Below are 57,671 nucleotides of genomic sequence, written 5' to 3' on the forward strand. Positions count from 1 at the left end.
ATGCTGCTATCGGCAAAAAGGAATTTCTCAGGATATGCCGTGAATATACTTTTGATTCAGGCACTCCCTTCGAACGCGCTGTCCTTACGAAATCCTTGATTTTATTATCGATGATTTCATTTCGCAAATATTGGATCGTACTTGTTGTGGCAATTAAAGCTGTGCTTAAAGCAGGTAAAATCAAATGATTGATCTTGCTTACAACATAGGCGAATGTTCCTTCATCCACTTTTGAATCGACACTGCCCCCAGACGGGAACCAATCCAGGGCAAATCCGAAAACGAATAACATGATTAAAGCAAAAATGAAAATCGGCGTGCCAAACCCTAAATAGCTATATCCCGTAACGGTTTTATCCACCCAGGTATCGTTATACCTTCCGCTAAGTATGCCTAGTGGAATAGCAAGCATATATGTAAAGATCAGAGTGACCAACGCCAGGAACACCGTGTTCCAAAGCCTGTCTTCGATCACATCCATAACGGGCGTCTTATGTGTATAGGAAATACCGAAATCCCCCTGTACTGCATTGGATGCCCACCTTAAATATTGTTGGTACCAAGGGTCATTCAAACCCAGTTCTTCCCTGATCCTTTCAAGCTCGGCTGGATTGGCCCTAGGATTGATTTCCTGGCCTGACAGTGCATCTCCCGGCATTGCTTTTGCCATCATGAAAACGATGATGCTCAATAAAAAGAGCTGCGGGATCATTACTAATAATCGTCTTAGGATAAACTTCCACATATTCCTTCCACCTCCTTATTGTAATGCGACTCTATGTGTCGATGAGATTGGCTTCAGATCGTAAGCACGTCCATTCTCATCGAAATATTTTGAGTAAGTAGACTCATATTCTGAGGTGAGTTTTTTTCTAAGCTGCACTTTATCTTCGCGAACTTCCGGCTCTAAATCCGGAATGGCGGCAATCAGGCGCTTCGTGTATATATGCTGGGGATTTTCATAGATTTCCTCGCTTTTGCCTTCCTCTACCAATCTACCGCGATACATAACACCCATCCGGTCACACATATGCCGGATTACGCCTAAATCATGCCCGACAAATAAATAAGTCAAATTGAACTCTTGTTGGAGATCCTGAAGAAAATTCAATACCTGTGCCTGAACGGAAACATCCAATGCTGACACCGGTTCATCCGCAATGATCAGTTTAGGTTTCAATGTCAATGATCGGGCAATCCCAATCCGCTGCCGCTGGCCCCCTGAAAATTCATGAGGATACTTGTGAATCGATTCGGGACTCAGTCCGACTTTGTCCAAGAAATCCTGTACGATTTTCTTTTCCTCTGAAGGGGATAACCGTTCGAAGTTCCTCAGCGGTTCGGCAATGATGTCCAGTACCCTCTTCTTCGGATTCAATGATGAATACGGATCTTGGAAAATCATTTGGATATCTTTTCTGAATGGTTTAATTTCTCTTCTACTTAAGGATGCTAAATCCCTGCCTTCAAACAGGATTTGTCCGGATGTCACCTCATTCAGTTTGACCACTGCCTTGCCTGTCGTGGACTTGCCGCTTCCGGATTCACCGACCAAACCATATGTTTCCCCTTGCTGCAACTCAAAGGAAACACCGTCCACGGCCTTTACGTGATCGACCACCCTTCGAAAAAAACCTCCCCTTATCGGAAAATGCACTTTGAGATTATCTAATTTGAGTAAAGTCATTGGCCGATGCATCTCCTTCAACTTGAAAATAAAATTCTTTATGGCAGGTACAGCGCACAAAATGGTCGTTGCCCACATCGTGAAGCCCGGGTGTCTCTTCATGCGCATGTTTAGGTATCCAAGGAATCCTATCCTGGAAGCGACATCCTGTCCGATCCATTTTCGCTATCGATGGAACGATTCCTTCGATAACGTGCAAACGATTTTTCTCGTTTGCAGCAGAAGGAATCGAATTTAATAACGACCTCGTATATGGATGCAGCGGATTGTTGAATATTTCTTTAACACTTCCCGTTTCCACCACCTGACCTGCATACATGACAACGATCCTGTCTGCAACCTCTGCTACGACGCTCAGATCATGTGTAATTAAGATGATCCCCATCTTTGTCCTGCTCTGGATATCTTTCAGCAGATCAAGTATTTGCGCTTGAATCGTAACATCCAATGCCGTCGTGGGTTCATCGGCGATGACCAATGCAGGGTTGCAGGCAATGGCAATCGAGATCATTGCCCTTTGGCGCATTCCGCCCGAGAGCTCATGGGGATATTGCTTGTACGTCCGTTCAGGGTATGGAATTCCCACTTGTGTCAAAAGTTCGATCGTTCTGTTCTTTTTCTCGGCACTGGAGAGTTCAGTATGGTAATCAAGATTCTCCTCGATCTGTTTTCCGATGGTCATGAGCGGGTTCAAAGCCGTCAAAGGTTCCTGGAATATCATACCCAATTCCTTACCACGGACTTTATTCATTTGTACATCATTCAACTTTAGTAGATTTTGGCCTTTATAATTGATGTTTCCTTCGGATTTCGTTCTCTGCTTATTATGTAATTGAATGATGGATAAGGCCAATGCACTCTTTCCACAACCGGATTCTCCAACAACTGCTACAATTTCATTTTCATTCACCGTAAACGAAACATCATCCACCGCTGCATGATATTTGTTGCCGATTCGAAATGAGGTAGTTAGGTTCTCTATTTGCAAAATAGCTTTCTTCATCCTTGCTCCCCCTAAACTATTTTATCGGGAAAATAATTAATCTTCTGATAATTATTTAAAATTTTAATCAATTTTTTACAATTATACAATAGTTTTTATAGAAAATAATCACATTTTTTTCATATTTTATAACTTTAGGAATAATTTTCTGCAATAAAAAATCGTTTCCTTTATAACGGTTATACAGTAAAGTTTTGAAGTCCGATTAAATGTAAAGAACCAATAATTTTATATTTATTATTCCAAGATAACTATTTTACTGTTCATAACTATTTATTGACCTTGTCGTTTTTCATCCCGTAGAATGATTCCGATTTAATTTTTTGATATTTCAGAAAAGTTAGTACATTTGTAAGAATATCATAAAACAGGTAATTATTTCATATATATTTCACTACTTTTAAAAAACACTTTATTTTCATTAAATACCATGAAACCTTTTTAAAACAGATTCGTAGAAAACGGTAGAAAATAAATGATGGGGTGATTGAATGTATTCACAAACTGTACAAACATATATGCCGTCCGTCATGCGGACGTTCGCTTTGTCACTTGCCGTTTCCGTCTTAGGGATGGTTCTCGGCACTCTTGTACCGCCATCCTTGTTTCTTCCCTTAGCGATACTTGAGATCGTGATGTTGATTGGAGCATTCATATTGCGGAGGAAAAAAGCCATCGGTTATACATTTTTGTATAGTTTCACATTGATTTCAGGAATTACGACATATCCGATCATTGCACACTACCTGGCCGCTGCAGGGGCAAATGTGGTGATCCTGGCAGGTGTTACGACGACAGTCGTATTTGGTGGACTGGCGGTTTATGCCACAACCACCAAAAGGGACCTTTCTTTCTTGGGAGGAATGTTATTTGCGGCCTTGCTTGCTTTAGTGGTCATTGGCATTTTCAACATTTTCTCTCCATTAAGCTCAACAGCCATGCTGGTCTTTTCGTTTATTGGGATTTTAGTTTTCAGTGGTTATATTTTATATGATTTCAATCGAATGAAGCATTACGGGGTAACAGCCGAAGAAGTACCTCTCATGGCCTTGAATCTATATCTGGATTTCATTAACCTATTCATTAACATCTTGCGCTTCTTTGGTATTTTAGCAAGCGATGACTGAAAAGCGGATTTGATCAACCCTAACAAGGTAACATGAAAAAGACGCTTGGGCTTATCCAAGCGTCTTTTCACGTTTCTTTCCCATCCGGATAATCCCCCAAGATTAATAAAAGACCAAATCACAAAGAATTTGGTCTAAAATCATCAATAAGAAGACGTAAGGGATATGTATCTTATTTATATAATCCTGGCTTCGATTGATCGGTCCATGGCAGTTTCACACCGAAAGTACTTGCAATGAACTGTGTATCTTCCCTTCTTTTTTTCCTTATTTGGGCCCGTTGTTTTGCTGATTCATTTAAATTCATTTCCATCTCTGTTTCAGGAACCAAACGCGGGACCGGAATTGGTTTACCTTCTTCATTAATGGCAACAAATGTCAAGAAAGAAATGACGCATAAATTCCGATCTCCTGTAACTAAATCCTCTGCAATCACTTTTACGATGATTTCCATTGATGTTCTGCCCGTATAAGTCACGAAGCTCTCAAGGCAAACTGCATTTCCTTCGTGAATAGGGTGCAGGAAATCGACAGAATCAGTTGATGCCGTAACGACGTTGCTTCGCGCATGACGCATGGCTGATATAGCCGCTACATCATCAATGTATGCCATTAATTTGCCTCCGAACATCGTACCAATATTATTTGTATCCGGCGGGAGGACAAGGCTTGTTTTTATGACCAAAGAGTCCCGGCAATGTTTTGCTTCTTCCATGGTGACTGCACTCCTTTATGTCTGATTTCTCACTATTCCACTTTATCGAATTCTTACCTGTAAAGCAATTCACATGCTTATTTTCCTGCTGTTAGTCAAAATTTATGCGGCTATAATTAAACCACCCACTATCACTGCCCTTTTGGCCGCTTGCCTTGTTGCAGCTCACGGAGGTTCAAGCCAAATGTCATTTGTAAATGCGGATAATCCTTGAACCCTGCCCAATCCCCTCCCCAATCAAAACCTAACCCTTTAGCGATGGTTACAACTTCCATCCAATCCGACTTTCCATTATCGTTGCCGTCATAACTCATATCCCAAATGGCCTCTCCTTGTTTATTAAGGAGGGCAAAATCTATCGCCAAACCGAAATTATGCAGCGACTCGCCACCTCTTGCATTCGTGACGATGCTGCCCGAACCTGATCTGCCCTTTTCATAGAGTTCATTTTGCTCGGCTACAGACCGGAACCCTGCCGTAATGATAACCGGGATGCCTTTGTCATTAGCCAGTTGAATGAGCTCGTCTTTTTTTTCAGCGACGATCGGATTCAGCTCGTCAGTCAGTTCGATTTCATCTAGATCAGGCGGAAGCATATACTTGAACAAGAGCCCCAGCATCAATCCGAAAAAGCCCAATACCAAACATGTCCTTACCCAAGTGGCTTTCACTTAAAAATCCTTCCTTTACGAATATCTCTCTGAAATGAAAAACTCAACCAAGTACGGATGAGTTTTTCTTCTATTATAACTTTGCTTTCAATTCTTCAATTTGCAATAAATGCCGTTTTTCATGCAGCCCCACGAATGGAATCCATTGCTTCAAGCTTAAGTCTTTAAACAAAGGGTGTGGAAAAGATTTTTGTTCGAGATCAATTTCCTTTGCATGGTCAACGACCTGTGCAAAAGCTTTTCGGGATTCGGACAACTTTTCCTTAATCTCACTCATAGTTTGGTATGTTTCCGATGGAATGACAAATGGCGGGGCCTGGACCTTCATTTCACGATTTAAAGTAAGCTCGATCGGTTTATCCACAGCAAGTATGCTATCATCGCTTTTCAATTTAGCGGAAATGCCCTTTGTTATGGCCCTCTCCATTAAATATAAATGATCCAAAACCTGCATGATGCTCCATCTTCCTGGTTCAGGATGGGCGTTCAGCTGTTCATCCGTCAGTCCAATGACCGCATTTAAAAGTTGTTCCCTGACTTTTTCATTTTCATTCACTTTTAGCATCTCCTCTTATCAGCCTGCTAATCTCCCTTCATTATTTCATGTCCCCTAGGAAAGTGTAAAATAATTATACTTTTTAACTGAAACGAACCGCTTAAAAGTTGTCTATTTTTTGAAAAGCTCTATGATAGTCATAAAGGCAAAATCCATCTAATTAAAATGACTTTCAAAACATCAAGGATAGTCTAAATAGGAGTGATCGCTATGAGTGGAGGACATATTCCATTCAGCCACAAAGGCCGCAGTGTCATGCATGCAATCCCCTCAAAAGGAAGCATATGGTTGATGCTCAAACAAATGTTCAATCGGGTACCATCGAAATGGAAGTTTTGCACTTTGGTTTTATGCATCATGCTTTTCATTTCATTGCTTGAGTTCTCCATCCCCCAGTTGACGCAGTTTACGATTGATACAATCATTCCCGAAAAAAGATATGACTCGTTAATCTGGATTGGTGCAGGAATTCTTTGTGCTGCCATTTTATTGGCCTTACTGAACTACTTTAACAGCTATATCGTTTCCAAGGTCGGTCAAAAGGCTATTATGGATATACGGAATAGCATGTATGACCATATTCAAACACTGGATATGAAATTCTTTGATAAAAACCGTACTGGTGACTTAATGTCGCGGTTGACCAATGATGTCAATTTACTGCAGCAGCTCATCTCTTCGAGCATGCTTCAAGTCCTGACTGACACGGTGACTTTCATTGCCGTGGCGGTATATATGCTTTTCATTAACTGGAAGCTGACCATTGTCCTTCTTTTTACATTCCCTTTCATGTTCTATATCACAAGGGTATTCGGGAAACGCATCAGGATGTCCTTCAGGTCTGTACAAAGTTCAGCAGGAGATGTCAGCAACCAGTTGCAGGATTCCATTTCAGGAATGCGGCTCATTCAATCTTTTACAAATGAAGAATTCGAATCAAGGAGGTTTGCGGAGCGTAATCTGGAAAATATGGCTGCAAATCTTAAGTCCGTCCGGCTACGTTCCATGTTCGGTCCGATTATTGATTTATTGAACAATATCGGTCTTGTAGCAGTCGTTGTGTTCGGTGCTTGGCAAGTGATGGAAGGTGAATTCACAATAGGGTTAATCGTGGCCTTTCTCGCCTATTTGAGGTTACTGCAGAGTCCCGTTCGCAATTTTAGCCGGGTCATCAGCATTGTCCAGCAATCAGCCGCCGCCTTTGAGCGGATAACTGAAATATTGGAAACCCAACCGGAAATAAGTGACAAGCGAAATGCCATTGAACTCCCTGCCATAAAGCGGCAAATTGAATTTCAATGTGTCGATTTTGCCTATGATGAGAATGTACCTGTCCTCAGCCATTTAAACCTGTCCATGAAAGCGGGGCAAGTAACTGCTTTGGTCGGCTCCTCTGGCGCTGGAAAATCGACAATCACGAGCCTTTTGATCCGATTTTATGATCCGCAGAATGGCATGATTAAAATGGATGGTCATGATATCAAGGAAGTGTCACTGAAATCATTGCGGGGACAAATGGGAATCGTTTCCCAGGATATCATTTTATTCAATGGTTCCATCCGTGATAACATCGTGTATGGCAAACTAGATGCTACAGATGCTGAAATCATCGAATCCGCCAAAGCGGCAAATGCGCATGACTTTATCAGTGCCTTTCCTGATGGTTATGATTCTCAAATTGGGGAGCGCGGAGTCAAGCTTTCGGGCGGGCAAAAACAGCGCATCGCCATTGCCAGGGCACTTCTGAAAAATCCGCAAATCATCATTCTCGATGAAGCAACGGCGGCCTTGGATACAGAATCCGAGCATTTGATCCAGCAAGCATTGTCACGTTTAATGAAAAACCGGACTTCAATAGTAATTGCACATCGTTTATCGACCATTCATGATGCCGATCAAATAATCGTTCTGGAAAAAGGGCAAGTTCATGAAACAGGAACACATGAACAGTTATTGCAAAACAACGGCAGATACAAGCAACTCCATGACTTGCAGTTCCCTCAACTAAAAGCGATATCAAATTCCTAGCTACTTAGCGGGCAAAAATGCACAGGAAGCCTTCCTGTGCATTTTTGCTTTCATTTGAAATCATAACTTTCCAAAACCCGATTCGCAATGAGCTGATAGCCTTTTTCATTCGGATGTAACTTATCACTAAAATACTCTGTCTTCTTTTTATCTTCAAAAAGATCATTTGTAGGAATGAATAACATCCTTTTATCTTTATCCGCTATCCCCTTTATTGACTGGTTATAATCGCGAATGTGCTTTTCAAGTTTTTGATTATCTTTAATTGGGTTATATAGTCCCACTACCAGAATATCCGCTTTATCGTTTGCCTCCATCAATGTTGATGTAATCTTTTTCAGATGACTGATATACTCCCGTTTACCCTCAATGATTTTTCGGTCACTTATTTTCTCCAATTCCCCTCCATTACTATTGATCAAGTCATTCGTTCCAATATAAACGATGAAAGTATCGGCTTCATCAAGTTTCGTTTTAATACGGTAATCATCAAGCTGTTTCATCACACCATCCGTTTCCTGGCCTTTTATACCGTAATTCCAAAAACTCACTTTTTGTTCCGATTGCGGATTATTCAATTCATCCTCAAGGCCTTCTATATATCCTTCCCCGTTCTTATCCCCTTTTCCATAGGTTAATGAATCTCCAAATGCCATCACCCTTTGCACATCTTCCGACTCCGATGCCTGAAATTCATATGCAGCAAAACATATAACTAGTACTATAATCAAAAAAACTGCCAATTTCTTCATTTGCTTCTCCTCTTGTCTCTTTACTAGAAGTATTTAATCTTTTACATACCCAAAACACCTGCAGTCTTAACATAAAAAAAATTGTCAGATAAAGAGTAAAGAGTGTATGATTATATAAAACTTTCAATGGATTGGGTGTCATTCACCGTCCCTAAAACAAAAAACGGGATTACCCTTCATTCTGGAGATTGAATAAATGATAGTTAGGAGTTTAAATCATGGAAGAGCACATAGAGTTTAGAGAGGCAGAACTATCTGATCTACCCAGAATTGTTGAAATATATAATTCGACAATTGCGTCAAGAATGGTCACGGCAGATACTGAGCCTGTATCCGTCCAATCGAGGGTTAAATGGTTTGAGGAACATCATTTAGAAAGTAGACCGCTATTTATCATTACTATAGAAGGGAAAACTGCTGGATGGATGAGCTTTCAATCCTTCTATGGCCGGCCGGCATATAATTCCACTGCCGAAATCAGCATTTATATTGATGATTATTTCCGGGGAAAAGGAATCGGACAAATTTCGATTCAAAAGGCTATTGAATTGAGTCCAAAATTAGGTGTTAAGACTCTATTGGGTTTCATTTTCGCGCACAATACACCAAGCCTAAAGCTTTTTTCCAAATTCGGGTTTGAAGAATGGGCACATTTACCTCAAGTTGCCGAGCTGGATGGGATTGAGCGGGATTTGGTCATTCTTGGTAAACGTGTCGATATTTAATATTATTCTTTTGAGCTATTGCCTTGAGCAGTAGCTTTTTAATCTTAATCGAGGGCGAATTGGCTCATTTAAAAATACCTATATACTTTCTGGAGGGGAAAATGTTCGGCATCTCTTTTACTTGTTAACGCATTTAATAGTGTATCCAATTCTTGACTGGCTTGAACAGTCAGCAGACTTGATAAGCCGTAAATTGCTGCCAAGTTGATCATTTCTTTTCTCTTCTCTTCTACTTTTTCTATAGTTACCTTACGGCAAGGCATTATATAGTCACCTCCTAATTATTCAATATTTTTACACTTTCATCATAATGAAACCACTAGTTAAAATCAACTATTTTTCAGAAAATAAATGTGTTATTTTAAAGGTTAAATGTGACAAAATGACTATTAAATTCTATAATTATGTATATTTAGTGTCATTTTCTATCAAACGCAAAAAAAGCATCCACTAGTGTAGACTGCGAATGCTTACATCATATCCCTTATCCAAGAACCCAAAATATAGTCATCGTTTACTATGTCATCCATTCGGAAGGTGACTCGGTATTAGGTCTATTTATAACAACCTTATATTCATCTTCAAGTACTTTTAATGGGGCATCATAAAGGTGCCTTTCATCAGAGGTTTTGTATACTCCATTGGCCAATAACTCTTCAATAAGCTTTGCCTTCCTCTGTTCAATCCTCTTAAATAATTCTGCCATGTAAATGGCTCCTTTCCTAGTCATCCTAGAGCCTGCTTCTAGTAGCTAAACTTTATCAACTTGTTAGATTTTCACCAAATTATATATACCTTTTCTATTATGTCACTAAACGTTATTTCCCAAAAATAAAAGCCCCTTCTAATTCAAGAAGAGGCTGACAGTGTCCGTACGGCTCTTCTTATCTTCCAAGCATATGCTTGTTGGATTTAGCACAGTTCCCAAACGGGTCCGCTGCCGAGGTTTCTTTGGGCCAAGTCCCTCCACCTCTCTGGATAAGAAATCGATATATAAATGATGTAGACATGATTTTATCCTAATAACCATCAAAAGTCAATTACCTGGTTCTCCCTTTTTCCTGGACATTAAGGGGTCCCTCTTTCAAATACAGGTTGCATTTTCTTGTCTTTCTGATATGATGTCAGTAATTACATACAATTCACACCACTAGGGGAGTCTTTTTTTAAGACTGAGATGGAATTAGTTCCGGACCCTTTGAACCTGAACCGGCTCATACCGGCGGAGGGAAGTGGATGATATCGTCCATTTTCAGACTATATCCATCTACCCCGTTCCGAATTCAGGAACGGGTTTTTTTCATTAACAAGGGATCCATTCTAAAGGAGGATGAACAATGGAGAATGTTAAATTAGAAAGATTCAGTGATAGACTGCATGCACGGTCAAAAGAGATTTGGAAAAGGAACCATTCACATCCCTTTGTCCAGGCAATTGGAAATGGTACGCTTCCTGAAAAGAAATTTGCTTATTACCTGAAGCAGGACTATATCTATCTCATGGATTATTCCAAGCTGTTTGCTTTAGGTGTCATCAAAGCACATAACATCGAAACCATGGCAAAGTTTGCGAGCATTTTAAATGAAACCCTTCAAGTGGAAATGGATATTCATCGGCATTATGCTTCCGAATTCGGGATCAGTTCCAAGGAATTGGAAGAAACAGAACCCACTCCAACCACTCTAGCCTATACAGGATACATGCTAAATGCAGCTCAGCATGGGACTTTGGCAGACTTGATCGCCTGTCTCCTGCCCTGCGCTTGGGATTATTATGAAATCGGTTTGCTATTAAAAGAACAAAATGGGGCAGCATTGGAAAACAATCGCTACGCAGATTGGATAAGATCCTATTCATCTCCTGAATTCGGGGAAGCACACAAATGGCTGATCGCTTTGTTGGAGGAATTGACGGAAGGCATGCCAGAAACAGAACTTCTTAGATTAGAAAAGCACTTTTTGGTTACTTCCCGATATGAATATTTATTCTGGGATATGGTTCAAAATGAACAGGATTGGCCGCTGTAGGTCGTTGGCATGATGATGAATCCTATCAAGAAACTGACATTGACTGCCATGATCACGGCTATAACGACACTGACCAGTTCATTTATTTTCATCCCTGCAGGTTTTGCAAAAGTCTTTCCCATTCAGCATCTGGCAAATGTCCTGACGGCCGTTCTATTGGGGCCAGCTTATGCTGTAACACAAGCTTTTTTAGTTTCCATCATTAGAAACATGTCTGGTACCGGTTCAATTTTTGCTTTTCCCGGCAGCATGATCGGTGCACTATTGGCTGCCATCCTTTATCGAAAAACACAAAGCTTAAAATTCGCCTGTTTAGGTGAAGTGATCGGGACCGGCATTCTCGGTTCCCTAGCCTGTTATCCACTTGCCCTCCTCCTATTGGGGGAAAAAGCGGCTCTTTTTGGTTTTTTACCGGCTTTTATGCTCAGTTCATTCACTGGGGCGATTTTAGCTTTCATATTACTTAAAATACTTCTAAAAAATAATTATATGAAGGGGTTTTTTTATGAAAACAGCATTAACCATCGCAGGCTCTGATTCAGGGGGCGGTGCTGGAATACAGGCGGATTTAAAAACATTTTCTGCACATGGTGTCTTTGGGATGTCTGCCATCACAGCCGTAACCGCACAAAACACAATGGAAGTCCGTTCAGTGCAGCCAATTGAAACAGCAATCATATCTGATCAAATTGCAGCGATCTTTGAAGATATTCCTGTCGATGCAGTAAAAATAGGCATGCTTGGATCAAAAGAAATCGTGGAAACAGTCGCTGCTTCCCTTAGAAACTTCATGCCTTCCATCATTATTCTTGACCCTGTCATGATTTCCAAAAGCGGCCACCATTTGCTCGACGAAAAGGCTGTCTCTGCCTTAAAAGTGGATTTGCTCCCGATTGCAACACTTGTAACCCCAAATGTACCGGAAGCGGAAGTACTTACTGGCTTGTCGATTCGAACGGAACAAGATTTCCACAAGGCATGCATGTCCATACAAGAAATGGGGCCAAAGGCCGTTTTACTTAAAGGAGGCCACGCAGCAGGTAATCCAAATGACCTTTTTTATGATGGCACTGACTTCCATTGGATCGAGGGAGAGCGCATTCATACAAAAAACACTCATGGCACTGGCTGTACCCTATCATCCGCCATTACATCAAACCTGGCAAATGGGCTGCCCTTGCAAGTGTCTATCGAAAAGGCCAAGACCTATATTTCTGAAGCGATACGCAATAGCTTTTCAATCGGTAAAGGTCATGGACCTGTCCATCATTTTCATTCATTTTCAAAAAAAGAACGGAGTGAATTAATATGAAGGTTTCTGCAGCCGATTTATTCGTGAAGGTAAAAGAAAGAAAACCACTCATTCACCAAATCACCAACTTTGTTACGGTCAACGACTGTGCAAATGCCACCCTTGCCATCGGTGGTTCACCAGTAATGACTTCGAGCCCAAGAGAAGTGGCGGATATGGTCAAATTAGCGGATGCATTGGTCTTGAATTTCGGTACGATCGATGATAAAGCCTTGGAAGCAATGGAGATTGCCGGAAAGACGGCAAATGACCTGGATATCCCGGTCATTTTGGACCCTGTGGGAGTTGGTGCCACCCCCTATCGTACAGAGCAGGTCAAGGTGCTCCTTAGTAAGGTTTCTTTCCAAATCATTCGCGGGAATGCGAGTGAGATTCTATCATTGATGGGTGGGGATACCGTTACACGCGGGGTGGATTCGGAGGAACTAGCGATTAGCAATGCAGAACTGGCTACACGGGCAGCAAATAAATTGAATAGTATCGTCGTGGTCAGCGGAGCTAAGGATGCGGTCAGCGATGGAAAACATACGTCCGTCATTGACAATGGGAACCTCCTTTTAACTAATGTTACAGGTACCGGTTGCATGTCCACCGCTCTTATCGGCACTTTTTCCGGAGTCACCGACGATTTCTATTCTGCGGCAATCGCCGGTATCTCCACTATGAGCATTTCAGGGGAACTAGCTGCTGCAAACCTTCAAAAAGATGAAGGAACAGGGACGTTTCGTGTGCGATTAATTGATGCAATATCAAGAATGGATAAGGAAATCTGGATGCATGAGGTGAAAATACATGAAGAAGTCCCAAATTGATTTAAGCCTGTATTTAGTTACGGAAGAGTCTCTAGCATTAGAGGAATTGACCAGAATCATTGCAGAATCGGTTTCAGGAGGTGTCTCGATCGTACAACTTAGAGAGAAAAACAATTCCTCCCTTTCCTTTTATAAAAAAGCTTCTGCATTAAAACAGTTATTGAATGAACTGTCCATTCCCCTGATCATCAACGACCGGGTGGATATAGCACTTGCGGTTGCAGCGGATGGGATTCATATTGGGCAAGATGACCTTCCACTGACTGTGGTCAAACAAATGGTTCCTGAAGATATGATAGTCGGTTTATCTGTCTCCACTCTTGAAGAAGCTCTCGAAGCCGAACGAAATGGAGCAGACTATATCGGAGTCGGTTCCGTTTTCCCTACAAAGACCAAACAAGATGCAACCCTGATGGCCATTGGGGATCTGGAGGAAATTTGCCGAAGCGTATCCATTCCCGCCGTAGCCATCGGGGGTATCACTGCAGATAACATTTCCACTCTTTCTGGTAGCGGGTTATCCGGCGCCGCAGTCGTATCGGCCATCATGAATGCTGATAGTCCGAAAAGAGCCTCCGAATCCCTTTTAAAAATCATTAAAGACTTTAATTAATGAAAAGAGGGGACTGATTACAGTCCCCTTCCTTTTTGTTTATGTCAAAACGGTATTCTTTGTTTCCTTCCCAAAAGCTACGGCAATGGCACCCACTAGAATAGCGATTGTAAAAATGGTGAAAATCGATGATATCGGGGTGTCTGCCGCAACTAAATACCCTACAAGCAACGGTCCAAGGACACCGCCTATCCTCCCGATCCCTGCAGCTAGCCCAGCACCTGTACCGCGAACTGCTGTCGGATACTGCTCAGGTGTATATGCATAAAGTGCACCCCATGCCCCCAGGTTGAAGAAAGATAGGAACATCCCGGAAACGATCAGCAGTGCCAGCCCCTCTGACGATCCAAAGAAAAAGGCACTGACGGCAGTTCCAATTAAATATGTGATCAAAACGAATTTACGTCCCATCTTCTCTATCAGCCATGCAGCTGAAAAATAGCCTGGAAGCTGTGCAAGCGTCATGATCAAAACATATTCAAAGCTTTGAATCATGCTGAAGCCTTTTAGGACCATCACACTTGGCAGCCACAAAAACATCCCATAATAGGAAAAGACCACGCAAAACCACAGAATCCACAATACAAGGGTCTGACGGGAGTATTCCTTTTTCCACACACTTTTCATATTGCTTAAAACAGACGGTCTCTTCTTTTTTTCCAGTTCCGTATACTTCGGTGAATCCGGCAGTTTCAAGCGCAGATACAGCGCATATAAAGCTGGAGCTGCGCTCAATAACAAGGCAACCCGCCAACCGTAAGCCGGAATGATGAAGTAGGAAATGAGTGCTGCCAAAATCCAGCCAACCGCCCAAAAACTTTCAAGAAGGACGACAACCCTTCCCCTTTTACTCGCTTCAACACTTTCAGAGACCAATGTCGAGGCAACCGGAAGTTCTCCTCCAAGTCCCATTCCAATCAAAAATCGCAATATCAAGAACAAGCTGAGTGTACTGACTGCTGCAGACAGGCCGCTTGCGATTGAAAACAATAATAATGTAATGATGAAGACATTCTTCCGTCCGACCCTGTCAGCCATCGCCCCAAAGAATACGGCTCCAACCGCCATCCCGATGGAGTTTATGCTCCCAATCCAGCCAACCTGCTCACTGGTTAAGTTCCAATCCTGTTTCAAAGCAACTATAATGAAAGAAAGCATGCCGACATCAAGTGCATCGAACATCCATCCCAGACCTGCAACACCTAGTAACTTGCGTTGCGATATCATTTTCGCATCATTTCCCATATATTCCTCCTGAAGAACTTTAGACCTTCTTGTTATTTTATCCTTCTTCATTTTAACTATTAACTTTCATTTTCGCTATAGTATTTACACATGTCATGACAAAAAAACGCTTCATTTTTAAATTGATGAAGAAATCTTGGATATTCTGTCGAATGTTATAGATTGAATATTCCCTTTTTTTCATTTATCATAAAAATTGGCATAAATCATAGCGTTAACAATAAGTCATCATGTTTTGCCCAAGATAATCATTTTATTCAGGAGGGTAATTAATGACAAATCTAACGTTAGAAGTAAGTGGAAAGTTGCAAAAATTTTTAACAGGTCCAAAAAAGCTCTATATTAATGGGCAGTTTGTAGAAAGTGCTTCAAAAAAAACCTTCTCCACACCTAATCCTGCTACAGGACAAAAACTTGCCGATGTTTATGAAGCTGATAAAGAAGATATCGACTTAGCCGTCAAGGCTGCACGCAAAGCATTCGATGAGGGGCCTTGGTCAAGAATGAGCGCAGCTTCACGCAGTAGGCTAATGTATAAACTTGCCGATTTAATGGAAGAAAATAAAACCGAACTTGCTCAATTGGAAACGTTGGATAATGGTAAACCAATCAGTGAAACGACCAATGCCGACATTCCTTTAGCTATAGAACATATGAGATATTTTGCTGGCTGGTCCACCAAGATTGTCGGACAGACCATTCCAGTAAGCGGAAATTACTTTAACTACACAAAACACGAGGCCGTTGGTGTTGTCGGCCAAATCATCCCATGGAACTTTCCGTTACTTATGGCGATGTGGAAACTGGGAGCGGCACTTGCTACAGGTTGTACGGTTGTATTGAAGCCTGCTGAGCAAACCCCGCTTTCCGCGCTATACCTGGCTGAATTATTGGCTGAAGCCGGTTTCCCTGATGGGGTGGTCAATATCGTTCCCGGTTTTGGTGAAACCGCTGGACAAGCACTTGTCGACCATCCGCAAGTAAATAAAATTGCATTTACCGGTTCGACCGAAGTTGGAAAATTGATCATGCGCTCCGCTTCATATTCATTGAAACGGGTCACATTGGAACTTGGAGGGAAATCGCCAAACATCATCCTGCCTGATGCGGATTTCTCAAAAGCCATCCCTGGAGCTTTGAATGGGGTCATGTTTAACCAAGGGCAAGTATGCTGTGCCGGTTCCAGGGTTTATATCCAAAAGAAACATTATGATAATGTAGTTGCCGATATGGCAAGCCATGCAAAAAACATAAAACAAGGGGTAGGTTTAGATCCAAGTACACAAATTGGACCTCTTGTTTCCGAAGAGCAGCAAAATCGGGTAATGGGCTATATTGAAAAAGGAAAAAACGAGGGTGCGGAAGTTCTTGTCGGCGGTAATAAACCGGGTGACCAAGGCTACTTTGTTTCTCCTACTATATTTGCCGGTGTTGAAGAGGATATGACGATAGCCAAAGAAGAAATTTTCGGTCCGGTCATTGCGGCAATGCCATTCGAGGATTTAGATGATGTCATTAACCGTGCAAATGCCAGTGAATACGGATTGGCTGCCGGCCTATGGACTAGCGATATAGCCAATGCCCATTATGTTGCAGGAAAACTCCGTGCCGGTACTGTATGGGTGAACTGTTATAACGCATTCGACGCAGCTTCCCCGTTCGGCGGTTACAAACAATCCGGAATCGGACGTGAAATGGGATCTTATGCACTGGACAACTATTCTGAAGTGAAAAGTGTCTGGATTAATTTGGGTAAGTGATTTTTTGACTATCAAGAAAGAGGGTCTCAAAGAGGCCCTCTTTCTTTCAGTCCATTGTTCAATGTCCTAAATGATTGAATCATTCAACTACTCAACCCTTTTCAAAAGTCTTTCCTTCGATCATATTGGTAGAATGCAAGATAGACAAATCGGCTGCCGCTTGAGCTGGGTCATACGATAATGATACCGGGGTTTGTGCTAAGGTGAATGAACCTTAACTGATTCATCTCCCTGCCGGTTTTAATGAACTCTTTCGTCTAATAACTATAAGTTTTCAAAAACGATGTAAAAAGTTTCTTTTTTATATGACAATTAAGTACAATTATAAATGTAGAAAATGGAAAAGGAGTTTTGAAATGATGAGTGATTTTCAAACGAATTTAGAAAAATATGCAGAACTTGCCGTAAAAGTCGGCGTAAACATCCAACAGGATCAAACCCTGGTCGTAAACACAACGTTGGAGGGCGCTGATCTTGTGCGTCTCATCGTAAAGAAAGCATATGAAAACGGTGCGCGCAATGTCATCGTAAATTGGAATGACGATATCGTTTCACGTACCAAATATGAACTGGCTCCGGATGAGGTGTTCCACGAGTATCCAAAATGGCGTGCGGAAGAAACGATCGAACTTGCAGAAAACGGAGCTGCCTATCTATCCGTCATCTCCTCCAGCCCTGACTTATTAAAAGGTGTGAAGCCAGAAAGGATTGCCAACTTCCAAAAAGCATCAGGGACTGCCCTGAAGAAGTGGCGTCAGTATATGCAATCCGATAAAGTGAGCTGGTCCATCGTTGCCGTCCCTTCAAAGGCTTGGGCTGATAAAGTATTCCCTGAAGAGGCGGAAGGAAAACGTGTTGATCTGCTATGGGAAGCCATTTTCAAAGCAGTTCGTGTTGATGTGAAGGATCCTGTAGAAGCCTGGAAAAAACACGATGATACCCTGCATGAAAAGGTTGATTATTTAAATGATAAGCATTACCAAAAATTGCATTATACGGCTCCCGGAACCGACCTGACAATCGAGTTACCCGACAAACATCTTTGGGTCGGAGCAGGAAGCGTTAACGTAGAGGGTCATGAATTCATGGCTAACATGCCTACCGAAGAAGTGTTTACAGTTCCATTGAAAACAGGCGTTAACGGAACGGTTTCCAGTACGAAACCACTTAGTTACGGCGGAAATATCATCAATAATTTTTCCGTGACCTTTAAGGAAGGACGGATCATTGAAGTAAAAGCGGAAGAAGGGGAAGAAATCCTAAAACAATTGGTTGAAACGGATGAAGGTTCACACTATCTTGGTGAAGTGGCACTTGTTCCATTCAACTCACCGATTTCCCAATCGAATGTTTTATTCTTCAACACACTTTTCGATGAAAATGCTTCAAACCATCTCGCTATCGGCAGCTCCTATGCTTTCTGTATTGAAGGCGGAAAAAACATGAGTCCAGAAGAGCTTGCAGAACATGGACTGAATGAGAGCCTTACACATGTCGATTTCATGATTGGATCAGAGAAAATGAACATCGATGGCATCAAACAGGACGGCACTTCCGAACCTGTCTTCCGTAATGGAGATTGGGCGTTTTAATTAAAGCGTTGATATAGAGGGGTTTTGAAGGGCTAAAACCTTGAATGGTCACATTTCTTTGACTTTAGACAAATTATCAAGTTCATCAGCCACGTGTTTCTGCATACTAGGAAGCACGTGGCTATACTTGTATGTCTTAAATCATGAAAACGGATTGTCGGTAAACCTAGCTTTATCGTTTGGGGTTTTAGTCGTTTGGAAAGAGTTGCAGAATCGAGCGGATTACCATAGCGTGCACAAACAACTAAATCATAATCATTGAAGTTTTGACCTTGCTTCAACTTATGTCCGACAACAACGATTCTCTCCTTTTTTAGTTTTTCTATCAACACGTCAGGAATATGAATTGATCGTAGGCGCTGGCCGATAAAAAGAAGAGAGCATCTGTAAACTACACAGCTGCCCTCCCTCCAATTATTAATCTCGTAATTCTCTACAATGAAGTATTTTAATCTACCGGACGGTCATCAAAATCATAGTCTACCGTGCCAGGAGCTACACGTGCATTTGTTAATGCCGGAGTTTCCGGACGGGCAATTTGATACACACTGGCACCGACAATTTCAGCTGCTTGCTGCAATTTCTCTTTCGATATCTTATCCAGTGTATCTGTAGGCTGGTGATACCAAGGCTCAACAGGGGAATGGATAAACAAGGCGGATGGAATGCCAAGCTCATGGAATGGTTGATGGTCACTCCTGCCCAACTGTCCATAAGGAAGCGCAACATCCATCGTTCTGGCCCCTGCCGAGGAACCCAGGTCCGTCACAAGGTTTTTAGTTCCATCAATAGTATACATAATCAAACCACCAGCAGGATTATCCTCGCCAGCATCACGTCCGCCTATCATATCCATTTGGAAGTGAGCCACCATGCGGTCTACATCCTCTTTGGGAAGGGAATCCGCATAGAAGGATGATCCAACGAGCCCTCTTTCCTCAGATCCGAATGTGAGAAAGCGAATTTCAGTGTCAATTGGCGTTTTGGCCAGGATCCTTGCCAGTTCCAGCACAGCTGATACACCCGAAGCATCATCGTTTGCACCCGGGCCGCCCGGGACAGAATCATGATGGGCTCCAACAGTCACGATTTGACCATTATCTTTATTGGCTTTTGGTTTTAAGGAAGCGATGACATTGTAGGATGTCTTTTCGATTCTTTCAGCTTTTCCCACTTCCAGAGTGGACGTGATTTGTTTAGTTTTAAGCTGTTCGACCAACTCCAACCCCTGGGCTTGGGTAATGGCTACAGCAGGTATATTTTGCCCCGCTGATACTTGTCCGAAATTATTTCCTGATGGTGAGTTGTTGTACATTAAAACGCCTACCGCTCCTTTATTTAGCACATTCTGAACCTTTTCAACAAAGGTGATGTCCCCACGTTCAACTAGTGCAATTTTCCCAGAAACATTTTCTCCAACTTCCTCTGGCTTTGCTTTTCCAACATTAACAAGTTCGGCCGTTACCTTGCCGCTGATACTGCCGCTAAGGGCACGCGGTGTTCCTCCTAAATCACTGTCACCAATTTTCACTTTTACATTTTGCACCGTATCATAGATGGGAAAAGGCTGAACCTTTGTTTCAAAACCAAGACTCTTAAACTGACTTTCTATGTATTTGACTGCACGGAGCTCCCCTTCTGTACCAGCAGCCCTCGGTTGCTCTGATAGATAGGCAATCGTATTATACATATTGTCCGCACTAATTTTTTTGATAACTTTGTTATCAAAAGCTGTGTCAGAATGGGCATTTGTTGCCCCGTTTGTTTGTGCAAATACTGTACCAGTCGATAGAACCATACCCGCAGCCAATAGTACTGTTAGTGATTTTTTATACATACAATCCCTCCTTTTTCATAATATTCCTAATTATGTATTTAACTGAATAGTTTGTAAATGAGTCATTAGTCTTTAAATTCACTATCAATCGGTGTCTGACACCCGCTCTCACACGTCTCATGAGACATTAAGAAATCCTAATAGGGAATCTAAACCGTAAAATCTCCAATTGATTAAAAAGGATATTAGCAATATAAAACCAATACATTATAAACATATTGCTTCAACATTTCTTTTCTATAATTATAGCTGAATACATATTTTAGATTGGAGATGGAGAACATGAACAAAAAAGTATTAGCAGGTGCCGGGGTAGCCCTTACGTTGTTATTCAGTCCACTAAGTCAAGCTTTTGCATCAGAAACAATAACAATAGGAGACTTAAGAAAGGTTGATAATGTTGCCCATCGTGGTGCATCGGCATATGCACCTGAAAATACGATTGCTGCTTATGATAAAGCAGTAAAAATGAAGGCAGATTATATTGAAATTGATGTTCAAAGAAGCAAGGATGGAGAATTAGTACTTATCCATGATACGACAGTTGATCGAACAACGGATGGATCTGGAAAGGTTGGTGATTTCACGTTTGAAGAGCTAAGAAGCCTTGATGCAGGCAGCTGGAAAGGTGAGCAATTTGCTGGTGAACAAATCCCAACATTTGATGAGATTCTTGATCGTTACCACGGGAAAATTGGAATATTAGTAGAATTAAAGGCTCCAGAGCTATATCCTGGGATGGAAGAAAATATAGCTGAAGAATTAAAAGAACGAAATCTTGATAAACCACAAAATGAAAAAATCATTCTCCAATCATTTAACCATGAATCAATTGAAAAAATGAATAATCTCGTTCCTAAAGTTCCAATCGGTGTGTTAACATCTTCAAGAGCTGACACAACAGAACAAGCCTTACAGGAATTTTCAACATATGCTGACTATTTTAATCCAAGCTATGGAATTGTTACTAAAGAGTTAGTAAATCAAATTCACTCTCTTGATATGAAAATTGGATCATGGACAGTACGTAGTCAAGAGGCAGCAGATTTCCTATTAGATATGGGAGTTGACGCAATTATTACGGATTATCCAGATTATGTAGATCCAAGAAACTAATATTTTTGTATAGTTATTAGAAAAAAGGTCGATTTCTACAGGAGATTGATCTTTTTTTAGGTCTCAAATTTAGAGAGAGACTTATTTGTATTCTTTATTAATTTGGAATACAAATAAATAGTATTGTATCATTGTGCTTCTTGATCGGGGGGGGGTACTTTTCACCAAAACCATGGCTACATTTTCACTTCCACCCCCACACTCGAACTGCTATTAGTAATGATAATGGTATTATAGTCTTGTTCTCTTGTGGTTGAAACTCCGTTGCCCCTAAGGGAACAATATTTACTGTTTAGGCTTATTATAACTGCACTTTCTCTTGTCATTCAGTGGTAACAGAAATAGTCACATGTGGTCACAAAAAAGCGTTTTTTCTAGCCGTTATCCATTTTTATCCTTTTGTTCAAAAATCACAAAACCCTTATATATCAACGTTTTCACCCAACATCGATGGCATCAAACAGGACGGCACTTCCGAACCTGCCTTCCGTAATGGGGATTGGGCGTTTTCATTAACTGACATTCTTGAGGACCTTCTGATTCATAGCCACATGATTCCTGTATTACTTAGGAACTTGTGGCTGTTTTTTTTGCTCATCAATCAAACACCATCAGGCTTTTAGCCTTTGTCCCCAGCCAAATAATTGGGCTAGTTCCGTATACATAACCTGATTTTAAAGCCCAATATATATTGGAATATCTTGAACACATCTTTCATTCGCAAATATGTGTTATACTATTGATAAAGAGGGTGGCTAAATTGAGAAGCAATAAGTATAATACTGGTGAAACAGTAACTATTCAGGATACTAATGAATCAGTAACCATTAATAAATGGGCATATGTAAAAAACATGAAGAGATATTCTTACACTGTTAAAGAACATCCAACTACTTTTTTCTTTGAAGAAGAATTGAAAAAAGCTTAATGACAAGTCACTAAAACCCTACTCATTTCAGAGTGGGATTTTTTTCGCTTTCATTTTCATTAAAAAACAGACTCCCATCGAGGAAGTCTGTTCATATCGGTTACGATTTAATTTAAAAATTAAGCTTTTTGAACGTTAGCAGCTTGAGCTCCACGAGCACCTTGCTCAACGTCGAAAGTTACTTTTTGACCTTCGTCTAAAGATTTGAAGCCTTCGCTTTGGATAGCTGAGAAATGTACGAATACGTCGTCTCCGTTTTCACGTTCGATAAATCCAAAACCTTTTTCTGCATTAAACCATTTAACTGTACCTTGTTCCATTGTTGTTGCCTCCTAGTGCATAACACACATTGTATTACTATTTTTAATCATTTGGAAAATAATCAGTATCCTCTTCCACAATCAAAAACAATTCATTATTAGAGTAACATGAATTGATGAAGATAGCAAATTATCCAGTGATATTTACATACTTTTCGCCTTCCCATTTTCTTTATTTATCCAATTTAGTGATTCAGATATTAATTAATGGGTATATCAGAGTAATAAGAAACAGTATCAACAAGGAGGTCAATCAATGAAATATTACAAGGTATCCAATAGCGGTTTTGACAGTAAGGTCATTGTTGCCTATAGCGGGTATGAGGCACTCGGATTTTATTTAATGGAAAACAATGATCAACTTGGTTTTGTTGATGATATAGATGTGGAAGAAGTGGATGCTGATGAACAAGTCGAGATTTCCTATACGGGTTTTCCCGTTTTTAAGACACTTAAGGAGCTATATCAAGAGAAAGATTTTTGGGAAGTTCCTCATGTTGTCGTGGAAGTTGAGTAAAAAAAGCACCCTCCCCATCTTTATCCACTGGATGTTACCTCCCAATCAACTCTGTCAAATAGTATTTGGTAATGGCAAGATATTCACGGGTATATGACTTCAACAGTGACACTTTTGGTGTTTTTGCCGGCATCCCCTTCATGTCCAAGCCTTCTTTTCTTGCTATTTCAACTGCCCGGTAGATATGAAAGTCATTGCTTACGATCAATCCTGAAGCTGCCGTATCGGGAATCAGTTCTTTTGAGAAAACGATATTTTCGTGAGTTGTTGTAGAGTTGTCTTCCATCATTCTTCAATTCCCTGGGCGATTAGCCCTTGTTGCAATGCTTTCGCTTCCGATTCCCCCGGTCCTTTGCCTCCAGATATAATGAACACTGGATGTTTATTGGCCGTTAAATATTCTGCCGCTTTATCAATCCGGTATTGTAAGGATAATGAAGGAACCGAACCTTTGACCCTTGCTCCAAGAATAATGAGGTAATCGGCATTTTCAGGAATTGGCTGGTGAATGCTTTCTTGAATTTTCATGTGTATAAAACCAAAATAAACCAGTAATATAACAACACTCATTACACCTAATTTCATCGCGCTTTTCAAAGTCTTTCCCCGCTTCATTTCCCTTTCATTTACCATTCTTCCCACCTGACCCCTCTATAGCCAAGATCGACGAGCGTGAAATCATGAAAGACTTCCCGCTCTTCCAAAACTATTTAAACTGACAGTTTATACTGCGACCATATCATCATATATCAATTTTCCAATTTTACTGATTACTTGACGGCTTTCTTCCTCCGATTTCATATCTTCGGTAAGAATTGCAGCATAAACAGTTTGTGTTTCTGAACGAATGATTGCACAATCATGGGAAACTCCACGAATTCCGCCCGTTTTGCTTGCGACCTTGACCCCTTTGCCCATCAGTGATGGAAGTTTATCCCTTAATTGCTGATTGTCAAATACACGCAATATTCTTTCCTGGCTTTCTTTCGTTAAAAAGTTTCCTGTATGTATCGCTTTCAAGCACGTAATCGTATCTTCCGCCGATATGGTATTGTCACGCCCTTCTTTTAATGCCTTAAAATCCTGCATTTTTCGTTCAAGGACCGTATTTTTCAAACCAAGTTCCTTGATGCATTGATTAATTTCCTCGAATCCCAGCAGGTTCATCATCATGTTCGTGGATGTATTGTCAGAAACAGTGATCATCAATGTCAATAAATCCTCAACGGTTAAAAATACCTTATTCGATAAGACATGCAGGACCCCAGATCCCCCTGTCACTTCATTAGGCGGGATGGTCACTGGTTGATTCAAATAGATTTTCTTTTGTTCACTTTGACGATAACCCTCGATGATCATCGGTATTTTGATAAGACTCGCCGATTGAAAGGATTCATTCTCGTGATATCCAATCGTGTCCCCAAGACCATTTTCAATTTTATAGGCGATTTTCCCATTAAATGTTTCAATTAATGCCAAGATATCATGTTCTATCGTTTGTAAGGTCATCTATTCCTTGTTCCTCCCTTAAATTTCATTTAAACTCCCTTATACCCTAACTTATTCTACCATGTTGAAAGCAGTACAATCTTCTTCTAAATTCTAATTGAATGATTATTTGTATAAAAAAAGAGCCTTCATATCGAAAGCCCCGTTAATAACTATTTATTCATCTAGATTTAAGTGCCCTGCCCTTCACTAATGGGAATCGTTTCTTCTCGGTTGTATCCACCTGTGTGATTTCACCATCATGTATGGTTATTATCACTGATCCATATTTCAGATCTTCCAAGCTTGAAATGATATGCCTGATTTTCAATTCTTCTTGCTTTTCCATAATATCTCCCCTTCACTATTGGTAAAAAAGCTTCGTTTCATGCCTAATGTTTAAATTGTTCGTACGATAAGCAAATGAAAGCTTCCCGCTTTCCATGATTTCTTGAGGAACTTGGTTTACCTATCATATCCTCATCATTACTTTACGTATAAGAATAACCAATTAATAGGAGCTCCACATTCCCCTCCCCTCACTATAAAAAATAAAAGGCACCCGCCATCTAACAGAAGTAGATGTAAGGGTGCCTTTAGTTGACTAATCGGCAATATTCGGGAGTTGCATAAGTTATAGAAAATACGATTCAAAGCACAAACCGCATTATTCTTACCAACTAACTTGGTATTTACTAATATAATCCAATTCCTTCGTTTTGTCAATGCTAACTAGAATTTTCTGATTAGTCTGCGTTTTACATTTTACTTATTTACCACTTTACCAAACTAAACTACTTGAGATATACTATTTTAGTATAAGTTGTCGGTATAAACACACACTGTATTTAAGAAAGGTTCGATATAAATGGTAAATAAAAAATGGGGTTTATTGATTTTGACCACATTCGTTATTGGGAATATGGTCGGCGGAGGAATTTTCATGCTCCCTGCTCAATTAGCACAGGTATCCAGTCCATTAGGGGCTACATTGGCATGGATCGTTACTGGACTGGGAGTCTTTCTAATAGCTTTGGTGTTTGGTAACCTGGCAATCCGGAAACCGGATTTGAAAGCTGGACCGCAAAGTTATGCTCAATCTTTATTTAAATCCCCTGCTAAAGGAAGAGTTTCAGGATATAGCATGGCTTGGGGCTATTGGGCTGCGAATTGGGCTGCGACAGCTTCTGTCATCATTTCATTTGCTGGTTACCTCTCAACGTTCTTCCCGGTGATGCATAGTGCGAAAGTGATTTATACAGCCGGTTCGTTTCAACTTGAACTAGGTAAAGCATTAACGTTTGCGGTATGTTCCATTGCCCTTTGGGGGATTCAGGCAATCTTGGTAAGAAGTTTTAACAGTGCAGGGAAAATGAATCTATTTGCTACGGTTACCAAAGTACTTGGATTCTTATTTTTCATCATTATCACGATATTCATCTTCGATACTTCCAACCTAGGGAACGGGGCTGAATTTTATGATAAGGCGGGATCTGCCATCTCTTTAGGTGAACAAGTGAATGCTGCTGCAATTTCAACATTATGGGCCTTCATCGGAATTGAAGCTGCCGTCATGCTTTCAAACCGCGCCAAGTCACAAAATGATGTAAAGAAAGCGACGATTCTTGGTTTACTTATCGCTGTTGCCATTTATATCGGCATTACTTTATTGACGATGGGTGCCATATCACAAGACGATTTGAAAATATCACAAAAACCGCTTGTTGACGCACTGCAAGCTGTAGTTGGATCAAGCGGTACGTATTTAATGGCTGCTCTTGCCGTCATTTCCTTATTGGGATCTACAATCGGATGGATTGTCGTTGCATCAGAGGTTCCTTACCAGGCAGCAAAATCGGACCTGTTTCCGGCCTATTTTGCAAAAGCGAACAAAAATGGCACACCTGTCCGTTCTATGACAATAACAAATATCATGACACAGATATTCTTATTCTCCACTATTTCGGGTACGATCTTGGAAGCTTATAAATTCTCGATGATCGTCGCTACACTCGCTTACTTGATCCCGTATCTTGCTTCGGTTCTGTATCAATTGAAACTAGTCATGACTGGGGAAACCTATGACATCATGAAAGGCTCAAGGGTACGTGATGGCATCATCACCATCCTGGCGTTAATTTACTCGATTTGGGTCATCAAGACAGGTACAGCTGATATGAATACGTTCATACTTGGCATCGCCTTATATGTATTCGGAATCATCCTATACCCACTATGGATGAGAAAAAAAGCATAACCTTAAACACCTTGGCCTCCATAAGTGCCAAGGTGTTTTTTTATATTTCTTTCATAATCAATCTAGTTGTCAGCTGAACCGTTTCCCCTGAGCCTAACTCCCTCAATCCAGTCAATTTTGCAGACAAATCCAAATTAGGTGCATTTGTTACCCATGTATATGGTTCAGGACAGACGAACCCCGCCTGGTTGAACAGTACCCAAAACTTAAAATGTTGATCGCCATGATAATTGACCTGTATGCCCGCCTCATGGTCAGTGAGTATACACTCGTTTTCCAGCGCTCTTTCCTCATCATAGCCAAATAGGTCATCAAATAACCGGCCATCCAAACTAATACCGTTTTGTATTTCCGATGTATTGGCCGTTTCATGAATTGCACCGGTGGGCAATGACCTTTCATTCAACTCCCAATGTTTATTGACGGGAAGAGATATTCTGCAATCTTCCAATTTACTCCCTGGTCCAAATGGGAAATTGAATACAGTGTGATAACCTGCTCCCCACGGAAAGGGTTCAATGCCCTTGTTAGTGATTTCCAATTGTATTTCCAATGTTTCTGCATTTAAAGAGAAAGACATATTCACAGTGATATCTTGTGGAGAGCTGCCTTTTAAATCAAAATCTCTGCTTGAAAATTCAGTATGAATGATGATTGCTTTCCCGTTCACTTCCTTTTTGCAGACTTGCCACGGCTTGTCATGCAAAAAACCATGAATATGATTGGATTTTTTCCTTTCATTGATTGGAAACTTATACGCAGTCCCCTTATATGTAAATTGACCATCTTCAATTCGATTAGGAGGAAACAGGATTGGCATTCCGTATAAAATGGGAGCTTTTTTATACTCTTCCACACTATCCGGAGTGCGCAGCAATTCAATATCTTTATGCTTGTATTTCAACGAAAGCAGATTGCTTCCTAAAGATGGCGCAAGTATCGCTTCCACTTTTTCATTGCCGAACTTTATGGCCTTTTCATTTAAAAAAGTGATATCTTCAATATACCCTTTCACTTTTTCTCCTCCTTTGACTTGAACATATATCCATCCTACTTCCAAGGACCACTTTTTGCAACAAATGGAAAATATATATTTTAGAGTTTGAAATAAGTGATGCTAATTTAAGATTTTGCTTAGTCCGCTTTACTATTTTTCTGTCTCTTTTATCCCTTTCCCCCAGACCGATTTGTGCATATTAAATAAAAAAAGGATGCCGTTTACGGCATCCTTTTTTACTCATCTATTACTTTCACTTACTAAAGCCACTATGCCTTCTTCATCATCCAATACAAGTTCAATACCCGAATATGGATCTTTATTCATATATTCATCCAGCCATAAGCGAAGCGCTTCTATCAAGTTGATGGTAATTAACACTTGTTTCCGGCCATCGACGAACGCTTCCGCCGAAAAGCCATAATCATCATCAAACATTAACTCCACTTCCACCTCATTGGGTTGTACCTGCTTTTTACGGGCAATGTATACACAAACCGCATTGATGATATCTTGTTCGGAAATCTTTAGCCTCTCCATGGGTTTGTATCTTCTTTCTTCTTCTTATCTTTGAAGTATGTGAATATTTTACGGATTACAACGATTAATACTACAACCGCCAACACGTTGATTAATAGACCAAGTATAGAACCAAGCATTCCCATATTGGCGAATAGGCTACCAAAAAGTAAACCTGCCAGTCCACCTAGCATAAGCCCTTTCATTAAACCGCCTTTTGCGAATGTGTTTCCAGTCTTAGCTTTATTGGCAGTAGTAGCATCGGACTTCTTCGTTTCTTTATTTTGGAAATTCGAATTATTATTGTTGTTGCTGTTAAAGCTTCTTTTCCCGGACTTGTATCCCCTTGCATCGACTGACTCCGTATGATCTTGAAATACATAAGTGCCGACTGGCGAGAATGCTAGTGTAATCGTAAGTAATGCAGCCATAAATTTTTTCATCATGTTTTTTTGCCTCCGTTTAATAGTATGGAATGTTGTTTCATTATATCTTTACCCAGATTACTGAAAGTCCACATCACCTATCCTTGTTTAATCTTATATTATTTACGTTTAATTTCAAAATAAGTTTCATTTTTTTTCGATCTTTTTCAAAAAAAATAAGCAGGGGCATTTACTCCCCTGCTTACTTAAAGAACGATTAGTTTACGCGAACGACACGTCCGTTGAATTTATCTGCCCAATATCCGCTTGCCATATTGGCGATCGCAACACCTGTTGAACTTTGGGAACCGATAAATTTGCCGCCGCCGACATAAATACCGACATGCCCATCCGTTTTATAAGTATTGAAGAATACTAAATCTCCAGGTTGTTTTTGACTACTAGATACTTGACGTCCTGCATTTTTCAATGCATCCGTACTGGCTGGAAGGTTCACACCAGCTTGTTTATAAGCCCATGCAACGAATCCTGAACAATCGAAAAGACCGTTAGCGATATCGGATGCCGTTCTTCCGCCACCAAATTTATATGTGGAGTTACCGATATATTTATAACCTGCTGTAATTGCAGAGCCTGTATTTGCACTGCTAGGCTTGCTTGATGTTTCAGTTTTACTGGCTGCAGGCTTGCTTGTTTCAGTTTTACTGGCTGCAGGCTTGCTAAATGGTGCAGGTTTATCAGCAGAACTGTTTTTAGATGATTCACCTTTAGACGAACCAGTTGCTGACGATTCAGCTTTAGAATCATTTGATGATTCTTTACTAGATGAACTTGATGTTCCTTCACTAGAAGAATTCACTTCTTCAGCAGCACGGTCAAGATCTGCTTTTTCTGCTGCTTTACGTTCTTCCTCTTTTTTGATATTTTCACGAATGGACGCAATTTGTGCTTCTAAACCGGCATCTTTATTCTCTAAAGATTGTTTTAGGGCCGCTGTTTCCGATTCTTTCTCTTCAATCTTAGCCTTCATATTGACAGTTTCAGCTTTTTGATCTTTAATTTGAGATTGCATGCCTTTAAGCTCTACTTCCATGTCCTTTAGGCTTTGCAATTTTTTCTCAACAGTCGCTTGTTTTTTTTCTAAGTCAGCTTTATCCGCTTCCTGTTCGCTAAGAATCTGTTGGTCAGCTTCCACGATAGTGGCTACCGCTCCAACACGATTAACGAATTCACCAAAGCTTTTAGAACCTAAAACAACTTCTAGGTACTCAACGTCCCCGCCGCTCTCTTGGAATGAAACCGCGCGTTCTTTCAAGACTTCCTCGCGTTTTGCGATTCTTTCTTCCAACGCTTTAATTTCTTTCTTTAAAGAATCTATGTCTTTTTCGGTGTCTTTAATTTCTTGTTTAGTATCTTTGATTTTTTGGTCATTTTCTTTCATTGCCGATTCTATCTGGGCAATTTGTGCATTCATTTTTGTTTGTTCTTTTTTCAATTCCCGAATAACTTGTTCTGCCTCTGAAATATCTGATTGTATTCCTGTGCGTTGTGATTGAATATCCGAGATAGATTCAGCTTTTACAGACGGTATGGCAAAAGCGCTTCCTAAGCCAAGCATAATTGTCGTGTTCAATACGATAAGTTTTTTCTTCAAACTCATTTCCCCTGCTTTCCTCCCCTTGCATTTCCATCGACCCACTTCTTTTTCTCTATGAAAAATGATTAGTCAAAATAAATTGCTGGGAACTCTTCTCTATTTTTTTTACTCTTTATGTAATCTTCAAGGTTGTGATTATATTAAATACATTTCTTAAACTCTACTATGTTTTCATCTTAGTCGTAGTATATCATCAGATTTTGTCAAATGCGTAATAACAATATTACAATTATATTTCAATTTTAACATTAACCATAAAAATTCGACTTTTTCTCGTGATAAAACATCCAATATCTTACATAACACTCTTCTTATTTTGATGCAAGACTTTTTATCTAGTGTTTAGCTCCATGTGACCATAGACTATTGACGGGTAAAAACTCACCATTTCCGAATGCAAGGAAGCCCTTTTGCCACAGATTGCAGGTTGTATCCCTTTCGTATACCGAAGGCCCTGCTGTCAGCACCATTAAAAAACTAAAAAAAACCGCTCTTAGCGGTTTTTTCGTCAATATTCGACTCATTCTTAAATCCCAGCCATAAAGTCGACAAAAACTCTCAATTCTTTTGGGCGGACAAATACCCTTTCCCCTTTGCTCATTCCCAGATTCAAATATTGTTCTTTCGTCAGTTCGATTTCCAGCGGTTCGTTTGTATCCTGACGAATGACTTCTATCCGGACGATGGGGCCAATTGTATGGATATGGTCAATGATGGATGCAATCGAGTCCTTTTCCGATGGTTCTCTTTCTATGATAAAGTTATGATTCCTTACATAACCAGTGCCCATTCCATCTTCAATGTCCGGGGCATTCATTTCCACATTCCCAGTTACCAATTTCCCTTTATGGACGTTGCCCTTAAATAAATTGACACTGCCGAGAAAATCATAAACAAACGGATTTTCAGGATGATCATATACTTCTTCCGGGGTGCCGATCTGTTCAATTTTCCCTTCATTCATGATTACGACCCGATCAGCAACATCCATCGCCTCTTCTTGATCATGCGTCACGAACACACTCGTAACATTGAATTCATCGTGAAGCCTTCTTAGCCAGCGCCTAAGTTCCTTGCGAACCTTGGCATCCAATGCCCCGAATGGTTCATCAAGCAAAAGGATATTCGGTTCAACCGCAAGTGCCCTTGCCAATGCGACACGTTGCCTCTGTCCGCCTGATAATTGGGATGGATAACGTTCTTTATATCCTTCCAACTTGACAAGCTGAAGTAATTCGGTGACTTTTTGTTCAATAACTTTTTTACTGGGCCTTATTTTTCTAGGCCTGGCCTTTAATCCGTAGGCGATGTTATCAAAAATCGTCATATTTCGAAAGAGGGCGTAATGCTGAAAGACGAAACCCACATTCCGATCTTTTACATGTTTATGCGTATAATTCTCTTCATTGAAGAGAATCTTGCCGTTCTCTGCTTGTTCAAGACCGGCGATGATACGCAATAATGACGTTTTTCCCGATCCGGAAGGTCCAAGGAGAGCTACGAGTTCACCGCTTTTTATTTCCAAATTGATGTTTTGGAGTGCTTGATAGGACCCGTAATATTTTGTAACGTTTTCAATGATGATACTCATTTCATTCCTCCTAACTCGCTTTGGTTGATTTAAAGTCCGTTTTCCATTCTATGAAACTTTTAACGATCAAGGTCATGATTGCAAAGAAGGACATCAGGGATGCAACGGCAAATGCAGCCGAAAATTGATATTCATTGTATAAGATTTCAATATGAAGCGGCATCGTATTAGTCATGCCACGTATATGGCCCGATACGACCGATACAGCTCCAAACTCCCCGATTGTCCTTGCATTGCAAAGGATGACTCCATATAGAAGCCCCCATTTTATATTTGGAAGCGTCACATACCAAAATGTCTTAAACCCTCCAGCCCCCAGGGTGAGTGAAGCCTCTTCTTCAGACGTGCCCTGACTCTGCATGAGCGGGATCAATTCGCGTGCAATGAATGGGAATGTGATGAAAATGGAGGCGATGACAATCCCTGGTATTGAAAAAATCACTTTAATGTCAAAGGATTGCAGCAACGGACCAAAAGTTCCGTGCAAGCCAAACAGTAGGACAAAAATCAACCCGGCAATGACGGGTGAAACGGAAAAAGGCAAGTCTATCAGTGTTATTAAGAAGTTTTTTCCCTTGAAATCATATTTTGTTATGGTCCATGCAGCCACAACCCCGAATATGGCATTAAGTGGCAAGGTGATGAGTACAACGATCAATGTTAACTTAATCGCAGCCAAGGAATCAGGATGGGTAATGGCAGCAAAATAAGCTTCTGCACCTTTTTCAAAAGCCTTCACAAAGATTGCGATTAATGGGACAACTAAAAATAAAGTCAAAAATAGCAATACAATGGAAATAAGGAACCATTGTATGGATTTAGGCTCTTTTGTTGCGTTTCTCGTAATACTGACTGGATGCTTCGTTTTAGCAACCACTGAATTACCTTGTTCCATCATATCCCCTCCTACTTCCCTGAATATCTTTTGCCGGTCCACCATTGCAAGATATTGATGGTGAACAAGATTATAAATGTAATTATGAGCATGACGGCCGCAACAGCTGTTGCTCCTTCATAATCATATTGTTCAAGCTTTGTCATGATGATCAGCGGGGAAATCTCCGTTTTAAACGGCATATTTCCGGCAATGAAGACAACCGATCCATACTCTCCAAGTGCCCTCGCAAACGAAAGTGCAAAACCCGTCAATATCGCTGGAACCAATTCCGGAAAGATAATTTTAATGAATGTCTGCATTCGATTCGCCCCTAAAGAAGCAGACGCTTCTTCCATCCCTTTTTCGATATTTTCGAGCACCGGTTGAACCATCCGCACCACGAATGGAAGACCGATAAATATTAGGGCAATGATGATCCCGGCAGGAGTGAAAGCGATTTTAAAGCCGAAAAACTGCCCGATCCATCCGTTCGGTGAGTACAAGGTGGTCAAAGTAATTCCTGCCACGGCAGTCGGGAGGGCAAAAGGCAAATCCACCAGTCCATCGATGATCCGTTTGCCGGGAAACTCATAACGTGTAAGCACCCAGGCAATTAACACACCAAAAACTGCGTTCACAAAAGCCGCAGTTAACGCTGTCATGAAACTCAATTTATACGATGCAACAACCCTTGGTTCAGTTATGGTCGCCCAAAAATCCTGAAGCCCCATTGAAAATGTGTTTAGAAAAACCATGGATAACGGAATCAAAACGATGATGGATAGATACAGCAACGTAAAACCCATCGTCAATCCAAAACCGGGTATGGTCCTCTTTTTCGTCTGTTTACCTTCTGTCACTATATTCATAGCTTCGCCTCAGCTCTTTTTCCGATTTATGAAGGAGAAGGTGATAAAGCCACCTTCTCCTTCATGCTTATTACTGTTGATAAATCTCGTCAAATGTACCGCCATCATTAAAATGTGTTTCTTGGGCCTTTTTCCAACCGCCAAACGTATCTTCAACAGTCACCATGTCGATTTTTGCAAATTGGTCTTCGTATTCAGCGAGAACTTTCTCATCCCTTGGACGATAGAAGTTTTTCGCGGCAATTTCCTGACCGGCATCCGTATATAGGTATTCCAGGTAAGCTTCAGCCACTTCCTTTGTTCCTTTTTTCTCGACCACTTCATCGACAACAGCTACCGGTGGCTCTGCTAATATACTGATTGAAGGATTGACGATTTCATAATTGTCATCACCGAATTCTTCCAGTGTTAAATAGGCTTCATTCTCCCAAGCGATAAGTACGTCACCAATTCCCCTTTCAACGAAAGTGGTGGTTGCACCTCGGGCCCCTGAATCGAGGACTTCAACATTCTGATAAAGTTTTTTCATGAAATCCTTCACTTTTGTTTCGTCATTATCGAAGTTCTTCTGCGCATAAGCCCAGGCAGCCAGGTAATTCCACCTTGCCCCTCCGCTTGTCTTCGGATTTGGAGTTATGACGGATACATCCTTTTTAATAAGGTCATCCCAATCTTTAATGCCTTTAGGGTTATCTTTTTTCACCAAAAACACAATCGTTGATGTGTATGGTGTCGAGTTTTCCGGTAAACGTTTTTGCCAATCCTTCGCTAATAGGTTACTAGCTTCATAAATGGCATCAATATCATAAGCCAATGCCAATGTAACGACATCCGCCTCCAATCCATCAATAACGGCCCTGCCCTGTTTACCAGATCCACCATGTGATTGTTGAATCGTTACATCCTGACCGGATTCTTCTTTCCAGTGCTTCACGAACGCTTCATTGAATTCCTGGTACAATTCCCGCGTCGGATCATATGACACATTCAAAAGCTCGACTGACTTTGATGTCCCTTTCCCTTCCGTTTTTTCCGAGTTACAACCAGCAAGTACACCGATAGCTAAGATCAAACTTGTTAATAACATCGACTTTTTCATGAACTTCCCCCTTTTTATACAACAAAAAAGGCATGCTATTTCCCTTCGTTTTATTTAGGAGATAGTATGCCTTCAGTTCTCTGATCAGCAAATATTCTGATTATTGTATATCCTTACCATAAAACAAAGTTTACATAGTTGTCAACTGGGTATTACATGTCCTTTTATTTAAATTTCATAATGTGTGGAAAGTTAAAGTATTTCCCAAACGAAGAGGGCTCGATCCAACGGGGAGGACGAGCCCTTTAATACGGCCAAAACTTATGTGTTTGATGCTTTTTGATACAGCTTATTGTCCACGATATATTTATAACACTGATCAGGCAGTAAATATCTTGGTTCCCCGCCCATCGCGAATTCATCCCTTATATATGTAGAACTGATTTCCATGGAGAGGCCTTTATCTATAAGGTGAAATGTATTGCCATCATCATAATTCCTTAGCAACGGACTTTTGGATATGATTTTCAGCATATCTATCCCGTCCCGCGCCATGACGATGAATTTATGGTTGGCAATCAATTTTTCCCTGAATTTCCATCGTAAATGTACCGGTAACTCCTGATTATCAATATCTTCAAGTAAATCTGCACCCATTATGAAAAAAACTTCGTCCTTTGGAAAGCGTGATTTAAAATGTTCCATCGTATACCAAGTATATTGTTTGCTCGTTCCGGCGCATTCATTGATTTCATAATCACTAACTTCGAATAGCGGGTTGCCCCCTATTGCCAACTTGAGCATTTCCCAACGGTGTTCATTACTCGTTTTCATCTGCTTATCGATACGGCCATTTGCGCAAGGTAAAAAAATCACCTTGTCTAGCTTTGCACGATGCGCAATGGTCGATGCTGTCCATAAATGCACATTCGTGACCGGATCGAAGGAAGACCCGTAAACTCCAATTTTCCCCATTCTTATCTCCCCCCTATCAGCTTTTCTTTTTCACAGCGGCCATGACTGGACTCACGTCCCCGGCTTCTCATGCAACCGGCAATGCAGCCAAATCATAAAGTCCAGGTTCCAGTACGTCAATGACCAGCCCTTCCACTTGGCCTGTTGTAACAACCTCCGGCCCATGTATGCCTTCAAAATCTTTAATGCCAATGCTTTCAGCTGCAAAACCTTTACTACAATAGCAGCGCCAATAAATGTTATTTCCTTCCACCCCCATCAAAATGAAAGGAAATCAAGTTGAGTGCCTAATGATTACTCATCCGGATTTCCCCTATATTTACAGTTGGCCCTTCAGCCATCGATGAATTCAACCGGTATGAATATTGCGTATCTCCTGGCCAATATAGCGTATTTTCATTCAGGCGCTGAAACTATCTAACCACGTATCCCCTGTAGTCCTCCCGCCATTCCAAGCTTACAGTTTGGTCCTTAATGTCCAAAGCTCAGGAAAAAACGGCTGTTCGACCACTTTCTTCAGATAACTTACACCGGACGATCCGCCGGTTCCCTTTTTATTACCAATGATCCGTTCAACGGTGCTCATATGATTGAATCTCCAGAATTGTTGTTGACTTCCAATATCAACGAGCTTTTCGGCCAACTCATACAAATCCCAGTATTTATGCACATCACGGTATACTGTCAGCCACGCGTTTTCAACACTTGCATTTTCCTGATAAATGACAGACCAATCCCTGTTTCGGACCGATTGATCAATGGGAAGCCCTCTTGCAGCCAAAGCCCCTATAGCCGCATCATAAATACTAGGTTTATTCAAAGCTGCCATCATCGACTCATAAAGCTCTGGCTTGTGACGGAAAACGGCCAATATTTGTGAATTCTTTTGACCCATTGCAAATTCTATCAACCTGTTCTGAAATGATTGAAACCCTGAAGAGTTTCCTAGTTTCTCCCTGAATTCCATATAATCGGATGGCGTCAAGGTCGAAAGCACATTCCAGGATTGAACAAGTTGCTGCTGAATCCTGGCCACTCTGGATAGCATCTTAAAGGAAGGCTCCAAGCGTCCTGCCTCAATAAGGGCTGTTGCTGCGGTCAATTCATGGATGATCAATTTCATCCATAATTCACTTGTTTGGTGAATGATGATGAACAACATTTCATCGTGATGACCGGAAAGCCGGTGCTGACTTGACAATATTTGATTTAAATGCAGGTAGTCCCCATAGGACATATCTTTTTCAAAATCAGTCACCATACTTTCTTCCAAACGGTGTTCATCTCTTGGACCCTTACCCATACTATCCCTCTTTCCCTTTACGCTCTTTTGATTTTCGACATCAATACATAAACAATGCAAAGAAAAATCAGCCAAGGAACACCGAACTGGAGCACAATTTTGAACGGGCCAGTGAACCAGGTAGATACCGTCAAAGCAAACAAAAGAGATGCACCAAGAATCGTTAGATATGGAAATCCATACATTTTAACCGGTAATTTGCGTCCCCCTGATTTCTCCCACCTCTTCCTGAAAAACAAGTGGGAAATGAACACCATGAACCAGGTAAAAATGGCTCCGAACATCGATATCCCCATCATGAATGCATACGAAGTATCAGGAAGCAGGACCTTTACTCCCGCAGCAAGAAATATACCCAAAGTGGATATGAGAAGGGCCCTTACCGGGACTCCTTTTTTGCTCACTTTTTGAAATAGGGCTGGAGCCTGCTTCTGCTCGGATAATGAAAATATCATTCTGGTGGAGGCATATAATTGACTGTTCATTGCAGATATTGCAGCGGTTAAAATAATGAAATTCATGATCCCCGATGCCCCGGGAACATTCAGGATTTCCATTACCCTAACAAATGGGCTTTTATCAATACCGGCAGATTGCCAGGGAACAATCATTAACATGATCCCGATTGTCAGTACATAAAAAGTGGCAAGCCTGAAGACAGTCGCCTTCAAAGCTTTAGGGACGGCAATATCCGGATCCTTCGCTTCTCCCGCCGTCACGGCAATCAACTCAGTCCCTAAAAAGCTGAAGAGAGAAATGAATATGGCGACCCAGAGCCCCCAAAAACCGAAAGGCATAAAACCGCCTTCTTTGGCAAAGTTCTCTACACCGATCCCGCTTGAAGGTTCGGCGCCAATCACCACGTATGCGCCCAGAAGTATGAATATGACAATGGCGCTGATTTTGATCATGGAAAATACATACTCAAAATTCCCGAATGTATTGACACTCGTCGCATTTACATAGATTAGAAGTGCAGCAAAAAGGAAGATCCAAACGCTCCCAGGTACATCCGGGAACCAATATTTCATATAAACAGCGATGGCACTCACTTCGACACCTATGGCAAGGACATTCGCTATCCAATATGAATATCTCACAACAAAACCCGCAAATGGACTTATATATTTTTCGGCAATGGTTCCAAAGGATCCTGATGTTGGATGGGCCACAGTCATTTCCGCCAAACAGCCCATCAGCAGAAGGACAATGAATGCACCAATTGCATAGCTGATAAGTACACTAGGACCTGCCGTGGAAATGGCAAGGCCGCTCCCCAAAAATAATCCGGTGCCAATTGCACACCCCATGGCAATCATTGTGATTTGACTCGATGATAATTCACGATGCAGCTTATTTTTCTCCATATGTTGCTCCCATTCTAGGCAATGATTCTCCTTTTATTTTCATAGTTTTCATATAATCTGCCGGGCTCTGCCTTCCGTCCGGCCGTCTATTCCATACCTTTTCCAATCTTCCAATGACTTGATTAAACTTTTCTTAGGCCGCTTCGTTGGAAGTCCCAATGAGTTGCCATCCATATAAATCATCCCTGGGTTCAAATAACTCCTCTCTGTAAGAAATAATGGATCTTCCTGATTCATTATTTCGCATAAATCTTTCGTTGACATGAAATTATTGATACCCATGTACTCCCCGCTTTCTTCCCATCCACTATTTTTCACTTGTAAATCCCTACCCCTTCCCATGCCAACCTTATCATTCTGTCAGGGTCTTTTTCAATATAATCCTTTTTATCAAAAATCATGGTGTAGTGGTTGGTTTCATCGTATTTCGGCCAAATTTCACCTTCCGGGGGATTGGGGTTTCCATGTTTCGCAAAGTTTACCCAATGGCCTTGCATTCTATGGGAAACCTTTAAGGCAGCTGACCTTGAACCAAATGAAGTGATCCGTTTCCCAAATGACGAGTCGAAAGTCTGGAAGGCAAAAGGGATTTCCATACCATGCGTCGCCCCTAATTTACTTATGCGCATTGCCGCCGTTTTATAATCAAAACGGTACATCCAAGTTTTTTCAAAGCGGCTGTATGCCTCCGCATACCAAACCGAGGGAATATGGAAAGTCGCATCACGGCCAATGCCAAGCACAGCTTTCTTATCTGGGTAGTTTATATAAGCATTCGTGATTCTCTCTTTCGCCTCTGGATCTGTATTTTCGAACATTTTATGAATCATTGCTGCATTTGTTGGGATTAAAGGGGGATCCATCTGTTCGAATAATGTCGCTTCATCCCTATTTGTACCTATAAGCAAGGATATTCCCTTTGCTTTTCCGGATCGAATCGAATCCAGTGGATAATCGGGCAGGAAGTCACCATCTACGACAGGTCCGAATGAAAGTGAGCCTGGCATGGTTTGTGAGTTTTCCCGTAAGAGCTGGTAGGAGGACGAGACAATCTCTTGAACAGGAAGTGTTTTTAACCGATGGATTTCATTCTTTCCGATGCCCGATATCTCAAGGAACCTTTCACTGAATTGGCGCGCAAATCCTTTTCCGTAAACAGATGTCGGAGCGGGACTTTCTGCAATGGCCTGTTTAAAAAGACCTCTCGCTGACGGAACAGTTAGTAAAGTCGTAACCGCATTGCCCCCAGCTGATTCACCAAATATCGTAACATTATCAGGGTCGCCGCCAAACGCTTCTATATTCTCTTTAACCCATTTAAGAGACGCCACTTGATCACGTAAACCTAAATTGGTTTCAAATATTTCCCCATCACCTGCAAACTCGGTAAAATCCAGATATCCCAGTGCCCCCAGCCTATAGTTGATGCTTACTACGACTACATCTCCATTTTTAGCCAATAAATGTCCATTGTACATATCGATGGATCCGGCTCCAGTTATATATGCGCCTCCAGGAATCCAGACCATGACCGGGCGTTTTTTATCATCAGCTCTAGGTGACCAAATATTCAGGAACAAACAATCCTCATCCATTTTTTCATTTCCGGCCATTCCTGTTCTTACTGCCCGATCCATCGGCTGCGGGGGAATGGGACCAAAATTCACTGCATCCATGACACCGCTCCACTTATCAACTGGCTCCGGTGAGCGGAAACGCAGGCCATCAATCGGAGCTTTCGCATACCTGACTCCACGCCAAACGCATATATCGTTTTCCATAGTACCTTGAAGATGTCCTTTTACCGTCGTAACTATTGATCCAATCATTCCCTTTCACCTCTTCATATAATAGTAGATATTTAAGTTCTTCTTTTTCCATTCCCTTATATCCTTCATCTTTATCGAAAAAAGATCTATAGGGTCAGTACAGGCAAAATAAAGTACTGCCCGCTCCATTTATGAGTGTAGATATAGATTTTCAAATGACCAGTTCAACAAAAAAAGACCCAATCAGGTCTTTTTTGTTGAACTCGGCATTACCTTAGGTGAGCATGGCAATGATGCTCAATAAAGAGCTGCTCCGAACGGAAAGCTGTTGCGCAGCATATGTTAATTGCTGTTCATCGAGCTGTTCCAGTAACGGCTTTAATTCAAGCAATTCATTCTCCAGTCCTTTAAGGTCTGTAGATATCTTGTCCACCATCAGGAGCACTTGCTCAGAATCAACAGTGGTTTCCGACAAGACTTGTAACCGTTCCTTGATTTCAGTCAACGGCATATTCTGTTCCTTATACCGATTAATCATTTGAAGACGATTTAAAGCATCTTCTGTGTAATATCGATATCTTGACCCAGTTTTTTCATAGTTCAGCATTCCTAATTGTGTGTAATAGTCAATGGTTCTACGCGAAACATTCGCAAGTTCAGCAAGCTGGCCAATCCGATATACATTCACCCAGATAGTCACCTTCTTTTTAAATCTACTGTTAACGATACTATAACATAACTATCCTAAAAGGTGACTTCGAGGATGAATCTATTAGACTACTTTATCCGAATTGCCCATCAACTGCTTCTTGGCAAAATACAGGGCATCTTCCTTTGATTTAAAAAAGTGCTGTTTTTCTATCCTATGATATAAACCTGTGCTAAGTAACAATTCCTTTGGTTGCTGCTGGATTCCGGAAATGATTAATTTCCCCTTATATTTACCGATGCGATTAACAATCGCCAATAGTGCAGCCTCTGCTGAAGTGTCCATATAGGTTACCCGGCGCATGCTTAATACCAATACTTTCGTTTTATTATCCAAGTTCTCCAAGATCGATGACTCCAGGACGTCTATCGAACCAAAGAAGAGGGGGCCTTCCAAGTTATACACATTGATCTTCGAATCCGAATTATCGATTGGAACAATCTCAGTAACCTCATGACTTCTCTCCCTAACCTTTAACGTGTGGCTCATTTTTGCAATGAAGGTGATGAATGCAATCAATAAGCCGATTCCCACTCCCATGATTAAATCAGTGAAGACAGTGATGAGGAAGGTGACCAGCAAAACCGCAGAATCTGCCGTCTTCGTTTTCAATACATGAGCGAATTCTTTTCTTTCACTCATATTCCAGGCAACAAACATCAATATGGGCGCCATGCTCGCCAAAGGTATATGTGCTGCATATGGAGAAAGCACCAGCAAAACCAGTAAGACGACAATACCGTGAATGACTCCGGACATTGGGGAGATAGCCCCGCTTTTTATATTGGTAGCTGTCCTGGCAATAGCACCTGTTGCAGGTATCCCGCCGAAGAATGGGGTCGCGATGTTCGCGATTCCTTGCCCAACCAATTCCTTATTGCTATCATGCTTGGTTCCACCCATGTTATCAGCCACTGTAGCGGATAACAATGACTCGACACCGCCTAACATGGCAATTGTAATTGCAACGGGAAGGAGTGTGATGATGACTTCCATTGAAAGCTCCGGCACTTGGAATTCCGGAAAACCTTTCGGAATCGCTCCATACGTGGAACCAATTGTAGCGACCTTATCGGGAAATAAAAAGTAGGCTGCCATTGTTGATATTAGCAATCCAAGAAGCGGTCCTGGCACTCGGGGCAGAAGTCTAGGTGCGAGCAGTATGACGACAAAACATATAATTGCCACAAGCACACTATATATATTGATCGTGTCCGCTTTAATCACCAGTTCCTTCATGTTATCCATGAACGCTTCATGTTTTTCCACTTTCATGCCGAAGAAGTTGGCAATTTGCCCTGAAAAGATTATTATCGCTATTCCTGTTGTAAATCCAATGATGACAGGACGGGGAATGAACTTCATCAAATTGCCCAACTTAAGAAGACCCATCAAGACCAATATAATCCCCGCTAAAAACCCGGCAATAAGCAGGCTTTCATACCCATACTGCATAACGATTCCAAATAATAAAGGAACAAACGCCCCGGTTGGCCCTCCAATTTGATACTTGGAGCCACCCAAAATCGATATGAGGATTCCAGCGATGATGGTCGTATATAACCCATATATTGGTTCGACGCCTGAAGCAATTGCAAAAGCCAATCCTAAAGGGATTGCCACAACACCTACGACCAATCCTGCCGTTACGTCCTTTTGAAAACCCTTCATATTATATCCTTGAAATCTAGAATCTTTTATCATCCTTTTCAAACTCACATCCTTAATCGTTTTTTTATTGGAATCTACTATCATCTGGAAAAATGACCTTCTTTCATTTTTGAGGGAGTTGCTTGATCGAAATGAATCTAACTATTGTAGTTTTTTTCAACGGGACAAACCATGCGGGGGACTTATCAAAGCTAAGAAATAATCGTCATATGTAATCTCCTTTTGTTAGGTTATTTGACATGGAATCGACCACGCTTCAACACTATACAGTAAAACGTAGAACTGTACATTGTTAGTAACGTTAACATTTGTTTACAACTTTTTGCATTTTTTTACATTCACATTACAATCCGGGACCATACTTCCAGTCTGGTTAATTTGAAGCCGGAGATTCAGACTACGAATCAGGAGATTTGAACTTTGGACTAATTCCCCATACCGGAAACCTTGATTACAATGGAAAGAGCATGTTTTGAGAAAGGTTTCTCAAAGCATGCTCTCGGCTCAAGCTCTATATATACACAAAAAACCTCTTGATAAAATCAAGAGGTTTTCTTTTTGGTCTACAGCTCTTCCCCTCTCGTCTCGATAATATGCTTATACCAATGAAACGACAGCTTCTTTTTCCGGTTTAACTGATCATGATGATCCACGTAAATAAATCCGTATTGCTTCTTATACCCGTTCAACCAACTTAATAGATCGATGACAGACCATGCGTAATACCCTTTTAAATGGATGCCTTCATTGATTGCACGTTTAATCACTTTTAAGTGTTCCTCAATATATTTAATTCGGGGAACATCGACTATTTCACCATCGATAATCGGATCCTCATCACCAAGTCCGTTCTCTGTAACATACATTTTAATATCACCAAAACGTTCTTTTAACATATGCAGCCCATCTAAAAATCCTTGAGGTGAGATTTCCCAGCCCCATTTTGTATATGTTTTATCATCCATTTTTACGGTCCGATAAAAGTTATCAAAAGACGGGTTCCCTGGAGCTAGAGTAGATGTTTCTCTTGAATGCTCCATGTTTGAAACGGCTTCCCGATTCTTTTCCACTCGAATGGGCTGATAATAATTGAGTCCAATAAAATCATTTTTCTCCGCATTTCTTTTTAGCGTATCCAGTTCCTCTTCGGTCCAACTTGGCGTCCAGCCTTTTTCCTTTAATTGCTCAACCACATAAGCTGGATATTCACCCTTTAAAATGGGGTCATAATACCAAAAAGTTTCATATTCATTGGCATGCCGGGCAGCCAATACATTCTCATGTTTGTCATTTATACTGTAAGCAGGCAGGAAAACATGGGTAATCCCAATTTCACCGTATTGCTTCAGTGACTTGTATACCTCTATCGCTTTTGCATGTGCATAAAAAACATAATGTGTCGCTTGAAAGTATTTATTTTCATCGTTTTGGATTCCAGGCGGGTGCGCTCCTTTTAAATAGCCCAGACCGCAAAACATAACCGTTTCATTAAACGTGATCCAATGTTTGATGCGGTCTCCGAATGCGCGAAAGCAAATTTCCGCATACTTGACGAATGCTTCAGCTGTTCGCTTATTCGTCCATCCCCCATCTTGTTCAAGCGTCAAAGGCAAATCCCAATGATACAGCGTAACAAATGGAACAATCCCATATTTTAAGCATTCATCAATAACATTATTATAAAATTCCACGCCTTTTTCATTTACTTCCCCGTCACCAGTTGGCAAAATACGTGCCCATGAAATGGAAAACCGGTATGATTCAAGTCCCATCTCTGCCATTAATTTAATGTCTTCTTTGTAACGATGATAATGGTCTATCGCTACATCCCCGTTTGTGCCTTCAAATGTTTTCCCTGGAATTTTTGAAAAGACATCCCAATTCGTTATACCTTTTCCATCTTCATCCCATGCTCCTTCTATTTGAAAAGAAGCAGAAGCTGCTCCGAATAAAAAATCGTGTGGAAATTTCATTATACACCCTCCATTTTCACGCCCGCTTATAAAATTGATAATAATATATTTTATTCATTGGTACAAATATCAATATGATTATATTACTTTCATTCCTATTTGACTACATGAACTTTGCATTAAAGATAGTATTTACGATGAAGAATGAATAAATCCAGAATCAATCATAGACGATAGAAAATGAGATGGATTCTGCAGTATCCATCTCCCCTTTTTAGCAAAAGATGATTAACCTACATCTGTTGTTGTTAGATTCATATGTACACATACAAAACCCGTCCTCCTTTGGAGGACGGGGAACATATTATTCAAGACATTAACAATCACTCCACAACCGGGAGCCAACCTTTTATCCCAATTAACTTTTCCCAAAGCGGATCTGGAATGACCAGTTCATCCTGATCTTTTTTTGAGAGGGTCGTCCGTATTTCCGCTTCTTTTCCAGACCTGATTTTTTCAATCCAGTGCGGTTCCATAAGAAGCTCACGGCCAAGGGCGATAAAAGGGACACCCGTTTCCATTGCTTCTGCAACTTCATCAGGTGTATGCAGAGACCCTACACCGACCACAGGGATACGATTACCTACTTTAGAGTAAATTTTAACGATGCGCGACTTTTCCCTATCACTCTCACGGAATGAGCCATTCCAGAAGTGACCCACCGATATATGTAGATAATCCAGGTTTTGATTCGCTAGTCTGTCAACGAATTGGATGGTATCATCCAAAGTGATTCCAGGATTGCTGCCTTCTTCAGGAGAAAGGCGGTAGCCGATGATAAACGGATTTTTTGCATGCTCGGCAACCATTTTCTCTACTTCATTCACGATGGTAAGCGGGAAAATCAATCGTTGACCCAGTGTCCCACCCCAGTTATCCGTACGACGGTTCGAGTGTGGCGAGAAGAACTGTTGAAGCAAGTACGTATTGGCACCATGGATTTCCACGCCATCGAACCCTGCTTCGATGGCCCTTCTTGTTGCTTCGCCAAATGCCTTAATAACGTCTTGTATTTCGTCTTCACTCATTTCCCGCGGTACAGGTGCTTCCTCGTTGAAAGCAATGGCACTGGCAGAAACAGGTTGGCTAGGCAATAATTCCGGCGGACTTTGCCGGCCTCCATGATATATTTGCAGAATCGCTTTTGACCCATTGGATTGGATCGTTTCGGCTAGTTTCCTCAAAGATGGGATAAAGGAATCGTCATCTGCACTAAGCTGCCCTGGGAATCCCTTTCCTCCAGCAGATACATAGGCACATGCCGTGACTACCGCGCCTACACCTGCAGAGCGCTCAGCGTAATAGGCCAGTTCATCATCGGTTACAAAACCTTGATCATCCGAAGAATAAGTGGTCATAGGAGCCATCATGATACGATTTTTCACTTCTACCCCTGATGGAAATGTATATGGTTGAAAGATTTTTTCGTATTTTTGATTCATGCCAAACCTCCCCCTTTACTCTTAATGGTGATGATGTCCGTTCGGTTCTTTAGAAGGGTTCGTGATTTCAAAGCCTTCTTCAGGTACATAAAAATATTTAATCCAGACACCATCCAGAAATTCTTCACGTGAATCCAGTAAAATATCGATATCTTTATCTGTTTTGACGATTTCATCATGTTCTGCCGGTGTATCTAGTTTCATGTCATAATGGGCATGATCGCCATGCATATGGGTGATATATACCCGGATCATTTTCCCTTCAGCTTCTTCAGTGCTCAGTATTTTTTGTAAGACCTTAGCTGCATTACGATTAATTTTGCATTTCATGTCCATTCCCCCAACAATAAAATTATCCCTGTACTGAATTCTACCCAATTACGGTTTATCGGTAACATCCATTTTTACCCTTCCTTATCCGCCATGTCCACTCAAATGCTTATAAGCGGTCTGAAGGAAAGACGATTCCGATTTGCTTTCTTGCTTCATCCATGATTTCCATAGTCAATAGTGAATTCGAATATGAATTTATATCGGACTCCATTTTCCCCTGCTGTATCAATCCAACAAACTCTTTCGCTTCATAATACATGGTGGGCATATCCTGTTTAACTGAAATATTTTCAGTGGTTCCATCCCGATACTGAATATTCACTGCTTGCGGTCCTGAAATTTTCTGAATGATGATGCTTCCATGTTCACCTTGAATTTCCGAAGGCAAGTTGGATTCAGTAATCTTGGAGAACATGACGACTGCTTCCATTTCATCATAGGAAAGCAGAATCGTACCTTGCCCATCGACTCCTGATTCTAGCATCGTTCCGGATGCCTGTACCTTATTTGGTTTACCGAAGAGAACAACAAGCGGATAGAGTACGTAAATTCCAAGATCCATTAAAGAGCCACTGGAGAATTCAGGATTGAATGCATTCAGCACTGTGCCTTGTTTGTATGAATCATATCGAGATGAATATTGGCAAAAGCTTCCCGAGAAACGCCGTACCTTCCCTATTTTATCCAGATTCCCCTTTATGCTTTCGAAATTAGGCATGATGGTCGATTTCATCGCTTCCATCAATAGCACATCATTTTGTTTTGCAGCCTCGATCATTTCCCTTACTTCTGCCGCATTCGAGGCCATTGGTTTTTCACATAATACATGTTTTTTATTTTGTAAAAACAACACGGCTTGCCTGCAATGATGGGAGTTAGGACTTGCTATGTATACAGCGTCGATTTCATCGGTGGCAGCCATTTCTTCTAAATCCGTAAAAGTCGTATGTACTTCGTATTTATTGGCAAATTCCTTGGCTTTCTCTTCTGTACGCGAATACACGGCGGTTAAAGTTAAATCCTCTACATGCTTCGCAGCCTCCAAAAATCGTTCCGTAATCCAATTTGTACCTATTACCCCTAATCTTATCAACAACCTATCCCCTTTCAAGCTAACTTAATTATGTCCTCAATATACAGTCATTTCATTGAAAAACAAAGTATAATGAACACTCGTAATTGTTTAAATTGGATTTTTTAGGCAATATTCGTTTATAATTTTTCTATATTATCACTGCCATGATGTTTCTACATACTCCCAAAATGGGAAAGAAAACTTAAAAGGAGCGTGTGAAGTTTATGACAGAATTAATGAAAAACAAAGTTGCCATCATTACCGGTGGAGGATCAGGAATTGGCAGGGGTGCCGCACTGAAACTGGCTGAAAACGGCGCGAACATCATCTTTTTTGACCGTACAGTCGAAAATGCCGAAAAAGTGAAGGAAGAAGTGGAAAACCTTGGTCGAGAGGCTTTAATCATTAAAACGGATGTTTCCAAGGCTGAGCAAGTTGAACATGCCTACAAGACGGCCCATGAACATTTTGGGAGAATTGATTTTGTATTTGCAAACGCGGGCATCAACGGAGTGATTGCCCCTATAGAAGACATTAAGCCAGAAGATTGGGATCAGACACATACCATCAACCTCAAAGGCACCTTTCTCACCATCAAATACGCCATTCCCTACATGAAGGAAACGGGAGGCAGCATCGTAATCAACAGCTCCATCAATGGAAACCGATTCTTCAAGAATTTTGGTTTTTCCGCTTATAGTTCATCCAAAGCCGGTCAAGTCGCTTTCGGTAAAATGGCTGCACTCGAATTGGCAAGATATAAAATCCGGGTAAATACCATTTGTCCCGGCTCCATCGATACGAACATTCACGATAACACATTCCCGGAAGATGATAACTTGAAAAAAATCAGGATTCCCATTGAATATCCGCAAGGCTCCCAGCCCCTGGCGAAGAAAGCGGGGACTACCGAACAAGCTGGTGATCTCGTATTGTTTCTAGCATCGGACATGTCTTCACATATCACGGGAACGGAAGTGTATATCGATGGGGCAGAATCACTATTATGATTCAAAAAGAAAAAGCTGAAATCCACATCAGGATTTCAGCTTTTTTCCTTTTTAACCAACTCGCCTTAACCCGCGACGGGCAAGGAGTAAATACGCGCACATGGCGATAACATGACAGCTAACCATCACAATTCCCATCGGCAATGGTGACTCACCTGAACCTAATCCAACCAAGGGAGCCATTAGTGATCCTAATATGAAGGGAAGCAGGCCAATTAAAGCCGAAGCACTGCCTGCTGTTTTTTTCTGATTTTGCATCGCTAAAGAAAAACTCGTTGTACCGACAATACCGACGCTGGAGACGGAAAGGAATAAAGCGACCAAGATTCCTGCCAACCCCATTTCGAGAAGGACTGAGGCAAGAAGTAATAGTCCCCCAAACAAAGCTAGACATAATCCCATTTGAAGAAGCTTTTCTTCTTTAACCTTCCCTGCAAGCTTCCCGGCTACTTGTGAAGCGATGATGATCCCGATTCCGTTAATTGCAAAGATCAGGCTGAAGGTCTGCGGGGAAACCCCATAAATGTTCTGGAGAACAAAAGGCGATCCGGAAATATAAGCGAACATGGCTGCACTTATGAACCCTTGTGCAAAAGCATAGCCCATAAACACACGATCTCTCAATAATTTTCCAAATGTCCTGATAGTATTATTTACCCCACCTGCACTTCTGAAATTAGACGTTAAAGTTTCCTTAATCCCAAAAAATGCAGCCGCAACCATAATGATACTTAATACTGAAATGACAACGAAGACTCCCCTCCATGACGTGAACTGCAAAAGCTGACCGCCAAAAACCGGGGCCAATATCGGTGCCGCCCCATTCACCAGCATTAACATGGAGAAGAACTTGGTCAAATCCGATCCTGAAAAAAGGTCACGAACTATCGCCCTTGAAATGACAATGCCTCCCGCTCCCGCAATACCTTGGATAAAACGTAATAATAAAAGCAATTCAATGGTTGGAGCAAAAGCGCATATCAGAGAAGATATGCAATAAATGGTTAAAGATATGATTAACGGTGTCCGTCTTCCTTTTGCATCACTTAGCGGCCCTAAATAAATTTGGCCTAAAGCCAATCCTAACAAGCAGGCCGTCAAACTCAGCTGTGCTAAAGACGTACTGCTTTTCAGATCCTCCGCCAGTGTAGGGAGACCCGGTAAATACATATCAAGTGACAGTGGTCCAATCGCCGCAAAAGAACCCAGCATAAGAGCCATCAACAGCCTTTTGGATTTAGTCATTTCGTTGCCTGATGATATCGTTTCCTTCATTTCAATCACTATTAACCCTATCCCTTTCAACTAATTATTTTTCCTGAATAAAACTCGACTTTCTTTATTTTACAAAAGATCTGAACAATTTACGATAAGTATGCTTCCCTTGATTTGGATTCTTCCCTCTGGTACTCAAGTTTTAAATCAATAAATATATTTGAAGGCACTGCGAACCAAAGGGAAAAACTAAGTTCCAAACAATTCCCCATAAAAAATGACCCCCTTTTGAGGTCATTTTGATTTATTCAACAATACTAAATTACGCGGAGTATCACCAGATAATCCATCCATCAAGTTTTGTACCGCAAGAGCTGCCATCTTCAATCTTGTGGCAATGCTGGCACTCCCGATGTGCGGAAGTGTAACGACATTAGGCAAAGTTAGCAGCGGGTGATCCACAGGGACGGGTTCTTCTTCGAAAACATCCAATCCAGCCGCCCAAATCTCTCGGTTTTCCAGCGCCTGGTACAACGCCTTTTCATCGATAATCCCGCCTCTTGCTGTATTAATGAGCACAGCCGTCCCTTTCATTAATTCCAGCTGCTCCTTGCCAATCATATAAGTGGTTTCCGGTGTGAGCGGCAGCATGACACAAACGAAATCCGATATTTGGAGCAATGTTTCAAGGGGCTGATATTCGATTCCTAATTCCTTTTCCTGTTCATATTTACGGCTTCGATTAAAATACACCAAATTCATATCAAATCCCTTAGCTCTTTTTGCCAGGGCTTCACCAATCCTTCCTAAGCCGATTATACCAAGCGTTGCACCGTGCACATCTTGTCCGGTCAGCTGCATCGGCGACCAGGTTTCCCACTTTCCGTTCCTTAAATAATCTTCTGCCTCCATCATCCTTCTTGCCGTTGCAAGCAGTAAGCCGAAGGTTAAGTCAGCTGTCGTTTCCGTTAAAACCCCCGGTGTGTTCGTGACCATGATGCCCCGTTTTGTTGCACTTCGAACATCAATATTATTATGGCCCACTGCCATATTCGCGATGATCTTCAGGTTAGGCGCCCGTTCAATCAGTGATTCATCGATTTGTTCCGTCAATAAGCAAAGCAGCCCCTCGACTTGTTTGATTTCTTCTTCAAGGACTTCTCTAGGGACCGGTATATCCTCTTGCTCCCACATCCTGACATCATAATTCTGCCTAAGACCTTCGATGATTCGTTCCGGCAATTTCCTTGTAATATAAATCTTTGGCTTCAAACCATAACCCCCTATACCATTTAATTTCACATACCCCTTCTTGCACCATTTTCACCTTCAGTTTTCATTACCAAACAATCAATTATAAGAATATTGGCTAAATTGCTAGCTTGTTTATTCAATTTTAAAATAAACTAGATAAATAGACCATCCATTTCCAATCATTCTTACTATTAATTTTCTTGTTTACAAGGAGGATACAGCTTGACAGTTTCAATTCATTCAACTAATCATAGAATAATAACCCTTTAAACTATTCGGTCATTAGTAATCAACAATTTACCAGATGAAGTTTATCTCGATTTAGGAGGATATGGGACGTTCATGAAAACGAAAACAACATTTAAAATTTATCCAATTATAGCTCCAAGCGCTTTATCTTTAAAAAGTATAAACTTTTATTTAGTTAAACAGGATGAATCTTTAACATTAGTCGACGCAGGCATGAATGATGACGTTTGCTGGAATGCACTTCAGCAAACATTATACGAAAATGGATTTACCGTTGGAGATATCACGGAAATTTTATTAACCCATCACCATGGAGACCATGTTGGTTTGGTCAACCGGATTACCGAACTCCATCCGATTCCTATTTATGCCCATTCTGAATCCATTCCCCGTTTAAAAAGGGACCCTGACTTCTTAAGTATGAGAATTGAATTCTATAAGCAGCTATACATTGAGATGGGCTGTGGTGAACTTGGAGATAAACAAGTAGCCTACCTATTCAATGCTGTCGATAATAATAAAGATCAAAAACTGAATGGTGACATCATCGCAATCACGGAAAAACAATGGCTGAATTTCGAAGTGATCGAATTTCCCGGTCATGCCCCGGATCAAATTGCTTTCCTTGACCAAGAAGGGAAACAGCTTCTTGCCGGTGATTTATTGATTGAACATATATCAAGCAATGCCTTGATCGAACCTGATGAAAATGGTAATAGAATGCTGACTCTTGTAGATCATATCGATTCATTAAAACGATGTTTAGCATTACAGGTGAATCTCCTCTTTCCTGGTCATGGTAACATCATTGAACAACCTGGTCATTTGATCGAAAAAAGACTTAATAGCATAGAGAGAAAATCACAAAAAATCCTGACCTTGATAGAATCCGGAATTTCTACCGGCAATGAACTGGCAAAGGAGTTTTACAAACAAAAATATATTGCAGAATTCCCGCTCGTCATGTCAGAAATCATTGGCCATTTGGATTATTTAGAATATCAGGGGAAAGTTACGAAACAGCTCGTTGAAAATGTGGTTCATTACCAAGCTAAATGACATCAAAAAAAGGCTGATATTGAATCCCCACTAGGTGGAAAATGTAAAAGGCTACTGGTAATCCGTAGATGATACACTCACACTTGGAGGGGATTTTACTATATCCAGAAAAAATATGTAAATCACATTGAACCTGAAATACATAGGCCTATTTGCGTGTTTTAATAAATCGAACAGGAAAAAGAAGAGAAAATGGAGAATTATTTTTCTGAATATTAAATATTTTCAGAACAGGAGAATGAATGTGAAAAGGAAATTTTTTTTAAATGTTTTAAGTTCAACAATAGTAGCTGCAGCATTACTTGGTCCAAATGTCAGCTTAGCTGAACGAGGACCAAATCCAACAGGTGGAACGAACCTTTCCACCGAAGCATTCCTTAATTATGACGAACTTGTAAAGAAATTAAATCAACTTGAGCAAGTGAGTGCAGGGAAAGTCAAAGTAGAAGTGGCTGGAAAAACAAATCAGGGTCGTTCCATCCAAAAAGTGACTATCGGTCATGGTGACAAAGTCGTTCTTATTCAAAGTGAAATTCATGGAAATGAAAAAACAGGAACTGTTGCGTTACTGAATATTCTTGAAAACCTTGGTCAAAGTAATTCACCTGAGGTAAAGAAAGTGCTTGATGAACTAACAATAGTTGCTATTCCAATGATGAACGTAGACGGCTCAGAGCTTGATCGTCGTGGAAATGAGATGACTTGGTCTGAGGTTGTAGGGAAATTCCCCCAACTTTCTAATGTGAAACCTACCTGGAACTATTACACTACTCCGAGATCAGGAGACGACTATGCTAGCAAACCGGGATTTGATGTTAATAGAGACTTTAATCCTAATCTAAACTATGTACCGAAGCCTCAAGACTTCCCGGGGGCATCTGAAAAGCCGGGCTGGTTTATTACACCTGAAGCGCAAACGGTACGTGACACATATAAAGCATTAAAGTCGAAATTCGGGAAAGTGGACGTTTTTATCGACCTTCATCATCAAGGGTTCCCATATATCGAAGGAACTGATGAGCGTGTAACCATGTCAATATCAGGTAAATTCGTTCCTAACCCAAGCACTCCCGAAGGGGCTAAATATGCAGAGTATGCAGATAATTTTAAATATGATTTCTCCCGTCAGTTGACGCTTTCTGCATATAACGCACTACAAGCAAAAGGGAATTCCGTGTTTACGAATATTTCATTATACGATCAATCTATTGACCTGCCAGGAACTGCTTTAGGGACGTTTGCTTTAAACGGAAGTGGGACAGTTTTATTCGAAGTTAGTGGTCAAACACAAAACTTTGGTCAAAAAGAGAAAGGCCAGCTCGTAAAAACGGTTGAAACGGGGCTAATGGGCATTATCAATGGTGTAACAGATGGATCGGTTCATAATCTTAATCCATCAGACTATGAAAATATTCCTGAAAGTTCAACTACACCGGGAATCTAGTCAAGTTTGAGGCTTAATTTTAAAGGGGGCTTGTCCGCCATCCGGCACCGGTTGAATATCGGGCCAGATGGCGGTCAAGCCTTTTTTAGTTGTCAACTTGACAGGTTAAGTCCATATACATTAAAGATTTCAGCCTTTTTTTGCTGATGAAACTCACACACACACTACAACCTCTCTGGAAAAAATGCCTTTCCTGGCCACACAGCGATCAGCAATTTCAAAACCTGCTTCTTCAATCATATGATCCATCGTATCAATCGTTACGACGACGACCTTGTCAGCAAAGCTTCTGGCATGTTTAAGGATCGATAGCTGATCTTCCGGTGTCGCATGTGTATATAAATTGTAAGGCATATCGATAATCGCTACATCATATTTACTGGTGACCTCCGAAATCGGACCTGTAGTTACATCACCTTCGAGTCCGAAATAGGCAATGTTCTCCCTGGAACCGTCGGTAACAAGCGGGTTAATATCCCGGCCATCAATATTGATCCCCATCGATAGGGCTTCTACCAATACCGTTCCAATTCCGCAGCATGGATCAATTGCCTTCACTCCATCCGGATGTGGAACGGCTATGTTGGCAATGGCCCTTGCCACCCTTGTGCTAAGCGCTGTTGAATATTCCCGGGGCTTCTTCATATGTTTTAACCAAACCGCTTCAGGTTTGACATACTTCCCAAAATACCAACGGCCGCCAAGGGTCACGATTCCAAAGACCTGATCAGGATTACGCACATCGGCATCTCCCTGAATATGCCAGCCTATCTCCCGTTCAATTTCACGCTGTCCATCATAATCTATTTTTGCGTCTTTATTCAAATCATTGATTTTTACGAATAATACTTTGAACGTCAAATCAGGCAAATGAATACCTTTCACTTGCTCAACGATTTCGGAAATGCTATCCCCTTCAAACATGACATCGACCCGTCCTTTTATAAAAGGGCTTCTGCTCGGTTCAATTGCTATATCACTTTTCAAAATATTTCCCGAGGTCTCAAGGCCAAAAAACGAGCGCATCTCCATTTTAGATAATGAGCGTTCGTCAGGGCTGCATGTAAACGTATATATATATGCCGGTTTGCGGCTATGATTAGTCAATCCATTCCCATCCTTCATTACTTTAGATTATATCTTTCTATCAAACATAGCTGTAATAGTATAGAAAAGCAAATGGAATCGTATGTAAAAAGCATGAATGCTTTTCTTTCAACACTCATGCCGTTAAATTTTTCATTATTCCATCACTATAGGAAAGGAATTATTAATCCAATTTATGCAGCCGGCTATTTATATACTTTGCACGGGCCTCAATGAATTTGAGGATGTATTCGGGCTCATTATCAAATTTCACAATATTTCCCTTGATATAGGGATCTTTTAAAATATAAGGTCTTATTTGATCATGCATTTCCTGAATGATAGGTTTCATGTAGCCCACGTTAAATTGATTGTTCAAAATCTCCTTAAGAAGTTCTTGGTACCGGACACGAAATCCCCTTACATCAAGGATTCTGGCAGTCAATGTATTGAATCCCTCGATTCCCACATAATCCTCTTCCATCACTTTCCCGTTAACATCCCTGCCCCATGTCGCATCATAATCCCATGGAATCATTTCAAAAAGTCCAGTATCTCCATTTCGATACAAGGCATAGTTATGAACGAACCCATCATAGTTTTGCGTAAATATGACACCGGCCAGCCAGCGCAGGTACTTTTCCACATCGACATATTTTACGATTTCCTTTTCAAAATCCACTCTTGAAATTGTATTGATTTGGATGATCAACTCTTGTAAATATAATTCATCGTTTGCTGCCCCGCATTTTTTTTGATAGCCCATCTCCAATGATTTTTTGATTCCTTTATCCAAATCGCTCATCAATGAGAAATTGGCATCACCATCCACCGCATAGAAAATGGCACCCTTGGGCAGCCCCCTTGTCTTCAAATAATATTCATCCACCGATTCCAACTCTAGGTATATCCCTTCGTCCTTTCCGTTCAGATTCAGGAAAACGAACCGGGAGTTCGGTGATAAGGTGCCTATATCCGCAAAAAAGTCCAACGATAACTTATTTCTTAGTAAAGATTCATCTTTATATTCGGCATTTAAATGAACTTCCTTTGCATTCTTATAAGTATTAGGTTTATAAAAGACTACATTATAGGATTTTTTGCGAAAACCGCGGATATGTGAGCCACGGTAAACAATGTCAATATCCAGTTTTTTTCTGTTAAGTGTTAACTTCGCCGGTAAAGGATCATTGCACCATATATCTCTGCGAAGTTCCATTAAATTAACTGGTGGAATAAAAAGCTGGTATACAGGCAGCTTCTTGTCAGTATTCATATAACCCTTCACTTCACTTCCCTTTCACTTTCATATTAAATTATGTAAAAAAGCGAGGGCTGTCACCAAAAACAAATTTTTAATAAAAATTGTGCTATTATCTCTGGCATTTTACGTACAAGCGCATAGTTTAACGTATAGAAAGGGGGATATATAAATATGTCTGACATCATTCAAAATATACAAAATGCGGTGGATAGAGCCAATTCTTTCGGGTTAGGCGATTTCATGTATAATGACCCATGTTCAAAAGGCCGCTCTTCACGTAAGAAAAACAATAATAGGCGAACTTCCCGCCGCAGAAGCACTAAACGTTGCACTAGCAGGAGGAGGTCCACTCGCAACACGCAAAGACGCACTAGCAGCAGGAGGTCCACTCGCAACACGCAAAGACGCACTACCAGGAGGAGGTCCACTTTCCGTACGCAAAGGCGCACTAGCAGGAGGAGGTCCACTTGCAGCAGACAAAGGCGCACTAGCAGGAGAAGATCCACTTGCAGCAGACAAAGGCGCTCCAACAACTGCAGATGGCTTTGCGGCAATATCTTTCACAATAGACGGAAAAGGTGCTTCTAGTTTCATGGTTCCGCTTAAATGTACGACTAATTTTTTTTACTGGATATTAAACTTTACTTTAAAGTCCAATTTCTATAAAAAAACACAAACTCGTCCTGAAGGGGCGAGTTTTGTGTTTTTTAAATTATCACGATCGTTATATCCATTCAAATGTTCCGTTCCTTAAACGATAAAAAACACTGCCATGTACCTGTTCCTATAAAAAAGGATCCTACCCTTTTACACAAGGTAGAATCCTCCCAGTATCGCTTATTTAACGGAGACCAATTCGAACTGTGCATACACATCCTTCAGACCTGCTTGAATGGCTTGACCAGCCTTCCCACGATAATGCATTTGCACACGATCAATCAATTCTTCGATACCATCTTTCAGGCAATAACCGCGCAGCAGTTGACGAATGAATTCCCTGCCGTGTTCTGTAGCAAGTGTACAGGAAGCCTCGACTATTACACCATATTTAAAGTCAACCTCCACCGTGATCGTGATGGAATCATATATATTTCTCGCTGCCATCCCTTGTGGAAGTTTTGCATGACCTGCAATAAAGTATGTGTTCATCATCTGATCTCCTCTATCTATAGTTAATGGACGGAAACTTGCTCGAAGGGCCATGCAGGCAATTGTTTACGAAGCTCTTTATCTTGTCTGTAGCCAAGTGCGTATTCTCCCTGCATTACAGTATGAATCTCACGGGTTCCTTCATAAATGACCGGAGCTTTTGAATTCCTCAGAAAACGTTCCACTGGATATTCATCCGAGTAGCCGTAGGCACCATGAATTTGAACGGCATCATTGGCCGCTTCGTTAGCAGCATTACATGATATCCACTTTGCAAGTGATGTTTCCTTCGTATTCCTTT

At 41.0% G+C, this 57,671-nt stretch carries 58 protein-coding genes, 2 pseudogenes and 2 riboswitches (2 of these 62 cut by a window edge); of the genes and pseudogenes, 19 read left to right on the forward strand and 41 right to left on the reverse strand.

Features of this window, described 5'->3' with window-relative positions; all coding sequences use genetic code 11:
* The 3 genes in view from opp4B to ACQKNS_RS06045 are tightly spaced (at most 15 nt apart) and all read right to left on the reverse strand, a layout consistent with a single transcriptional unit that may run on beyond the window.
* Positions 1-745 carry the 5' portion of an oligopeptide ABC transporter permease gene (gene opp4B, locus ACQKNS_RS06035; protein ID WP_427641621.1) on the reverse strand. 221 nt of this gene lie to the left of the window's left edge, so the window shows 745 of its 966 coding nt (coding positions 1-745); the start codon lies at positions 743-745; its stop codon lies off the left edge, out of view.
* A 15-nt stretch (positions 746-760) separates the two neighbouring features.
* Positions 761-1,687: an ABC transporter ATP-binding protein gene (locus ACQKNS_RS06040; RefSeq protein ID WP_053534228.1), complete on the reverse strand. Its 927-nt coding sequence runs from the start codon at positions 1,685-1,687 to the stop codon at positions 761-763.
* Entirely contained in the window at positions 1,665-2,690 is a 1,026-nt protein-coding gene (locus ACQKNS_RS06045) for an ABC transporter ATP-binding protein (RefSeq protein ID WP_427641622.1), read from the reverse strand. The genes ACQKNS_RS06040 and ACQKNS_RS06045 overlap by 23 nt, the downstream gene beginning before the upstream one ends.
* A 491-nt stretch (positions 2,691-3,181) precedes the next feature.
* On the opposite strand from ACQKNS_RS06045, the gene ACQKNS_RS06050 reads away from it, so the two are divergent.
* Entirely contained in the window at positions 3,182-3,817 is a 636-nt protein-coding gene (locus ACQKNS_RS06050) for a Bax inhibitor-1/YccA family protein (protein ID WP_427641623.1), read from the forward strand.
* Between the two features lie 172 nt (positions 3,818-3,989).
* Here ACQKNS_RS06050 and ACQKNS_RS06055 read toward each other — a convergent pair whose 3' ends face one another.
* From ACQKNS_RS06055 to ACQKNS_RS06065, 3 genes are all read right to left on the reverse strand, one after another.
* Entirely contained in the window at positions 3,990-4,532 is a 543-nt protein-coding gene (locus ACQKNS_RS06055) for an acyl-CoA thioesterase (RefSeq protein WP_427641624.1), read from the reverse strand.
* Between the two features lie 131 nt (positions 4,533-4,663).
* The gene (locus ACQKNS_RS06060) at positions 4,664-5,152 is read right to left on the reverse strand and encodes a M15 family metallopeptidase (RefSeq protein WP_427642148.1); all 489 of its coding nucleotides are present in this window, start codon (positions 5,150-5,152) and stop codon (positions 4,664-4,666) included.
* Positions 5,153-5,276: 124 nt separating this feature from the next.
* Entirely contained in the window at positions 5,277-5,768 is a 492-nt protein-coding gene (locus tag ACQKNS_RS06065) for a DinB family protein (RefSeq protein ID WP_427641625.1), read from the reverse strand.
* 201 nt (positions 5,769-5,969) lie between these two features.
* Between ACQKNS_RS06065 and ACQKNS_RS06070 the strand changes: the two genes are divergently transcribed.
* Positions 5,970-7,787, forward strand: a complete 1,818-nt coding sequence (locus tag ACQKNS_RS06070; RefSeq protein ID WP_427641626.1) for an ABC transporter ATP-binding protein — start codon at positions 5,970-5,972, stop codon at positions 7,785-7,787.
* 50 nt (positions 7,788-7,837) lie between these two features.
* On the opposite strand, the gene ACQKNS_RS06075 is transcribed toward ACQKNS_RS06070, so the two are convergent.
* On the reverse strand, positions 7,838-8,539 hold the full coding sequence (locus tag ACQKNS_RS06075) for a GDSL-type esterase/lipase family protein (protein ID WP_427641627.1): 702 nt from the start codon (positions 8,537-8,539) through the stop codon (positions 7,838-7,840).
* Between the two features lie 218 nt (positions 8,540-8,757).
* On the opposite strand from ACQKNS_RS06075, the gene ACQKNS_RS06080 reads away from it, so the two are divergent.
* The gene (locus ACQKNS_RS06080) at positions 8,758-9,264 is read left to right on the forward strand and encodes an N-acetyltransferase family protein (protein WP_427641628.1); all 507 of its coding nucleotides are present in this window, start codon (positions 8,758-8,760) and stop codon (positions 9,262-9,264) included.
* 68 nt (positions 9,265-9,332) lie between these two features.
* On the opposite strand, the gene ACQKNS_RS06085 is transcribed toward ACQKNS_RS06080, so the two are convergent.
* Positions 9,333-9,527, reverse strand: coding sequence for an aspartyl-phosphate phosphatase Spo0E family protein (locus tag ACQKNS_RS06085; RefSeq protein WP_427641629.1), 195 nt, complete (start codon positions 9,525-9,527; stop codon positions 9,333-9,335).
* 254 nt (positions 9,528-9,781) lie between these two features.
* Positions 9,782-9,970 (reverse strand): Fur-regulated basic protein FbpA, encoded by a 189-nt coding sequence (locus ACQKNS_RS06090; RefSeq protein ID WP_427641630.1) that lies wholly within the window; start codon positions 9,968-9,970, stop codon positions 9,782-9,784.
* A gap of 175 nt (positions 9,971-10,145) precedes the next feature.
* Positions 10,146-10,249, reverse strand: a riboswitch (SAM riboswitch).
* 157 nt (positions 10,250-10,406) lie between these two features.
* Positions 10,407-10,512, forward strand: a riboswitch (TPP riboswitch).
* A gap of 89 nt (positions 10,513-10,601) precedes the next feature.
* Here ACQKNS_RS06090 and tenA point away from each other — a divergent pair.
* From tenA to thiE, 5 genes are read left to right on the forward strand one after another with little or no spacing between them, the layout of a single operon-like run.
* Complete coding sequence (tenA, locus tag ACQKNS_RS06095) at positions 10,602-11,291, forward strand: thiaminase II (protein ID WP_427641631.1); 690 nt, start codon at positions 10,602-10,604, stop codon at positions 11,289-11,291.
* A gap of 15 nt (positions 11,292-11,306) precedes the next feature.
* Positions 11,307-11,828 carry an energy coupling factor transporter S component ThiW gene (thiW, locus tag ACQKNS_RS06100; RefSeq protein WP_427642149.1) on the forward strand — a complete coding sequence of 174 codons (522 nt, stop codon included), beginning with the start codon at positions 11,307-11,309 and terminating at the stop codon, positions 11,826-11,828.
* On the forward strand, positions 11,797-12,603 hold the full coding sequence (thiD, locus tag ACQKNS_RS06105) for a bifunctional hydroxymethylpyrimidine kinase/phosphomethylpyrimidine kinase (protein ID WP_427641632.1): 807 nt from the start codon (positions 11,797-11,799) through the stop codon (positions 12,601-12,603). The genes thiW and thiD overlap by 32 nt, the downstream gene beginning before the upstream one ends.
* Positions 12,600-13,415, forward strand: coding sequence for a hydroxyethylthiazole kinase (thiM, locus tag ACQKNS_RS06110; RefSeq protein WP_427641633.1), 816 nt, complete (start codon positions 12,600-12,602; stop codon positions 13,413-13,415). Before thiD ends, thiM begins: the two co-directional genes overlap by 4 nt.
* On the forward strand, positions 13,396-14,028 hold the full coding sequence (thiE, locus tag ACQKNS_RS06115; protein WP_427641634.1) for a thiamine phosphate synthase: 633 nt from the start codon (positions 13,396-13,398) through the stop codon (positions 14,026-14,028). The genes thiM and thiE overlap by 20 nt, the downstream gene beginning before the upstream one ends.
* A 39-nt stretch (positions 14,029-14,067) precedes the next feature.
* Here thiE and ACQKNS_RS06120 read toward each other — a convergent pair whose 3' ends face one another.
* Entirely contained in the window at positions 14,068-15,273 is a 1,206-nt protein-coding gene (locus ACQKNS_RS06120) for an MFS transporter (RefSeq protein ID WP_427641635.1), read from the reverse strand.
* Positions 15,274-15,545: 272 nt separating this feature from the next.
* Here ACQKNS_RS06120 and ACQKNS_RS06125 point away from each other — a divergent pair, with 272 nt between their 5' ends.
* A complete protein-coding gene (locus tag ACQKNS_RS06125) occupies positions 15,546-17,033 on the forward strand; it encodes an aldehyde dehydrogenase family protein (RefSeq protein WP_427641636.1) in 1,488 nt (495 codons plus the stop codon).
* Between the two features lie 359 nt (positions 17,034-17,392).
* Complete coding sequence (locus tag ACQKNS_RS06130; protein ID WP_427641637.1) at positions 17,393-18,625, forward strand: aminopeptidase; 1,233 nt, start codon at positions 17,393-17,395, stop codon at positions 18,623-18,625.
* Positions 18,626-19,073: 448 nt separating this feature from the next.
* On the opposite strand, the gene ACQKNS_RS06135 is transcribed toward ACQKNS_RS06130, so the two are convergent.
* Positions 19,074-20,462: a M28 family peptidase gene (locus ACQKNS_RS06135; protein WP_427641638.1), complete on the reverse strand. Its 1,389-nt coding sequence runs from the start codon at positions 20,460-20,462 to the stop codon at positions 19,074-19,076.
* A 282-nt stretch (positions 20,463-20,744) separates the two neighbouring features.
* Between ACQKNS_RS06135 and ACQKNS_RS06140 the strand changes: the two genes are divergently transcribed.
* Both ACQKNS_RS06140 and ACQKNS_RS06145 read left to right on the forward strand, forming a co-directional pair.
* On the forward strand, positions 20,745-21,578 hold the full coding sequence (locus ACQKNS_RS06140; protein WP_427641639.1) for a glycerophosphodiester phosphodiesterase: 834 nt from the start codon (positions 20,745-20,747) through the stop codon (positions 21,576-21,578).
* 760 nt (positions 21,579-22,338) lie between these two features.
* The gene (locus ACQKNS_RS06145; protein ID WP_179086028.1) at positions 22,339-22,506 is read left to right on the forward strand and encodes a hypothetical protein; all 168 of its coding nucleotides are present in this window, start codon (positions 22,339-22,341) and stop codon (positions 22,504-22,506) included.
* A 119-nt stretch (positions 22,507-22,625) separates the two neighbouring features.
* Here the strand turns inward: ACQKNS_RS06145 and cspC are convergent, their stop codons facing one another.
* Positions 22,626-22,826: a cold shock protein CspC gene (gene cspC / locus ACQKNS_RS06150; protein ID WP_010331195.1), complete on the reverse strand. Its 201-nt coding sequence runs from the start codon at positions 22,824-22,826 to the stop codon at positions 22,626-22,628.
* A 256-nt stretch (positions 22,827-23,082) separates the two neighbouring features.
* Between cspC and ACQKNS_RS06155 the strand changes: the two genes are divergently transcribed.
* A complete protein-coding gene (locus ACQKNS_RS06155) occupies positions 23,083-23,343 on the forward strand; it encodes a hypothetical protein (RefSeq protein ID WP_427641640.1) in 261 nt (86 codons plus the stop codon).
* A 34-nt stretch (positions 23,344-23,377) separates the two neighbouring features.
* Here ACQKNS_RS06155 and ACQKNS_RS06160 read toward each other — a convergent pair.
* The 3 genes and pseudogenes from ACQKNS_RS06160 to ACQKNS_RS06170 all read right to left on the reverse strand — a co-directional run bounded on the left by ACQKNS_RS06160 (position 23,378) and on the right by ACQKNS_RS06170 (position 25,180).
* Positions 23,378-23,958 (reverse strand): annotated as a pseudogene (locus ACQKNS_RS06160) (YdcF family protein).
* Positions 23,959-24,066: 108 nt separating this feature from the next.
* Positions 24,067-24,852 (reverse strand): serine hydrolase, encoded by a 786-nt coding sequence (locus ACQKNS_RS06165; RefSeq protein ID WP_427641641.1) that lies wholly within the window; start codon positions 24,850-24,852, stop codon positions 24,067-24,069.
* Positions 24,853-25,012: 160 nt separating this feature from the next.
* Positions 25,013-25,180, reverse strand: a complete 168-nt coding sequence (locus ACQKNS_RS06170; protein WP_427641642.1) for a YezD family protein — start codon at positions 25,178-25,180, stop codon at positions 25,013-25,015.
* A 519-nt stretch (positions 25,181-25,699) separates the two neighbouring features.
* Between ACQKNS_RS06170 and ACQKNS_RS06175 the strand changes: the two genes are divergently transcribed.
* Positions 25,700-27,088 carry an amino acid permease gene (locus ACQKNS_RS06175; RefSeq protein WP_427641643.1) on the forward strand — a complete coding sequence of 463 codons (1,389 nt, stop codon included), beginning with the start codon at positions 25,700-25,702 and terminating at the stop codon, positions 27,086-27,088.
* Between the two features lie 40 nt (positions 27,089-27,128).
* On the opposite strand, the gene ACQKNS_RS06180 is transcribed toward ACQKNS_RS06175, so the two are convergent.
* The 20 genes from ACQKNS_RS06180 to ACQKNS_RS06275 form a co-directional block, all read right to left on the reverse strand.
* Positions 27,129-28,103 carry an aldose 1-epimerase gene (locus tag ACQKNS_RS06180; protein ID WP_427641644.1) on the reverse strand — a complete coding sequence of 325 codons (975 nt, stop codon included), beginning with the start codon at positions 28,101-28,103 and terminating at the stop codon, positions 27,129-27,131.
* Between the two features lie 222 nt (positions 28,104-28,325).
* Positions 28,326-28,625 (reverse strand): YxcD family protein, encoded by a 300-nt coding sequence (locus ACQKNS_RS06185; protein WP_098371236.1) that lies wholly within the window; start codon positions 28,623-28,625, stop codon positions 28,326-28,328.
* Positions 28,613-29,047, reverse strand: coding sequence for a hypothetical protein (locus ACQKNS_RS06190; RefSeq protein WP_427642151.1), 435 nt, complete (start codon positions 29,045-29,047; stop codon positions 28,613-28,615). The genes ACQKNS_RS06185 and ACQKNS_RS06190 overlap by 13 nt, the downstream gene beginning before the upstream one ends.
* A 199-nt stretch (positions 29,048-29,246) precedes the next feature.
* Positions 29,247-30,650: a PcsB-like coiled-coil domain-containing protein gene (locus ACQKNS_RS06195; RefSeq protein ID WP_427641645.1), complete on the reverse strand. Its 1,404-nt coding sequence runs from the start codon at positions 30,648-30,650 to the stop codon at positions 29,247-29,249.
* 523 nt (positions 30,651-31,173) lie between these two features.
* On the reverse strand, positions 31,174-32,238 hold the full coding sequence (locus tag ACQKNS_RS06200; protein WP_427641646.1) for a sulfate/molybdate ABC transporter ATP-binding protein: 1,065 nt from the start codon (positions 32,236-32,238) through the stop codon (positions 31,174-31,176).
* Positions 32,239-32,248: 10 nt separating this feature from the next.
* On the reverse strand, positions 32,249-33,133 hold the full coding sequence (gene cysW / locus ACQKNS_RS06205) for a sulfate ABC transporter permease subunit CysW (RefSeq protein WP_427641647.1): 885 nt from the start codon (positions 33,131-33,133) through the stop codon (positions 32,249-32,251).
* 11 nt (positions 33,134-33,144) lie between these two features.
* Positions 33,145-33,984 carry a sulfate ABC transporter permease subunit CysT gene (cysT, locus tag ACQKNS_RS06210; RefSeq protein WP_427641648.1) on the reverse strand — a complete coding sequence of 280 codons (840 nt, stop codon included), beginning with the start codon at positions 33,982-33,984 and terminating at the stop codon, positions 33,145-33,147.
* A 70-nt stretch (positions 33,985-34,054) separates the two neighbouring features.
* Positions 34,055-35,083, reverse strand: coding sequence for a sulfate ABC transporter substrate-binding protein (locus ACQKNS_RS06215; protein ID WP_427641649.1), 1,029 nt, complete (start codon positions 35,081-35,083; stop codon positions 34,055-34,057).
* A gap of 261 nt (positions 35,084-35,344) precedes the next feature.
* Positions 35,345-35,998: a nicotinate (nicotinamide) nucleotide adenylyltransferase gene (gene nadD / locus ACQKNS_RS06220; protein WP_427641650.1), complete on the reverse strand. Its 654-nt coding sequence runs from the start codon at positions 35,996-35,998 to the stop codon at positions 35,345-35,347.
* A 67-nt stretch (positions 35,999-36,065) separates the two neighbouring features.
* Positions 36,066-36,251 (reverse strand): hypothetical protein, encoded by a 186-nt coding sequence (locus tag ACQKNS_RS06225; RefSeq protein WP_427641651.1) that lies wholly within the window; start codon positions 36,249-36,251, stop codon positions 36,066-36,068.
* Between the two features lie 204 nt (positions 36,252-36,455).
* Positions 36,456-37,301, reverse strand: coding sequence for a tryptophan 2,3-dioxygenase (gene kynA, locus ACQKNS_RS06230; RefSeq protein ID WP_427641652.1), 846 nt, complete (start codon positions 37,299-37,301; stop codon positions 36,456-36,458).
* 17 nt (positions 37,302-37,318) lie between these two features.
* Entirely contained in the window at positions 37,319-38,668 is a 1,350-nt protein-coding gene (locus ACQKNS_RS06235) for an amino acid permease (RefSeq protein WP_427641653.1), read from the reverse strand.
* 48 nt (positions 38,669-38,716) lie between these two features.
* Positions 38,717-38,986, reverse strand: coding sequence for a hypothetical protein (locus ACQKNS_RS06240; protein WP_427641654.1), 270 nt, complete (start codon positions 38,984-38,986; stop codon positions 38,717-38,719).
* Positions 38,983-40,497 carry a carboxylesterase/lipase family protein gene (locus ACQKNS_RS06245; protein WP_427641655.1) on the reverse strand — a complete coding sequence of 505 codons (1,515 nt, stop codon included), beginning with the start codon at positions 40,495-40,497 and terminating at the stop codon, positions 38,983-38,985. The genes ACQKNS_RS06240 and ACQKNS_RS06245 overlap by 4 nt, the downstream gene beginning before the upstream one ends.
* Before the next feature lie 214 nt (positions 40,498-40,711).
* Positions 40,712-41,125, reverse strand: coding sequence for a MerR family transcriptional regulator (locus ACQKNS_RS06250; RefSeq protein ID WP_427641656.1), 414 nt, complete (start codon positions 41,123-41,125; stop codon positions 40,712-40,714).
* Between the two features lie 84 nt (positions 41,126-41,209).
* Complete coding sequence (locus tag ACQKNS_RS06255; RefSeq protein ID WP_427642153.1) at positions 41,210-42,850, reverse strand: SulP family inorganic anion transporter; 1,641 nt, start codon at positions 42,848-42,850, stop codon at positions 41,210-41,212.
* 530 nt (positions 42,851-43,380) lie between these two features.
* Positions 43,381-44,790 (reverse strand): GH1 family beta-glucosidase, encoded by a 1,410-nt coding sequence (locus tag ACQKNS_RS06260; RefSeq protein WP_427641657.1) that lies wholly within the window; start codon positions 44,788-44,790, stop codon positions 43,381-43,383.
* A gap of 323 nt (positions 44,791-45,113) precedes the next feature.
* On the reverse strand, positions 45,114-46,232 hold the full coding sequence (locus tag ACQKNS_RS06265; protein WP_427641658.1) for an NADH-dependent flavin oxidoreductase: 1,119 nt from the start codon (positions 46,230-46,232) through the stop codon (positions 45,114-45,116).
* Between the two features lie 21 nt (positions 46,233-46,253).
* Complete coding sequence (locus ACQKNS_RS06270) at positions 46,254-46,562, reverse strand: iron-sulfur cluster assembly accessory protein (RefSeq protein ID WP_427641659.1); 309 nt, start codon at positions 46,560-46,562, stop codon at positions 46,254-46,256.
* A 109-nt stretch (positions 46,563-46,671) separates the two neighbouring features.
* On the reverse strand, positions 46,672-47,658 hold the full coding sequence (locus ACQKNS_RS06275; protein WP_427641660.1) for a Gfo/Idh/MocA family protein: 987 nt from the start codon (positions 47,656-47,658) through the stop codon (positions 46,672-46,674).
* A 206-nt stretch (positions 47,659-47,864) separates the two neighbouring features.
* Here ACQKNS_RS06275 and ACQKNS_RS06280 point away from each other — a divergent pair, with 206 nt between their 5' ends.
* Positions 47,865-48,650 carry an SDR family oxidoreductase gene (locus ACQKNS_RS06280; protein WP_427641661.1) on the forward strand — a complete coding sequence of 262 codons (786 nt, stop codon included), beginning with the start codon at positions 47,865-47,867 and terminating at the stop codon, positions 48,648-48,650.
* Between the two features lie 51 nt (positions 48,651-48,701).
* Here ACQKNS_RS06280 and ACQKNS_RS06285 read toward each other — a convergent pair whose 3' ends face one another.
* Together ACQKNS_RS06285 and ACQKNS_RS06290 are read right to left on the reverse strand one after the other, a co-directional pair.
* On the reverse strand, positions 48,702-49,925 hold the full coding sequence (locus tag ACQKNS_RS06285; protein ID WP_427642155.1) for a multidrug effflux MFS transporter: 1,224 nt from the start codon (positions 49,923-49,925) through the stop codon (positions 48,702-48,704).
* A gap of 234 nt (positions 49,926-50,159) precedes the next feature.
* A complete protein-coding gene (locus ACQKNS_RS06290) occupies positions 50,160-51,137 on the reverse strand; it encodes a 2-hydroxyacid dehydrogenase (RefSeq protein ID WP_427641662.1) in 978 nt (325 codons plus the stop codon).
* A gap of 324 nt (positions 51,138-51,461) precedes the next feature.
* On the opposite strand from ACQKNS_RS06290, the gene ACQKNS_RS06295 reads away from it, so the two are divergent.
* Positions 51,462-52,427 (forward strand): MBL fold metallo-hydrolase, encoded by a 966-nt coding sequence (locus ACQKNS_RS06295; RefSeq protein ID WP_427641663.1) that lies wholly within the window; start codon positions 51,462-51,464, stop codon positions 52,425-52,427.
* A gap of 238 nt (positions 52,428-52,665) precedes the next feature.
* Positions 52,666-53,871, forward strand: coding sequence for a M14 family zinc carboxypeptidase (locus tag ACQKNS_RS06300; RefSeq protein WP_427641664.1), 1,206 nt, complete (start codon positions 52,666-52,668; stop codon positions 53,869-53,871).
* A gap of 153 nt (positions 53,872-54,024) precedes the next feature.
* Here ACQKNS_RS06300 and ACQKNS_RS06305 read toward each other — a convergent pair whose 3' ends face one another.
* Together ACQKNS_RS06305 and ACQKNS_RS06310 are read right to left on the reverse strand one after the other, a co-directional pair.
* The gene (locus ACQKNS_RS06305; RefSeq protein WP_427641665.1) at positions 54,025-54,996 is read right to left on the reverse strand and encodes a TRM11 family SAM-dependent methyltransferase; all 972 of its coding nucleotides are present in this window, start codon (positions 54,994-54,996) and stop codon (positions 54,025-54,027) included.
* A 145-nt stretch (positions 54,997-55,141) separates the two neighbouring features.
* Positions 55,142-56,233 (reverse strand): CotH kinase family protein, encoded by a 1,092-nt coding sequence (locus ACQKNS_RS06310; protein ID WP_427641666.1) that lies wholly within the window; start codon positions 56,231-56,233, stop codon positions 55,142-55,144.
* Between the two features lie 159 nt (positions 56,234-56,392).
* Between ACQKNS_RS06310 and ACQKNS_RS06315 the strand changes: the two are divergent.
* Both ACQKNS_RS06315 and ACQKNS_RS06320 read left to right on the forward strand, forming a co-directional pair.
* A pseudogene (locus tag ACQKNS_RS06315) lies at positions 56,393-56,449 on the forward strand (hypothetical protein); the annotation flags it as partial.
* 19 nt (positions 56,450-56,468) lie between these two features.
* On the forward strand, positions 56,469-56,975 hold the full coding sequence (locus ACQKNS_RS06320) for a hypothetical protein (RefSeq protein WP_427642189.1): 507 nt from the start codon (positions 56,469-56,471) through the stop codon (positions 56,973-56,975).
* Positions 56,976-57,058: 83 nt separating this feature from the next.
* Here the strand turns inward: ACQKNS_RS06320 and ACQKNS_RS06325 are convergent, their stop codons facing one another.
* On the reverse strand, positions 57,059-57,370 hold the full coding sequence (locus tag ACQKNS_RS06325) for a DUF3870 domain-containing protein (RefSeq protein WP_427641667.1): 312 nt from the start codon (positions 57,368-57,370) through the stop codon (positions 57,059-57,061).
* Between the two features lie 23 nt (positions 57,371-57,393).
* A protein-coding gene (locus tag ACQKNS_RS06330; RefSeq protein ID WP_054400504.1) for an acyl-CoA dehydrogenase family protein crosses the window boundary here: on the reverse strand, positions 57,394-57,671 show its final stretch. Its footprint extends 928 nt past the window's final position; only the last 278 of its 1,206 coding nucleotides appear in the window; its start codon lies beyond the right edge, outside the window — the gene reads right to left on this strand; it ends in the stop codon at positions 57,394-57,396.

Origin of the sequence: Peribacillus sp. NPDC094092 (assembly GCF_050279365.1) — a bacterium.
GTDB lineage: Bacteria > Bacillota > Bacilli > Bacillales > DSM-1321 > Peribacillus.

What these genes read in the sequence shown, in the direction of transcription:
- tenA (WP_427641631.1), top strand. Translation starts at nt 10,602, where the DNA reads ATGGAGAATGTTAAATTAGAAAGATTCAGTGATAGACTGCATGCACGG.
- ACQKNS_RS06170 (WP_427641642.1), bottom strand. Translation starts at nt 25,180, where the DNA reads ATGGAAAAGCAAGAAGAATTGAAAATCAGGCATATCATTTCAAGCTTG.
- ACQKNS_RS06155 (WP_427641640.1), top strand. Translation starts at nt 23,083, where the DNA reads ATGAAATATTACAAGGTATCCAATAGCGGTTTTGACAGTAAGGTCATT.
- ACQKNS_RS06235 (WP_427641653.1), bottom strand. Translation starts at nt 38,668, where the DNA reads ATGGAGAAAAATAAGCTGCATCGTGAATTATCATCGAGTCAAATCACA.
- ACQKNS_RS06185 (WP_098371236.1), bottom strand. Translation starts at nt 28,625, where the DNA reads ATGGAGAGGCTAAAGATTTCCGAACAAGATATCATCAATGCGGTTTGT.
- ACQKNS_RS06255 (WP_427642153.1), bottom strand. Translation starts at nt 42,850, where the DNA reads ATGATAAAAGATTCTAGATTTCAAGGATATAATATGAAGGGTTTTCAA.
- ACQKNS_RS06215 (WP_427641649.1), bottom strand. Translation starts at nt 35,083, where the DNA reads ATGAAAAAGTCGATGTTATTAACAAGTTTGATCTTAGCTATCGGTGTA.
- ACQKNS_RS06175 (WP_427641643.1), top strand. Translation starts at nt 25,700, where the DNA reads ATGGTAAATAAAAAATGGGGTTTATTGATTTTGACCACATTCGTTATT.
- ACQKNS_RS06060 (WP_427642148.1), bottom strand. Translation starts at nt 5,152, where the DNA reads ATGCTGGGGCTCTTGTTCAAGTATATGCTTCCGCCTGATCTAGATGAA.
- ACQKNS_RS06165 (WP_427641641.1), bottom strand. Translation starts at nt 24,852, where the DNA reads ATGACCTTACAAACGATAGAACATGATATCTTGGCATTAATTGAAACA.
- ACQKNS_RS06070 (WP_427641626.1), top strand. Translation starts at nt 5,970, where the DNA reads ATGAGTGGAGGACATATTCCATTCAGCCACAAAGGCCGCAGTGTCATG.
- ACQKNS_RS06320 (WP_427642189.1), top strand. Translation starts at nt 56,469, where the DNA reads ATGACCCATGTTCAAAAGGCCGCTCTTCACGTAAGAAAAACAATAATA.
- ACQKNS_RS06325 (WP_427641667.1), bottom strand. Translation starts at nt 57,370, where the DNA reads ATGAACACATACTTTATTGCAGGTCATGCAAAACTTCCACAAGGGATG.
- ACQKNS_RS06190 (WP_427642151.1), bottom strand. Translation starts at nt 29,047, where the DNA reads ATGAAAAAATTTATGGCTGCATTACTTACGATTACACTAGCATTCTCG.
- ACQKNS_RS06245 (WP_427641655.1), bottom strand. Translation starts at nt 40,497, where the DNA reads ATGATTGGATCAATAGTTACGACGGTAAAAGGACATCTTCAAGGTACT.
- ACQKNS_RS06305 (WP_427641665.1), bottom strand. Translation starts at nt 54,996, where the DNA reads ATGAAGGATGGGAATGGATTGACTAATCATAGCCGCAAACCGGCATAT.
- ACQKNS_RS06065 (WP_427641625.1), bottom strand. Translation starts at nt 5,768, where the DNA reads ATGCTAAAAGTGAATGAAAATGAAAAAGTCAGGGAACAACTTTTAAAT.
- ACQKNS_RS06120 (WP_427641635.1), bottom strand. Translation starts at nt 15,273, where the DNA reads ATGGGAAATGATGCGAAAATGATATCGCAACGCAAGTTACTAGGTGTT.
- cysW (WP_427641647.1), bottom strand. Translation starts at nt 33,133, where the DNA reads ATGGAACAAGGTAATTCAGTGGTTGCTAAAACGAAGCATCCAGTCAGT.
- ACQKNS_RS06090 (WP_427641630.1), bottom strand. Translation starts at nt 9,970, where the DNA reads ATGGCAGAATTATTTAAGAGGATTGAACAGAGGAAGGCAAAGCTTATT.
- ACQKNS_RS06050 (WP_427641623.1), top strand. Translation starts at nt 3,182, where the DNA reads ATGTATTCACAAACTGTACAAACATATATGCCGTCCGTCATGCGGACG.
- thiW (WP_427642149.1), top strand. Translation starts at nt 11,307, where the DNA reads ATGAATCCTATCAAGAAACTGACATTGACTGCCATGATCACGGCTATA.
- cysT (WP_427641648.1), bottom strand. Translation starts at nt 33,984, where the DNA reads ATGAATATAGTGACAGAAGGTAAACAGACGAAAAAGAGGACCATACCC.
- ACQKNS_RS06055 (WP_427641624.1), bottom strand. Translation starts at nt 4,532, where the DNA reads ATGGAAGAAGCAAAACATTGCCGGGACTCTTTGGTCATAAAAACAAGC.
- ACQKNS_RS06300 (WP_427641664.1), top strand. Translation starts at nt 52,666, where the DNA reads ATGAATGTGAAAAGGAAATTTTTTTTAAATGTTTTAAGTTCAACAATA.
- ACQKNS_RS06080 (WP_427641628.1), top strand. Translation starts at nt 8,758, where the DNA reads ATGGAAGAGCACATAGAGTTTAGAGAGGCAGAACTATCTGATCTACCC.
- thiE (WP_427641634.1), top strand. Translation starts at nt 13,396, where the DNA reads ATGAAGAAGTCCCAAATTGATTTAAGCCTGTATTTAGTTACGGAAGAG.
- cspC (WP_010331195.1), bottom strand. Translation starts at nt 22,826, where the DNA reads ATGGAACAAGGTACAGTTAAATGGTTTAATGCAGAAAAAGGTTTTGGA.
- ACQKNS_RS06295 (WP_427641663.1), top strand. Translation starts at nt 51,462, where the DNA reads ATGAAAACGAAAACAACATTTAAAATTTATCCAATTATAGCTCCAAGC.
- ACQKNS_RS06265 (WP_427641658.1), bottom strand. Translation starts at nt 46,232, where the DNA reads ATGAATCAAAAATACGAAAAAATCTTTCAACCATATACATTTCCATCA.
- ACQKNS_RS06285 (WP_427642155.1), bottom strand. Translation starts at nt 49,925, where the DNA reads ATGAAGGAAACGATATCATCAGGCAACGAAATGACTAAATCCAAAAGG.
- ACQKNS_RS06075 (WP_427641627.1), bottom strand. Translation starts at nt 8,539, where the DNA reads ATGAAGAAATTGGCAGTTTTTTTGATTATAGTACTAGTTATATGTTTT.
- ACQKNS_RS06270 (WP_427641659.1), bottom strand. Translation starts at nt 46,562, where the DNA reads ATGAAATGCAAAATTAATCGTAATGCAGCTAAGGTCTTACAAAAAATA.
- ACQKNS_RS06310 (WP_427641666.1), bottom strand. Translation starts at nt 56,233, where the DNA reads ATGAATACTGACAAGAAGCTGCCTGTATACCAGCTTTTTATTCCACCA.
- kynA (WP_427641652.1), bottom strand. Translation starts at nt 37,301, where the DNA reads ATGGGTAAGGGTCCAAGAGATGAACACCGTTTGGAAGAAAGTATGGTG.
- ACQKNS_RS06135 (WP_427641638.1), bottom strand. Translation starts at nt 20,462, where the DNA reads ATGTATAAAAAATCACTAACAGTACTATTGGCTGCGGGTATGGTTCTA.
- ACQKNS_RS06130 (WP_427641637.1), top strand. Translation starts at nt 17,393, where the DNA reads ATGAGTGATTTTCAAACGAATTTAGAAAAATATGCAGAACTTGCCGTA.
- nadD (WP_427641650.1), bottom strand. Translation starts at nt 35,998, where the DNA reads ATGGGGAAAATTGGAGTTTACGGGTCTTCCTTCGATCCGGTCACGAAT.
- ACQKNS_RS06280 (WP_427641661.1), top strand. Translation starts at nt 47,865, where the DNA reads ATGACAGAATTAATGAAAAACAAAGTTGCCATCATTACCGGTGGAGGA.
- thiM (WP_427641633.1), top strand. Translation starts at nt 12,600, where the DNA reads ATGAAGGTTTCTGCAGCCGATTTATTCGTGAAGGTAAAAGAAAGAAAA.
- ACQKNS_RS06125 (WP_427641636.1), top strand. Translation starts at nt 15,546, where the DNA reads ATGACAAATCTAACGTTAGAAGTAAGTGGAAAGTTGCAAAAATTTTTA.
- ACQKNS_RS06200 (WP_427641646.1), bottom strand. Translation starts at nt 32,238, where the DNA reads ATGAGTATCATCATTGAAAACGTTACAAAATATTACGGGTCCTATCAA.
- ACQKNS_RS06140 (WP_427641639.1), top strand. Translation starts at nt 20,745, where the DNA reads ATGAACAAAAAAGTATTAGCAGGTGCCGGGGTAGCCCTTACGTTGTTA.
- ACQKNS_RS06260 (WP_427641657.1), bottom strand. Translation starts at nt 44,790, where the DNA reads ATGAAATTTCCACACGATTTTTTATTCGGAGCAGCTTCTGCTTCTTTT.
- thiD (WP_427641632.1), top strand. Translation starts at nt 11,797, where the DNA reads ATGAAAACAGCATTAACCATCGCAGGCTCTGATTCAGGGGGCGGTGCT.
- ACQKNS_RS06195 (WP_427641645.1), bottom strand. Translation starts at nt 30,650, where the DNA reads ATGAGTTTGAAGAAAAAACTTATCGTATTGAACACGACAATTATGCTT.
- ACQKNS_RS06045 (WP_427641622.1), bottom strand. Translation starts at nt 2,690, where the DNA reads ATGAAGAAAGCTATTTTGCAAATAGAGAACCTAACTACCTCATTTCGA.
- ACQKNS_RS06085 (WP_427641629.1), bottom strand. Translation starts at nt 9,527, where the DNA reads ATGCCTTGCCGTAAGGTAACTATAGAAAAAGTAGAAGAGAAGAGAAAA.
- ACQKNS_RS06040 (WP_053534228.1), bottom strand. Translation starts at nt 1,687, where the DNA reads ATGACTTTACTCAAATTAGATAATCTCAAAGTGCATTTTCCGATAAGG.